Genomic DNA, 57,671 nt, shown 5'->3' with positions numbered 1-57,671 from the left:
ACCGGCAGCAGGACGTCAGCGCCGCGTTCGGCGCACCGGGTGACGACAAGTTCCGCACCATCACTTGGGATCCGTCGCCGGCCGGATTGCCGGTGATCCGGCACGGGCTCACCTGGGTGGAGTGCGATGTCGAGCGGGTGACCGACGGCGGAGACCATCACATCGTGATCGGTCGGGCGCAGACCCTCGGGGAGGTGCTGCAGGACAAGCCGTTGCTGTTCTATCGCGGCGGTTACCTGTCCACCGAACACCCGCGTGTGACACCCGCGCAGGCCGAACTCGAGAACTTTCTCACCTGGACCGGAGGGGACACCTGGCTATGAGTTCATCGACGAGCGAATCAATCGACACGGCCGAGACCACGACCACCGACCGCGGCGTGATCGAGCGTCCGGTCGATGTCACGCGCCCCCTGACCGATGCGATCGCGGAGGCGGAGAGGTTGATCGCCTCGGCCGAATTCGTCGAGAGCGAGCAGGATCTCGCGGAGGGATACGACTATCTCGCCGGGAGCATCGCCGCGATCGTGCAACTGGTCCGGACACGGCAGAAGAGCCACCCCAACTTCATCACGTCCACCGGACCGACGACGAAGATGGGCCTCGACAACCCGGACACTCTCTACTACCACGCCGATCTGGAGACGCATGGGACGTACGTGGTCCGCGGGCATCGCGGCAGCACAGTCGATCTGAGTTTCCAGGTGCTCGCAGGCGAGTACACCGCGTCGAACGTCCCCGGCGGTGACGACGCGTTCGACGACCGCCGGATCCCCATCGACGCGGACGGCAACTTCGAGATCACCTTCGGGCCGCCGATCGACGAGGACCGCGACGATTACTTCGTGCTGGCCGACGGGGCGTCGATGCTGTCGGTGCGCGAGGTCTACAGCGACTGGAACGCGACCAAGGGCTCCATCTCCATCGAGCGGGCCGACACCGTCGGAACCGCCCCGGAGGAGCCGGATCTCGCCCGTGTGACGCGTCGTTACGCCACCGCAGGCAAAATGCTCACCTCGCGGATCAACACCTGGTTCAACTTTCCGAAGTGGTTCTATCTGGACGAGCCGGTGAACACGTTCACCGCGCCGCGCCTCACGCCGGGTGGCCTGGCGACGCAGTCGTCATCGGTCGGGCATTTCCGCCTGGCCGACAACGAGGCGATGGTGATCACGGTGCCGAAATCGGATGCGCCGTACCAGGGCTTCCAGTTGGGCAGCATGTGGTACATCTCGCTGGACTATGTGAACCACCAGACCAGCCTCAATTCGACGCAGGCGCAGGTCGATCCGGACGGCATGATCAGAATGATCGTGTCGCGTCGTAATCCGGGGATCGCCAACTGGATCGAGACCACCGGCCGCACCACCGGCATCATGCAGTTCCGCTGGCAGCGCACCGAGCACCCGATCCCGGCCGAAGGCGGTCCCACAGCGCAGGTGATCGACATCGACGATGTCGAGGCGCACCTGCCGTACTGGTCGGACAATGTCATCGATGCGGCCGGTTGGGCCGAACGAATCGCGGCGCGGCAGCGTGCCTTTGCCGAAAGGATGTTGGGATGACGTCAGCGGTTTCTCGTGGGCTCCTGGCCGACAAGGTGGTCGTGGTGTCCGGGGTGGGGCCGGGTCTCGGCCGATCGATCTGCATGCGTGCCGCGGCTGCGGGTGCGAAGGTCGTGTTGGCGGCGCGGACCGAGTCGCGGTTGAAAGAGGTTGCGGCGGAGATCGACGCGGCAGGCGGCACCTCGTTTGTGGTGCCGACCGACATCACCGACGACGATGCGGTGAACGGACTGGTGTCGGCGACGATCGCAGAGTTCGGCCGGGCGGATGTGGTGGTGAACAACGCGTTTGCCCTGCCGTCGATGAAGCCGTTGGCGCGCACCGACTTCGACCACATCACCGCGAGTCTCGACCTCACCGTGCTGGGGACACTGCGCGTCATCAAGGCTTTCACCGATCCCCTCGCCGAGACCGACGGCGCCTTCGTCAACATCAATTCGATGGTCATCCGGCACTCCGAGCCTCGCTACGGGAGTTACAAGCTCGCGAAGTCGGCGATGCTTGCCATGTCACAGACACTGGCGACAGAGCTGGGCGACAAGGGAATCCGGATCAACACCGTAGCGCCCGGATACATCTGGGACGACCAGTTGAAGTGGTATTTCGGCGAGGTCGCGAAGAAGTACGGGATCACCGAGGAGCAGGTCTACGAACAGACCGCGAGCAAGTCGGATCTCAAGAGATTGCCCGAGCCAGACGAGATCGCCGAAGCGGTGGTGTTCCTGGCATCGCCGATGGCGAGTGCGATCACCGGACACACACTCGACGTGAACTGCGGGGAATACCATGACTAGCGCCACTCCACGGATCACCGGGGCCGGGAGCGCAGCGAGCGGGCCGAGAATCAATGTGGGAACCTTCGCCGATCTCCACGAATCAGCCATGCGGGCGACGGGACTCGACGACTTCGGTGACCGGGGCGACTACCGTGAGGCACTCGAGGTGTTGCTCGAGTCGTATGCGCGCGATGCCGACCTGACCGAGCTCGGAAGCAAGATGTTCCGCTTCTTCCTCAAGGGCGCGCTGATCGCGCGACTTCTGTCCGAGTCGTCGTGGCAGAACAATCCGTCGTACGTCGACGTGCCGATCACTCGGCCGATCTTCGTGACGGGGTTGCCGAGGACCGGCACCACCGCCCTGCACCGTCTTCTCACCGCGGATCCGGCACATCAGGGACTGGAGATGTGGCTGGCCGAGTTCCCCCAGCCCCGTCCTCCGCGGGAGACCTGGGCGTCGAACCCGGTATATCAGCAGATCAACGCCGGGCTCGAGAAACACCATGTCGCGAACCCCGAGTTCATGGGGCTGCACTACCTCGACGCGGGTGAGGTGGAGGAGTGCTGGCAACTGTTGCGGCAGAACGTCATGTCGATCTCGTATGAGTCGCTGGCCTATCTGCCCACCTACTCGCGGTGGCTCGCGCAACAGGACTGGACGCCCACTTATCGGCGGCACCGCCGTAATCTGCAGATGATCGGACTCAACGACCCGGAGAAGCGCTGGGTCCTCAAGAATCCGAGCCACATGTTCGCGCTCGATTCGTTGATGGCAGCCTATCCCGACGCGCTGGTGATCCAGACCCACCGGCCCCCGGAGACGATCATCGCGTCGATGTGCAGTCTGGCCGAGCATGCGACGCCGGGGTGGTCGAACACCTTCGTGGGCGACAAGATCGGTGAGGCGCAGCTCGAACTCTGGTCACGCGGGCTCCGCGAGTTCGAGGCGGCTCGCAGCAACCACGACCCGTCGCAGTTCCTCGACATCGACTTCACCGATCTGCGCAACGATCCGTTCGGCACCGTCGAGCGGGTGTACACCGCGTTGGGTGCGGAGTTCACCGACGAGGCGCGAGCCGCGATGGTTGCCCTCGACGCGGAGAGTCAGTCGGGTGCACGGAAGCCCCAGCATCAATACAGTCTTGCCGACTACGGGCTGAGCGAGGCAGCGGTGGCGGAGGCATTCGAGCGCTGATCTCACGCATGCCACGCAGCTGAGGTGGTGGTCTCAACCGAGTGTCGACGCGCGCGCCACCAGTTCCGGCTGGAAGACCGGATTCGACGGTCGGTGTCGTGATGGCGACTCGGTGGCCGCAGAGATCAACAGATCGACGGCGGTCGCGCCGATGAGGGACGTGGGCTGCCGGACCGAGGACAGCGGCACAACCGCGGAGCGCGCGAAGTCGATGTCGTCGTACCCGATCAGGGCGATGTCGTCGGGGACGCGCACCTCACCGCCCAGCATCGTGAAGGCCTGCAGGACGCCGATCGCGACGAGGTCGTTGGCACAGAACACCGCGTCTGGACGGTTCGCCGGACTCCTGCGCTGCAGCGATTCCCCGACCTCGCGGCCCGCGAGCACGCTGAGCGCCGATGTCTGCATCACTTCCAGGGACGCGCCGTCGACCTCGGCCACGGCCAACTCGGCGCCGCGCAAGCGGTCGGCCACCTGGCGAAGTCCCGTCGGCCCACCGACATACGCGATGCGGCGACGTCCGATCGAGCAGAGATGGGACACGGCGAGTCGGCCCCCGGCGATGTCGTCGACCGCCACGGAGTCGAACGGCGAGCCGCCCGCGTCCCGGTCGACCAGGATCACCGGCGTGCCGCGCCGCCGGAGCAGGTCGAGGCGCTCGAGGTCGTCGCCGATGGGGGACACCAGGAGTCCGTAGACGCGTTGCTCGTCGAAGGCGTCGATGTACGCGTGTTCGCGTCGTTCGTCGTCGTCGGAGGTGCCGAGCAGCACGGTCAGGTCGTGTTCGCCTGCACGGCGTTCGGCGGCCCTGGCGATATCGGTGAAGAAGGGGTTGCCGACGTCGAGGACGACGAGGCCGACGCACCGGGATCTGCCCGCGCGCAGCTGACGGGCGGCATCGTTGCGGACGAACCCGAGCTCTTCGATGGCGGCCTGGACCCGGACGACCGTGGCCGGCGCGACCTTGTCGGGGGCGTTGAGCACATTGGAAACCGTGCCGATGGATACAGACGCCGCCGCCGCGACGTCACGCACGCTCACTCCCATGCGTTCATCTCACCAGATCGGGGCGGCCGGAGTGGCGCGCCCGACACGATACGAGGTGGTTCACTACAGACATGTCGACACCGCCCGACCCTTTCTCCGATCAGTACCAGCCCGATCCGCGGCGCTGGAAGGCGTTGGCAGTATGCCTGGTGGTCGGTTTCATGACCCTGCTCGACGTCTCGATCGTCAACGTGGCGTTGCCGTCGATCGAGGAGGGGCTCGGCGCGACATCGGCCGATCTGTCGTGGGTGGTATCCGGGTATGCGCTGACCTTCGGCCTCGTGCTGGTGCCCGCCGGCCGAGTCGGGGACGCCAGGGGACGGAAGACCACATTCCTCGTGGGGTTGACGCTCTTCGTCGCCGCGTCCGCGGCGTGCGGTCTCGCGCCGGGGCCGGGCACACTCGTCGTCTCGCGGCTCATCCAGGGTGTCGCGGGCGGCATACTCAGCCCGCAGGTGTCGGGACTCATCCAGCTCCTGTTCCGGGGCGCCGAACGCGGCAAGGCGTTCGGGATGTTCGCGGCCACCATCGGCATCTCGACGGCGGTCGGGCCGTTGCTCGGCGGCATCCTCATCCAGATCGGTGGGGAAGAGCACGGCTGGCGATGGGTCTTCTTCGTGAACGTGCCGATCGGTATCCTCGCGTTCGTGGCGGCGATCCGGCTGATTCCCACCCGCCCCGCAGAAACGAAGCAGCCTCTGCGTGCATCGTCGTTCGATCCGGTCGGGGTGGTGTTGCTCGGCGCAGGCGTCGTGGCGCTGATGTTGCCGCTGGTCCAGCAACAGCAGTGGAAAGGCAACGGCAAATGGCTTCTGCTGGTCGTGGCCGGACTGCTTCTGCTGGCCTTTGTGTGGTGGGAGCGGTACCAGACCGGCCGTGGCCGTCAGCAACTCGTCGATCTCTCGTTGTTCACCGTGCGGTCGTATTCGCTCGGTTGCGTGATCGCGCTCGTGTACTTCGCCGGCTTCACCACCGTCTTCTTCATCTACACGCTCTATGTGCAGCAGGGACTGGGATATTCGGCCCTGATGGCAGGTCTCGCCGTGACCCCGTTCGCGCTCGGCTCCGCGGTCTCGGCGGGTATCGGCGGCAACATCGTCGGTAGGTTCGGCCGCAAGCTGGTGGTCTTCGGGCTCCTGCTCGTCGTCGCCGGCATGGTGGCGACGGTGGTGGCGGTCCACCTCGTACCCGGCCACAATGTCGGGTACGCCGCCGCAATCCCGTTGCTGGTGACCGGGATCGGCTCCGGATTGGTGATCTCGCCGAACCTCACGCTGAGTCTCGACGAGGTGCCGGTGTCCAAGGCCGGCATCGCCGGAGGTGTACTGCAGACCGGCCAGCGCATCGGTTCCGCCGCGGGTATCGCGATGGTGGGAGCCGTGTTCTTCGCGCAGGTGGCCGACACCCATGGCGACTGGGCCCGGGCCTTCCAGGTGGGACTCGGGACGGCTGCGCTGCTGGTACTCATCGCCCTTGCCGTCGGGTTGGCAGATCAATTCGCCGAACGACGGAAGGTGACGACGTCGGCGAGATGACGCCGCAGGTCGATGTCGTGCAGAATCGCCAGCGGCAACACGGATGGAGCGAGCTGATCGGAGAGGACCGACGGGATGAGTGATGACGAGGTGACCTTCACGATCGGGCGCGAGGAGCTGGTGGTCCGGCAGCGCTGGGAGACGATCAGCATCGCCAACGACGTGTTGATCGCGATGTGGTTCGTGGCCGGCAGCATCCTGTTCTTCTGGGAGAGCACGACCCTCGCCGCAACCTGGTGCTTTCTGCTGGGCAGCATCGAGTTCCTCGTCCGGCCCGCGATCCGGTTGGCCCGTCGTGTTCACATCCGCCGGATCAGACCGGGGGCGACGGGGACCGACAGCTCGTTCGACTACTGAGCAGGCCGAGGCACGCGAGCACCACTCAGCGCTGCCGGGGCGCGAGCCGTTCGAGCTGGGTGACATGGGCGGGTGTCAGTTCGTCGAGAGAGGCGACCCCGAGCAGGCGCATGGTGCGGGCGATCTGTTCGGAGAGGATCTCGATCATCCGGTCGACGCCTGCCTCGCCGCCGGCCATCAGGCCGTACAGGTAGGCCCTCCCGACCAGAGTGAAACGTGCACCGAGCGCGATGGAGGCGACGATGTCGGCGCCGGAGGAGATGCCGGTGTCGAGGATGATCTCGGTCCGGTCGCCGACCTCGCGTGCGACGTCCGGCAGCAGGTGAAACGGTATCGGCGCCCGGTCGAGCTGGCGCCCACCGTGATTCGACAAGACGATGCCGTCGGCACCCAGATCGGTGACGGCCTTGGCATCCTCGACGGTCTGGATGCCCTTGACCACCAGCTTGCCCGGCCACTGTGACTTGATCCAGGCCAGATCGTCGAAGGTGACCGTCGGGTCGAACATGGTGTCCAGCAGCTCGGCGACGGTACCCGACCATCGGTCCAGCGACGCGAACGCCAACGGTTCGGTGGTGAGAAAGTCGATCCACCACTGTGGCCGTGGCAAGGCGTTGACCACGGTCTTGGCGGTCAGCGCCGGCGGGATCGACATGCCGTTGCGCTTGTCGCGCAGCCGCGCTCCGGCGACCGGGACGTCGACGGTCACCAGCAGCGTGTCGTAACCCGCCTTGGCGGCGCGGTCGACCAGCGCCATCGACCGCTCGCGATCCTTCCACATGTAGAGCTGAAACCAGTTGCGGCCATGCGGATTGGCGGCCCTGACATCCTCGATGGAAGCCGTGCCCATGGTGGACAACGAGAACGGGATGCCGGCACGGGCGGCGGCACGGGCGCCGGCGTACTCGCCCTCGGTCTGCATCATCCGCGTGAATCCGGTGGGTGCGATGCCGAAAGGCAGTTCGGACCGGTCGCCGAGGATGGTGCACGAGGTGTCGACCTTGGAGACGTCACGCAGGATCGCCGGATGGAACTCGATGTCGGAGAACGCCTGTCGCGCCCGAGCGATCGACAGCTCCGCTTCGGCGGACCCGTCGGTGTAGTCGAACGCCGCCTTCGGGGTGCGCCGCTTGGCGATCTTCCGTAGGTCCTCGATGGTGAGCGCGGCGTCGAGGCGACGCTTCTTCGCATCGAACTGCGGCTTCTTGAACTGCATCAGCGGCGCGAGGTCGCGTGGCTTGGGAACTCGGCGCTGCGTGTGAGAACTGCGTTGCATGGTCATGCCTTTCCTGCTCCGACCGCAGCGTGGTGACGCGTACCACGGGATCGTCGGGGTGCGTAGTGTTGCGGCGGGAACCGGTCGGCGACGATGGCCCGCATCGCCTCCAGATCGCCGCTGATCAGATCGTGTGCGCGTGCGGTGATGAGCACATTGCCCAATGCGGTCGCTTCCACCGGTCCGGCGAGCACCGGTAGTCCGAGTCGGTCGGCGGTGAGCTGGCACAGCAGCCTGTTCTGTGAACCGCCACCGACCAGATGTACCGATTCCACGTTCTTGCCGGACAGTTCGGCGGCCTGCCGAACGGTGCCGGCGAATGCGGCGGCCAGGCTCTCGACGATGGCGCGCACCATCTCCGGACGGGTCATCGGCGGCTGCATGCCGCGTTCGGTGTACCAGTCGCGGATCCGAGCGGGCATGTTGCCGGGAGGGAGGAATCGCGCGTCATCGGTGTCGAAGACATCGAAGACCGGGCTGACCTCGGCGGCCTGGGCGAGCAGTTCCGCGAGATCGGCACGGTAACCGTCGCGCTGATACTGCCGAACCGTCTCGCTGAGCAGCCACAATCCCATCACGTTGTGCAGGTAGCGGATTCGCCCGTCGGCACCGACCTCGTTGGTGAAGTTGGCCTTCCATCCGGCGCGGGACACCACCGGCTCCTCGAGTTCGACACCCACGAGTCCCCAGGTGCCGCATGAGATATAGGCCGCCGATGACGGATCCATCGGGATCGCGGCGACCGCCGAAGCCGTGTCGTGCGATGCGACCGCGGTGACGTGCGGCCGACCCACCAGACCGAGACGGTCGGCGACGTCGGAGAGCAGCGGTCCCTGATCGGTCCCGGTCTCGACGATGTCGGGGAACAATCCGTCGGGCAGACCGAGGCGTTCGAGCATCGAGTCATCCCACTGGCCGTTGATGCCGAGCAACCCGGTGGTCGACGCATTGGTGCGTTCGGTGCCGCGACGGCCGGTGAGCCAGTACGTGATGAGATCCGGGATCAGCAGTGCGCTGTCGGCCTGGTCGAGAAGACCGTCCCGCTTCTCTGCCGCCAGTTGATACACGGTTGTGAAGGGCAGGAACTGCAGGCCGTTGCGCAGGTAGAGGTCGACCGGCCCGAGCTCGGCGTGTACCGCATCGACACCTTCGGCGGTCCGGGCATCGCGGTAGTGATGCGGGAGACCCAGCATCCGGCCGTCGCGCAGGAGCGCGTAGTCGACGGCCCACGAGTCGACGCCGACACCGACCAGGTTGTCGGACTGGCGTCCCGCCTCGGCGAGTCCCGCGCAGGCGTCGCGGAACAGTCCGGGCAGATCCCAGTGCAGCGCAGTACGTTCCCCGTTCCAGAGATGGACCGGATCGTTGGTGAACCTCGCGACCTGTTCGAGTTCGAGCCGGCCTTTCGAGATGTCGGCGAGCATCACGCGTCCGCTGGTCGCGCCCAGGTCGATTGCGGCGACCTGGGCGGACCGTGATGAGCGGCTCATCGGAGGAACGCGGCGGCGACCCCCGCGTCCACCGGCACGTGCAGGCCCGTGGTGTGCGAGAAGTCGGAGGTGCAGAGGGCGAACGCGGCATTGGCGATGTTCTCCGGCAACACCTCTCGCTTCAGCAGGGTGCGCTGCGCGTAGAACTTGCCGAGGTCCTTCTCTTCGACACCGTAGACCGCGGCGCGCTTGGCGCCCCAGCCGCCGGCGAAGATGCCCGAACCACGCACCACGCCATCGGGATTGATGCCGTTGACCTTGACGCCGTGCTCACCGAGCTCGGCGGCCAGCAGCCTGACCTGATGTGCCTGGTCGGCCTTGGTGGCCGAGTAGGCGATGTTGTTGGGCCCGGCGAACACCGAGTTCTTCGACGAGATGTACAGGATGTCGCCACCCAGCTTCTGGTCGATCAGGGCCCGTGCGGCGGCCTTGCTGACCAGGAAGGAGCCGCGGGCCATCACGTTGTGCTGCAGGTCCCAGTCCGCGGCGGTGGTGTCCAGCAACGACTTCGACAGTGAGAGGCCGGCGTTGTTGACCACGAGGTCGATGCCGCCGAATGCGAGTACGGTGGCGTCGACCGCGGCCTGAACGGCAGCTTCGTCGGTGACGTCGGCGGCCACGCCGATCGCGACGTCGGCGGAGCCGATCCCTTCGGCGGCGGCACGGGCCTTTTCGGCATCGAGGTCGGCGATCACGACGCATGCACCTTCTGCGGCGAGGCGCTGCGCGATGGCCTTGCCGATGCCCGACGCGGCACCGGTCACCAGCGCGATGCGGGTGGCGAGCGGCTTCGGCTTCGGCATCCGTGCGAGCTTGGCCTCCTCGAGCAGCCAGTACTCGATGCGGAACTTCTCCGACTCGTCGATCGGAGCATAGGTGGAGACCGCCTCGGCTCCGCGCATCACGTTGATGGCGTTGAGGTAGAACTCTCCGGCGACACGGGCGGTCTGCTTGTCCTTGCCGAAGCTGAACATGCCGACACCGGGAACCAGCACGATGGCCGGGTCGGCGCCGCGCATCGCCGGGCTGTCGGCGGTGGCGTGACGCTCGTAGTAGGCGCGATAGTCCGCGCGGTAGGCCTCGTGCAGCGCGGCCAGGCGTTCCTTGCACTCCTCGACCGATGCCGAGGCCGGCAGGTCGAGCACGAGCGGCTTGACCTTGGTGCGTAGGAAGTGATCCGGGCAGCTCGTGCCGAGCTCGGCCAGACGCGGATGCTCCTCGGAAGCGAGGAACTCGAGCACCGGGTCGACGTCGGTGAAGTGGCCGACCTGCGGACGGTCCATCGAGGCGAGGCCACGGATGAACGGTGCCAGCGCGGCGGCCTTGGCGCGACGCTCGTCGGCCGGCAGTGCGCCGTACCCGTCGACCGACTTGCCGAACGGCTGTGAGCGGCCGTTGGCGGCGATGTACTGCTCGGCGGTCTGGATGATCTCCAGCGAGTTGGTCTCGGCCTGCTCGGAGGTGTCGCCCCAGGCGGTGATGCCGTGGCCGCCGAGGATGCAGCCGATGGCCTGAGGGTTGGCCTTCTTGATCGCGGAGATGTCCAGACCCAGCTGGAAGCCGGGACGGCGCCACGGCACCCAGACCACGCGGTCGCCGAATATCTTCTGCGTCAGCGTCTCACCGTCGGCCGACGTCGCGATGGCGATACCGGAGTCGGGGTGCAGGTGGTCGACGTGTGCGGCGTCGACGAGACCGTGCATGGCGGTGTCGATCGACGGGGCCGCACCGCCCTTGCCGTGCAGGCAGTAGTCGAAGGCGGCGACCATCTCGTCCTCGCGGTCGAGGCCGGGGTAGACGTCCACGAGTGCGCGCATGCGGTCGAGGCGCAACACCGCGAGGCCCTTCTCGGCGAGGGTGCCGAGGTCTCCGCCGGAACCCTTGACCCAGAGCAGTTCGACGTCCTCGCCGGTGACGGGATCGGTGTCGGTGCCCTTGGCGGAGGTGTTGCCGCCGGCGTAGTTGGTGTTCTTCGGGTCGGAGCCCAGGCGGTTGGAGCGCGCGATCAGCGCGGCAACGGTCGGGTTGGTCATGAGAGGGTTCTCCTCGTGATTCGAGACGGTCGGGGTCGGTCGGGAGGTCAGGCGCCCCAGGAGGATTGGGTACCGCCGACGCGCTCCGCGGCGATGCGCTCGGCATATCCGGACTCGGCGTAGGCGGCCATCGGATCGGCGGGCAGGCCGCGGGCCTCGCGGCGCTGGGCCAGCATCGGGCGGACGTCGGTGTAGAACGCGTCCATCATGATGGCGTTGGCGCCCAGCACGTCTCCGTTCTCCTGGGCCGCGGTCAGCGCGTCGGTGTCGACGAGGAGGGCGCGTGCGGCCATCTCCTGGACGTTGAGCACCGAACGGATCTGGCCGGGGATCTTCTCCTCGACGTTGTGGCACTGGTCGAGCATGAGGGCGACCGGAGAGCCCTCGTCGAGACCGCCGCCCCGGATGACCTCGAAGAGGATCCGGAACAGCTGGAACGGGTCCGCGGCACCGACGATGAGGTCGTCGTCGGCGTAGAAGCGCGAGTTGAAGTCGAACGAACCGAGCTTCTGCAGTCGCAGCAGCTGCGCGACGATGAACTCGATGTTGGTACCCGGCGCGTGGTGTCCGGTGTCCAGGCAGACCATCGCGCGTTCACCGAGTGCGGTCACATGTGCGTAGGAGGTCCCCCAGTCGGGCACGTCGGTGACATACATCGCGGGTTCGAAGAACTTGTACTCCAACACGAGTCGCTGGTCGTCACCGATGTGCTGGTAGATGGTCGCGAGCGATTCGGCGAGACGGTCCTGCCGGCCGCGGATGTCGCCCTGGCCCGGATAGTTGGTGCCGTCGGCGAGCCAGATCTTGAGGTCGCGTGAGCCGGTCTGGCCCATCACGTCGATGCAGGCGAGGTGATGATCGATGGCCTTCTGCCGCACCGTCTTGTCGGTGTGGGTGAGGCTGCCGAACTTGTAGTCGTCGTCCTGGAAGGTGTTCGAGTTGATCGTGCCGAGCCGCACACCGAGATCCTGTGCGTAGGTACCGAGCGCCCGGTAGTCGTCGACGGTGTCCCACGGGATGTGCAGCGCGACGGTCGGGGCGAGCCCGGTGAGTTCGTTGACCTTGGCGGCGTCCGCGATCTTCTCGTGGACGGTGCGCGGGGTGCCCGGGGTGCCGAACACCTTGAACCGGGTGCCGGAGTTGCCGAATGCCCAGGAGGGGAGCTCGATCTCGAGGTTGTCGAGGATCGTCTCGTCAAAGGTGGTCATGAGAATTTCTTTCGGTTGGGATTCCCCGCCGCCGGCGTCGGGGGAGGATGCACCGGCGGCGGGGAGGCTTGTGAATCGTTTCAATCGATGGGTCTGTCAGGCAGAGGTACGGCTGGGTTCTGCCGCCGAGATGTCGGCGATTGCCGGCGCCACCAACGGCGCGGCGGAAACATCCTCGAGGAGTTCGGGCGACACCGGTGCGCCGTAACGCTCGGCCTCGATCTCCTGAAGAGTCTTGCCCTGCGTCTTCGGGGCCCAGATGGCGCCGATGATCAACGCGATGGTCAGCAATGCGACGAGCAGGATGCCGACTGTGGCGAGCCCGGTCGCGGCCAGCATCGTCGGGAAGAAGTAGCTCAGCAGTCCGGTGGCGGTGCGGCAGACGAAGAACATCACGCCTTGCGCGCTGGCGCGGTACGGCGTCGCGAACATCTCACTGGCCCAGAGGCTGTAGAACGCCTGGGCGCCGATACCCGACGAGATACCCCACAAGACGGCGAAGATGAGCATCGTGGCGACACCGCTGTCGGTGAACGCGACCAGGACGATCCAGGCGACGATGCCGAGCACCGCACCGAAGATGTAGAGCCCGCGCTGGGACACTCGATCGGCGTAGCGCATGAAGCCGAAGTAGGTCGCGAGGACGGTGCAGCCCCAGACGAGCACCTGCAGGAGGTTCTGCTGAACGGCGCTCTCGACGCCCGCGGTCTCATAGACCCGCGGCATGAAGATGCCGGCCTGGCCGGCAACCGTGTTCCAGAACAGATAGATCCCGCCGAGGAACAGCAGCGCCATGATGTTGACCTTCTTGGAGAAGAGGCCCTTCACGCCGCGTGCGCCGACCGATGACGTGAGCTGCCGCGACTCGTTGACCGCCTCGTCCTGCCAGATCTTTGACTCGTGCAGTCCCTGTCGAATCCACCAGACCACCGCGGCGACCACGAACAGGTGCAAGAAGATGAGCCGCGAACCCAGCAATCCGAGCGGTGCGAGCGCCGCCGCCAGCGCGAATCCGATCAGCGGCCCCACCGACCAGGCCAACTGGGCCGTACCGACATGCTTTGCCCGTTCGACGGATGGCGCCTGCTCGGCGATATAGGTCCACGATGCCGGGACTCCCGCGCCGACCGCGAGTCCGGTGATGACGAATCCGACCAGGAGCATGCCGAAGTTCAGTGCGAACGCGGCGAGCAGCACGCCCGCCATGTAGACGAGTAGATCGTAGGTGTAGATCGCCTTACGTCCGAAGCGATCGCAGAGCGGACCGCCGACTGCGGCACCGACTGCCGCGCCGAACGCGTTTGCGCTCAGCGCCGCCAGCAGGCCAACGGCGAAGTTGCTGATGCCGAACTCGTCCTGCCAGAACGTGAGGCTCGTGGCGATGGCGATGATGGAGCCGGCCTCGATGTAGTTCGACATGGCGACCGAGATGGTCGCCCGCCAGCCGGTGGTGGAGCGTGCTCCTACTTTCATGGTGCTTCCTTGCGTCGGGTCTCAGTACAGAGGGCGGGTAGCTATGAGGTCAAGACGGGTGCGGCGGGTTGGCTGTCGCTGGTTGCGTCAGGCCAGGTGGAAGTACTCGACGAGCTGGGTGCGGACGGTGTCGGGATCGGCCCCCGCGGCGACCGTGTCACCGCTCGGCGGAAGGAAGAACTCCGACATGTGGGCCTGCCAACGGGTGTTGATCTCGGTGGCTTCCATCGCGGCCGTCGCCGCCGCGAAATCGTCGGTCTCGAGGTAGCCGACGACCAGGCCGTCCTCCGGACGCAGGAACAGCGAGTAGTTGTGCCAACCGCTCGTGCGCAGGGCGTCGAGCATCTCGGGCCAGACGGTGGTGTGGGCCTCGAGGTAGTCGTCGACCCGCTCCGGACGCAGGTGCAGGAGGAAACAGACGCGCTCGCGGTCGTTCATGACATCTCCTCCGTCTCCGGGTGTCGTTCGTCGTACCCGGGTTGTTGCAGTGGGGCGAACGTCTCAGGGGGTGTTGAAACGTTTCAATTTGTGATGGCGGCAACATTAGACGGAGTGTGTGAGCGAGTCAAGGGCAAGAGGGCGCGGGCGCACTCGGGACACGCGGGTCGTCGACCACCCGCGTGAACCGAGTGGACCCGCGCGCGTCGCAAACCGGCTGCGCAATGCGGCAGCCTGTCTCAGCCGAGCAGACGACCGCTCAGTTCGGCGACCACCTCGTGTGGTTGGCCGAACAGTTGGGCGCTGCCGTGGGCGCGCTTGAAGAACAGCTGGATGTCGTGCTCGGCGGTGATCCCGATTCCGCCGTGGAGCTGGATACCCTCGCCGGTCACGCGCGCAAACGCCTCAGAGCAGTACACATGCGCGGCGGCCGCCAGGTCGTCGGCCGCCGGGTCGTCGGTGACGATGGCCGACACGGCCGCGCGGGCGATGGAACGGGCGGTCTCGACCGACGCGTACATGTCGGCCATCCGGTGCTTGAGTGCCTGGAACGATCCGATGATCCGACCGAACTGTTTGCGCGATTTCGTGTAGTCGACGGTCAGATCGAGTGCCGCCGCGGCGCCGCCCACCTGTTCGGCGGCCAGCAGCGCCCATGCGTGCGTGCGCAGTCGCTCGGGCAGGCCGGGGCCAGACGGGATGGTGACCGCCGGTGCCTCGTCGAAATCGATCCGCGCGAGTGGACGACTCGGATCCATCACGGGCAGGGGAGTGACGGTCACGCCGTCGGCGTCGGTGTCCACCGCGTGCAGAGTGGTGCCCTCACCACCTCCGGCGAGGACCAGCAGGACATCTGCCGATTCGCCGTCGATCACGTAGTCGGAGGTACCGGAAAGCAGTCCGCCGTCGGCCCGGACCCCGGAGCCGTCCCAACCGTCACGGCCCGCCCAACAGACCGTCGCGATGCGCTCCCCGGACGCGATGGCCGGGAGCATGGTCCGGATCGTCTCGTCGTCACCGGCGATGAGGACCGCCGCGGTGGCCAGTGCCGTCGCGTAGACCGGTACCGGGCTCAGCGATCTGCCGAGTTCCTCGAGAACGGCCGCCGTCTCGGCGAAGGAGGCGCCGGCGCCGCCCGCCGCTTCCGGAATGGGCAGGGCCGCCACGCCGATCTCGGTGCACAACGTCTGCCAGAGCCCGCGGTCGATTCGAGGGGTCGCGCGCATCGCGGCCCGGGCGGCAGCGGAGTCGGCTCTGCGGCTCACCAGATCCCGGATGGCCTCGGCCAGCGCTTCCCGCTCTTGCGCCGATACCGGCGCCGGGGTCATCACATCAGTGGTCACAACGACTCCAGTACTCGCTGCCGGAGCGCCGCGGGTGTCCCCCACGCGGTCAACAGCGCACGCGTCTTGGTCAAGTAGAGGGACAGGTCGTGCTCGGTGGTGTAACCGATCGCCCCCAACACCTGCAACGCCCGACGAGAGGCGAGGTGGGCGGCATCTCCGGCCGCGACCTTGGCGGCGGCCACGTCCCGGCGGATGTCGGTGTCCTCGGGTGCCAGTCCGTCGATCCCGAGGGCTGCGGCGTGAACCAGCGGCCGCGCCATCTCGACGGCGATCGCGACGTCGGCGAGGTGGTGCTTGACCGCCTGGAAAGAGCCGATCGGACGCCCGAACTGCTTGCGCGCCTGCGCATAGTCGGCGGCGAGCCTGAGCATCGCATCGGCCATGCCGAGCAGCTGCGCGGCAGCGGCGAGGGTGCCGATGTCGATTGCGTCGTCGACCGAGACCCCCTCGGCGAGTACCTCGCCCGGAGTCAGCTCGGCGACCATCCGCGTGGGATCGACTGTTGCGACCGGCTCGCCGACGGTGGCGGTACTGAGGACGCCGTCGCGCACCAGATATGCGACGTCGGCCACCGGCGCGAGCGGCGCAACCGGTGGGATGGCGCAGGTGGCGATCGTGCCTTCGGCCAAGGCGCTCAGGCGCTCTCCGGTGATGTTCGCGGTGTGGAACAACACCGGCAGCACCGCGATGGTCTCGATGACCGGCCCCGGCAGGGCGTGACGCCCGATCTGTTCCATGGCGACGGCCATCTCGATGGCCCCGGCCGAGGAACCTCCCGACGACTCGTCGATCAGCAGGCCGCTGATCCCGGTCTCGGCCAACGTGGCGAACACCTCGGTCGCCGGTTGCCGGTTGCCATCGGCCCAGGCCCGCGCCCGCGACGCCACGTCGGCCTTCGTGAGCAGGGCGTCGACCGTGGAACCCAGGTCGTCGTGCACATCGGAGAGGAGGAATTCCATGGTCTCACCTGTCCCCACGCGGAAGGCCGAGCAGGCGTTCCGCGATGACGTTGCGCTGAATCTCGTTGGTACCGGCGTAGATCGGCCCGGACAGCGAGAAGAGGTAGCCGTCCATCCAGGCGTCGTCGAGCTCCGCGTCGGGGCCCTGGAGGTCCAGGGCGGTCTCGTGTGTGGCGATGTCCCACTGCGACCAGAACACCTTGTTGATCGACGATTCCATGCCGAGCTGTCCACCCGCCGCGAGGCGGCTGACCGTCTGGTACGTCGAGAGTTCGTAGGCGCGGGCGCCTATCCACGCATCGGCCACGCGGGCATCGACATTCGCCGTCGACGGCACCGAGTCACGGTTGCGCTTCCACAGTTCGACGAGCCGATCGGTGGCCGCCAGGAAACGCCCGGGAGAACGCAGGGAGAGCCCGCGTTCGTTGGCCGCGGTGCTCATGGCGACCCGCCATCCGTTGTCGATCTCACCGATGACGCCGGAGTCGCCGGGACGGGCCGGGTCGTCGGGGACGAAGACATCGGAGAGGAAGAGCTCGGCAAAACCCGGCTCGCCGTCGAGCTGCGCGATCGGTCGTACCGTGACGCCCGGACTGCGCAGGTCGAACATGAAGTACGTCAAACCCTTGTGCCGCTGGGCTTCTTTGTCGGTACGGAACAGGCCGAATGCCCAATCGGCGAAGCTCGACCGCGAGCTCCAGGTCTTCTGCCCGTTGAGCAGCCACCCGCCGTCGGTGCGGGTGGCCGTCGACCGCAGCGAGGCGAGGTCGCTGCCGGCCTCCGGCTCACTCCACGCCTGACCCCAGATGTCGTCGGCGCACGCCATGCGGGGCAGGATGCGGGCGAGCTGATCGGGGTTGGCGTGCTCGAACAAGGTCGGTGCCAGCAGGAAGATGCCGTTCTGGCTGACCCGCCCGGGAGCTCCGGAGCGGTAGTACTCCTCCTCGAAGATCACCCAGTGCAGAAGCGGCACATCGCGGCCGCCGAATTCCTCCGGCCAGCTCACCACCGACATCCGGTCGGCGGCCATCGTCCGCTCCCACTCCCGGTGCGCCTCGAAACCCTCGGCGGTGTCCATGGACGGGAGTGGCTCGGCCGGAACATGTTCGGTCAGCCATGACCGCACCTCGGTGCGGAACTCCTCGGCGTCGTCGTCGAAATAGAGGTCCATGTCAGCTCCCCGACCCGTTGGCCGAGGACGCCCCACTCGCCTTCATCGACTTGGCGTCCATGCCGCCCAGAGAATCGCCGCCCGCCTCGGAATTGGCCGCATGGGCAAAGTGATGCCAGCCGAACACCGAATCCATCGCGTTGCGGAGGCCCATCTGGTCCTCACAGATGTTGACAGCCTTCTTGCTGAGGAAGAGTCCCTGCATCGGCATCGCGACCATCTTCTCGGCGATCGCGTCGACCTTGCCGGACAACTCATCTCGCGGCACGACGTGGTTGACCATGCCCCATTCGGCGGCCTGCGCGGCGGTGAACCGTTCGCCGGTGAACAGGATCTCCTTTGCGCGGCGGGTGCCGAGTGCGTAGGCGTGCGCGAAGTACTCCACGCCCGGGATACCCATGCGCGCCACCGGATCGGAGAAGAACGCGTCGTCCGAGGCGACGATGAAGTCGCAGATCCACGCGAGCATGAGACCGCCCGCGATGCACGCGCCGTGGACCTGCGCGATGATCGGCTTGGGCATATCGCGCCAACGACGGCACATCCCCATGTAGACCTCGATCTCGCGGGCGAGTCGTTGGTCGGCTCCCGACTTGTCCGTGTGATCCCAGTGCAGCGTCGCGACGTTGTCGTAGAAGGTGTCGAAGTCGCGTTCCGGGGTACCGATGTCGTGCCCGGCGGAGAAGTGCTTGCCGTTCGCGCGGAGCACCACGACCTTGACGTCGGCGTCGTCGACGGCCTTGCGGAAGGCCGCGTCCAGCGAGTACGTCATCACCGAGTTCTGGGCGTTGCGATAGTCGGGTCGGTTCAGTGTCACGTAGGCGACGGCGCCCTCGGGGCCACCGACCTCATAGGCGACAGGGGTCGAGTCCGGCCCGAGGTCATCGGGGCCGAGTGCGGGCGGGATGACGGCATCACTCATGCCCAGAGCCTAACCTAGCAAGTGCTTGGTTGGTAGTCGGGTGTTGCCGATCCCAGCGGGATGGTGGGACGTTGTCAGCCGACCCGCATGGTTCCGCTGCAGGAGGTGCTGGGAATCGCCCACAACGCGTTGCGGTTCACGGCACTGAAGCTCACCCGAACCGTCCCGGGTCCGGTGTCGAGCCGGAACGTCGGCCCTCCGACGAACAACCGGATCTGCGCCGTGTTGAATGCGACGCCCTTCTTGCCGGTCGAGACGTTGTGCCAGTCGAGTCGTCCGGCCGATTGGTATCCGCCGGTCGGCGTCCAGAAGCTGGAGATGTCACGGACCGCCGCGGTGACGCGACCGCGCCCGTTCGGGGACACGAACAATCGCGCGGTGCTGAAGGGTTGATCGACGATGTTGGGGCTCAGTCCCCAGCAGCGATCGAGCGGTACGACGGTTTCGGCGGCGGCGGTGGGCGGTGCCACGGCGCCGATGCCGATCGCGGTGCCCGCGGCGAGAGCGGCGACGGTGAGGCGGAACAGGCGGGGACGCGCGGGGATGGTGGCCGAGCGGCGGGGCAGGTGAGACATGTCGAGGACGGTAGCCGAAGCGGCGCTGTGTCCGGCTTGAGTTCTTTGCGAACTTTGGGAACTGTGATGTTGCTGTGACGAATGTGTCGATCGAACGGATGCCTGCGCGTCCGCACCCCTGGGCGTCAACGAGTCAGCTGGTCGGAGATCGCGTCCGCGGCGGCTCGCGTCGACTCGGCGACCGACATGAGCTCGGACGCCGACATCGTCGTGTTGGGGCAAGCGACGAGGGAGGCCACCACCGAACGCGAGGCGTCCCTGATCGGCGCGCCGACGGTGACCGCCGCGACGTCGCCGGTCAGCTCCTCGGGGAGGTAGTCGATCACCGACAGCTCGGTCAGGAGGTCGCCGACCTTCGCGCGAAGTCCGTCCGACATCGTGTCCAGTGAGCTCAACGCGTCGACCATGGCCACGTGGTCGTCGGTCATCCGCTCGATGGAGTATCCGCGATCGGCGATGACGTCGAGGACCCGTCGCAGCCGGCTCCGCGTCGCTTCCGGGGCCCGGGCGATCCAGTCGGCCCGGGACTCGCTCGACTCCCAGGCGATGAATTCCCTGCAGATCGGTGGGCGTAGGCGGATGCGCTGACCGTGCCGGAACCAGGGCGAGGTGTCGCCGCCGTCGGTCAGGTGATCGGGGACCGCGTGCTCGGCAACGGTGATCGAATCGGGTGCGGTTCGTCGCGCGACGAAGCAGGGGATCGACAGTCGCTCACTCAGTGCGCGTGCGGCGGTGCCCGCCCATCGACTCAGGTGATCGGCGCTGTCGACGGACCGCGCAAGCGCGACGAAGCCCGGACCGATTCCGTAGGTGTTCGACGCTGGGTCGCGGAGCAGCCACCCGTTTTCCAGTAGTTCGCCGACGATCGCGTGCGCGGTGGCGCGCGACAGCCCGGTCTGGCGGACAATCTGTGCAAGTGTCAGGGACTGCCTGGCCGGGTCGGCGAGGAGCTCCATGATGCTGATGACGCGGGAGGTCGGAGGCGACGAGCCGGTACGTGACGGTTGACTCGCGCCCGACGACTCACCTACGGTTTGTGTCACATACTCAATACTGAGTGTCGAATAACCGACATGTCAAGGAGATGGTCAGTGTCGAGCACCGCAGACGCGACAGGTCATCGCGTGCACCATGGGTACGAGTTGACCCACCTGGATGCGCTCGAGGCGGAGTCGGTCCACATCATCCGCGAGGTGGCTGCCACCTTCGAACGGCCGGTCCTGCTGTTTTCCGGCGGTAAGGATTCGGTGGTGATGTTCCACCTGGCGCGCAAGGCGTTTTGGCCTGCGCCGGTGCCATTCCCGTTGATGCATGTCGACACCGGCCACAATTTCGACGAGGTCATCGATTTCCGTGACCGCGTGGTCGAGCAGACGGGCGTGCGGTTGGTGGTGAGTTCGGTCCAGGACGACATCGACGCGGGACGGGTCGTCGAGGATGTGGGCCCGGGCAAGAGCCGGAACCGCTTACAGACCACGGCATTGCTTCGCGGTATCACCGAGAACAAGTTCGATGCGGTCTTCGGCGGTGCGCGGCGCGACGAAGAGAAGGCGCGTGCCAAGGAGCGGGTGTTCAGTTTCCGTGACGAGTTCGGCGCGTGGGATCCGCGTGCCCAGCGCCCGGAACTCTGGCACCTCTACAACGGTCGGCATCACAAGGGTGAGCACATCCGGGTGTTCCCGTTGAGCAACTGGACCGAGTTGGACATCTGGCAGTACATCGGTGCCGAGCACATCGAACTCCCGCCGATCTATTACGCGCACGAGCGTGAGGTCATTCCGCGTGACGGCATGCTGCTCGCCAACACCCGTTTCCTGCAGCGATATCCGGGTGAGGAGACGCGGACCGAGATGGTCCGTTTCCGAACTGTCGGCGATGCCACCTGCACGGGCTGTGTGCTCAGCGGCGCCGACACCATCGAAAAGGTGATCGAGGAGATCGAGGTCACCAGGGTCACCGAACGGGGGCCACCCGGGCAGACGACCGCATCTCCGAAGCGGGTATGGAGGATCGGAAGAAAGAGGGGTACTTCTGATGGGCGCCGGGAACGAAGTGAGCGGGCCCGGTGTGTTGGGCGCCGGGAACGAAGTGAGCGGGCCCGGTCGGCACGCCAAGGAATTGTTGCGTTTGGCGACCGCGGGGTCGGTCGACGACGGCAAGTCCACCCTGATCGGCAGGCTCCTGTTCGATTCGAAGAGCATCTTCACCGATCAGCTGGAGTCCATCGAGCGGACGAGCGCCGAACGCGGAGACGAGTATGCCGATCTGGCTCTCCTCACCGACGGGTTGCGCGCTGAGCGTGAGCAGGGCATCACCATCGACGTCGCGTACCGGTACTTTTCGACGCCGAGACGCAAGTTCATCATCGCCGACACCCCTGGGCACGTGCAGTACACGCGCAACATGGTCACCGGCGCCTCCACCTCCGACCTCGCGATGATTCTGATCGATGCACGTAAGGGTGTTCTGGAACAGACTCGCCGGCATGCCTTTCTCTCCTCGTTGCTGGGTATCCCGCACCTCACGGTCTGTGTGAACAAGATGGACCTGGTCGGTTGGTCGCAGGAGCGGTTCGACGAGATCTGCGACGACTTCGTCGCTTTCGCCGCCAAGCTCAATGTCACCGACCTCACCTTCATCCCGATGTCGGCGCTGCAGGGCGACAACGTGGTCGAGCAGTCGACGAACATGCCGTGGTACGAGGGTCGCCCGCTGCTGAACCATCTGGAGAACGTCTATATCGCCTCGGACCGCAACCTCATCGATGCGCGGATGCCGGTGCAGTACGTCATCCGGCCGCAGCGCAGCGACGGTGCCGATCACCGCGCCTATGCCGGGACCGTGGCCGGTGGGGTGTTCTCCCGTGGAGATGAGATCGTTGTCCTACCAGGGGGTTTCAGCACCACGATCACGGAGATCTGGGGGCCGGGAGGTGCCAAGGTCGACGAGGCGTTCGCGACCATGGCGGTGTCGATCGAGCTGGCCGACGAGATCGACATCGTCCGTGGCGACATGCTGGCGCGGCCGAACAACCGGCCGTTCGTCGGTCGCGACCTCGACGCGATGGTGTGCTGGTTCGCCGACGACACCGAGCTGCGCCCGGGTAACCGGTACCAGATGATGTGCGGCACCCGGCTGACCCGGGCGCAGGTCAGTGGTCTGAACTATCGCCTCGATGTGAACACCCTGCATCGTGACGAGGAAGCGGAAAGCCTCGGGCTCAACGAGATAGCACGCATCAGCGTGCACACCCAACAACCGGTGATGTTCGACGCCTATCGCAAGAACCGCGAGACCGGCAGCTTCATCCTCATCGATGAGGCCAGCAACAAGACGGTGGCGGCGGGCATGATCACCGCCCCGGTCAGCAAGGACAGCCACGTCGTGTGGCAGACCACCAAGGTGTCCCGGGAACAGCGCACCCACCAGGGCGCCACCATCTGGCTCACGGGGTTGTCCGGATCGGGCAAGTCGTCGTTGGCGGTGGAACTCGAACGGCGTCTGGTGGCCGGGAGTCGCCCCGCGTATCTGATGGACGGCGACAACCTCCGGCACGGTCTCAACGTCGATCTCGGCTTCTCCGACGACGACCGTCGGGAGAACATCCGTCGCACCAGTGAGGTCGCCGCGCTGTTCGCCGATGCGGGCGCGATCGCGATCGTCTCGCTGATCAGTCCGTTCGCCGAGGAACGGGAACGGGCGCGCGAGATCCACGCACAGCGAGGGTTGCCGTTTTTCGAGATCTTTGTCGACACGCCGCTCGCGGTGTGTGAAGAACGTGACCCGAAGGGCCTGTACGCCAAGGCACGTCGCGGGGAGATCAGCCAGTTCACCGGGATCGACTCGCCGTATGAGCGTCCCGGCAATGCCGACGTGGTGGTGACACCATCGGATGGTTCGCCGGCCGACGTGGCCGAATCGATCATCCGAAACCTGGGACTGTAGGAGACCGACTTGTCCACCGATCGCGTACTTGCCTGCGACCTGGCCACCGCCGCAGGCGAACTGCTCGTCGACATCCGAGCAACCAGCGGACTCGCGGGCAAGGAGCTCGGCAAGGCCGGGGATCGTCGTTCCGACGAGTTCATCCTGGCGCGGTTGGCCGATGAGCGGCCCGATGACGCGGTGCTCTCCGAGGAAAGTGCCGACGACAAGCGGAGATTGACGGCGTCGCGGGTGTGGATCATCGATCCGGTCGACGGCACACGTGAATACGGGTCGGAGGGACACACGGACTGGGCGGTCCACGTGGCGCTCTGGTCGGCGACCGAAGGGCTGATCGCCGGCGCGGTCGCCCTGCCGGCCCTCGGGGTGACCTACGCGGACGACGCCGAACCCGTGACACCGATCGACGGTCTCGCTTCGGTGCCTGCGGGCGATCGGCCGCGCGTGGTGGTCAGCGCCTCTCGCCCGCCGGTCTTCGCCGAGGCGGTCGCCGATGCCATCGGTGGCGAGGTGCTGGCGATGGGATCGGCAGGCGCCAAGGCGATGGCGGTGGTGCGCGGGGAGGCGCACGCCTATGTCCATGCTGGCGGACAGTACGAGTGGGACTCGGCGGCACCCGTGGCGGTGGCGCAGGCCAAAGGCCTGTGGTGCGGGCGCATCGACGGCTCCGATCTCGTCTACAACCGAGATGACACGTACCTACCCGATCTGGTGATCTGCCGACCGGAACTCAGGGAGTCAGTCATCGCGATCACCTCCGCGTCCGCCTGAACGTTCATCCCGGTGGTCAGGGCAGGTCGACCTTCGAAGCGAGCCACCGGTCGCCGACCTTGTCCATCGTCATCACCACTCGGCTACGGTCGATCCGCGGCTCGGGTGTTGATGCGTTGCGCACGGTCTGGTCGATGAACAGGAGGACGACCACCTTGTCGGTGGTTGCCGACTGGATACCGGATGCGATGACCTTGCCTTGCGCGTCGGCCTTGTTGTCGACGAGCAACTGACGCAACTGCGCACTCGACTTCGCGTACATGTCCTTGAAGCCGCCGGTGGCCCCGCCGAGGACGGTCGCGAAGTCCTTGTCCACGCTGTCGGCGCTCACACTGGTCAGCGAGACCGCGTACTGTTCGGCCACCGACTTCGCTGCCGTGGCCGCATTGTCGACGTCGCGAGCCTGCTTCCATTCGAGCCCGAACCAACCGGCAAGTGCCACACCGGCGACGGCCACCACAGCGATAACAACGGTGAATACCCGACGTGTACGGCGGCCGGTGAGCGCGGCACGCAGCCGCGCACGCCGCCTCGGACCGGTGGCGGACTCGTCCTCGGAACCGACGGGTGCGGCCTCGCCGTCGGCGGCGGCCTCGATGGGCACTGTCGATTCGACGGCGACCGCCTCGTCGTCGGGGCGCGGCGTCGGCGGGGCATCGCTCGTCGGCTCGTCTGTCTTCTCGCGGCGCGCCGACGGTGCGGCGCCGGCGATCCGCTTGGCGGTGGATCGCGCGGACGGCGGACGCACGGACGAGGACTTGTGCGGAGTCTTGGTCGTCGTGGAGTTCACGATTGTCCTTTCGATCGTTCTTCCGGTGGTCAGGGCTTGGACGGTAGTGCGGGTCCGGCAAAGGGAAGCGGAATCGATTGCGGACCAGTCGGTGTGGGGCTTGATCGGGCATCGGGTGCTACTCCCGGCGGTGGTCCGGCGGTGTCGTCACCGGGCGGGCGGGGTGCGTTTCGCGCGCCCCGGATCAGCACCGACGGGTCCGGGTTGTCGCAGTAGGTGTACAGATACGGTTCCGGGTGATCGGGTTGGGACGGTGGCAGGCGCGGCAGCCCATAGTCACAGGTGTTGCGTGGATAGATGTTCACCGCGGCCCAGATGCCGCCGTCCCGCATCGTGGTACTCAATGCGCCGAGCGTGGATCCGTCCCGCTCCTGAGGGAAGAAGAATTCGTTGAGAGCGGGTATTCGCAAGTAGGCCATCTGTGTCACGGTGGCGAGATTGCCCAGCAGTTGCACCATGGTCGGTGCGTTGTCGGCGATGATCGCGTCGGTTTCCCGCAGCGCCGCCGGGGTGCGGGCCAGCAACGTCCGGTACCCGTTCTGCTTTCGGGCCGCACCCGCCATGAGGTGGTCGAGGTCCGCAGAAGTCGCGGTGAGCGCGGGAGCCCCCTGACCGAGGGTCGTGAGCACCGTCCGGCTCGTCTTCAGCAGGCTCACGGTCTGGGGAAGAACGGAATCCAGGGTGGAGATCAGGAAGGTGCCGCCGTCGATGATGTCGGCGAGTCGCTCGGACCCTTGCGGCGACACGCCGAGTTCTCGCGTGATGGTTCGCAGCTTCTCCGGGTCGATCTGTTCGAGTGTCCCGCTCAGGTCATCGAGAACATTCGCCAGGGGTACCGGGGTGGTGGTCTGGTCCGCCGAGATCACCGTGCCGTTGCTCAGGAAAGGTCCCGACGAGGTGCTCGGCCGGAAATCGAGGTACTGCTCGCCGGCGAGTGACAGCCCGGCAACCCGGACTTCGCCGCGGATGGGAATCTGTACGCTCGGGTCGATCTCGGCCTGTGCGACGACACCGTCGCGGGTGAGGTCGACCTGACGCACCCGACCGACCGGGACGCCACGGAGCGTGACGTTCTGGCCTGCCAGGAGCCCCCGGACTCCTTGAGTTGCACGCGGACCACCATCGGCGACGTTGCCGGCGAACTGTGGAAGACCCCGAATACGAGATACCCGACGCCCAGGATCAGCACCCCGAACAACCCCAGTGCGGAGAGCCCGAGTCGATGCCGGCGTCCCCGGCGGGTGGCCGAGACGATGCCACGCGCCGGGACCTCCAGAAAGCCGGTGCGGAATGCGGGGGTGCCAGAGGTGAAGGCGCGGTCATCGGTTGTCGACGTCATCGCGGCGACTCCAGCTTCTTGCGCAGCTTCTCCAGCGTGTACGTGATGGTGCCGACGAAGTTCCCCACATCGGTGACGTCAGGTAGTCGGGATCCCGGATCGGCGCGGTGCCGAGGGTCCGCGAGTGCGCCAATGGAAAGGTCCTCCAGGTCTGCATTGACATGTGCAGCAGTGGAGTTCGTGATCTTGATGACCGGCGCCAGCAGCGCGTTCATCTTGGACAGGTCGGCGGTGGGTGCCGTGGTGGCGTCGTTGAGGCCTTTCGAGAGCTGGTTGAGATTGGCCACCAGGTGCTGTGTCCGGCCCGTGGCGATCGAAGGATAGCGGGACAGCTGGGTGCTGATCTGTCCGATCTGATCGACCAGGGTCAGGATCTGATCCGAGTTCGACGAGATCACGTCGAGTGCGGGGCCGGCGGCGGCGAGCGAGTCGTCGACCGTCTTCTGCTGTGCCGAGACCGTGGAGACCAGGGCGTCGGTTTGGCGCAACGCTGTTCGGATGTCGCCCGATCGTGCGGAGAGCGCGGAGATCAACCGGGAGGATCGCGCGATGAGCTCCGACAATTCGTCACCACGGTTGCCCACGGTCCGTCCGAGCCCGTTGACGATCTTCGTGAGATCGCGGAGTACGCCACCGTTCACCAGGAGTGCCGACGTGGAGAGGATCTCCTCGACGGTCGTTGCGGCGCCGGTGTCCTTCAACGGGATCGTGTCACCGTCACCGAGGTCGGCGGTGTCGGTCGTGAGCGACTTCGGCGGCTGCAGCGCGACGAAGACGTCACCGAGAGGGGTGGCCGAGCGCAGCTCGGCCCGGGTACCGCGCGGCAACCGCACGTCGTCGGCGACGTGCATGGTGACCACGGCCACGTAGTCGCGCACCGACATCTTCTGAACCGAACCGACGTCGGCGCCGTCGAGCTTGACCTTCGCCTCCTCTGGAAGGTTCAGTGCGTTGGCGAACTCGGCGCGCAATGTATAGGTGGCGCCCGATTCGGTTCCCTTCTTGGGTAACGGCAGATCGTCGAGGCCGACCCCGCACCCGGCGAGCGTGCACACACAGACAGCCGCCACCATCAGGCGGACGATCGTCGAGTACCTCATCGCGGCATCCCCGCCATCGCCTCGAGCATCCCGTCCATCCCGAAGTCGGGTCCGAAGTCGCGCAACGTTCCTGTCGCACAGCCGAGTTGGCGCATTCCGAGGACGTTGCAGACCTCCTTGACGAGCCGACCGTCGAAGAAGACCTTTTCCAGCTGGGCATGCACCCGTGCGATGCCGGCCTTCTGGTCGATGGTGTTGTACGCGTTGTCCATCACCAGCGGCGTGACATCGAGGAACTCCGACAACGATCTCCGATAGTCGGCGAGCGCCCGCGTGACGGTGGTGGCACCCGAGACCGTGTCGGCGACGTCCTTGCGACGCTGCTGCATGAGGTCGGTCGCCTCACCGAGAACCGCATTGATCTTCGCGCCGGTGGAGCCCCAGCCGATGTTCTGGTCGGCGAACAGGTCCGACATCTGCTGCACCGAGGATCCGAACTCTCGGATGGTCGCGTCGTTGCGCGCGGCGGTCGCCGAGAGACTCGACATGTCATCGACGATGTCGGTGATCGCGTTGCGTGTCTGCTCACCGTGATCGGGACCCATCGCCAGCGCCCGGGAGAGCGAGCCCAGCGCCGATCGGATGTCCGGGCCGTTGCCCGACGTCATCGCGGCACTGACATTCAGAAGGTCGGCGACCGGTCCGTTGCCCCGATTGTCGCCCTGCAGTTGAACCGACAGCTTGTCCGCCATGGCGAGCATCCGGTCGACCTCGACCGGGGTCCTGGTCCGGGTCAGACCGAGATGGGCGTTGTCGGGCAACCGCGGACCACCCTGATAGGCCGGGGTGAGTTCCACGTGCCGATCGGTCAACACCGACGTGGAGACCGTCACCGCCGACACATCGGCCGGCACGGGTGTCTTCGAGTCGATATCCATCGCCACCTCAACGAATCCGGCGTGCGGGGTGATCTTGGTGACCTTGCCGACCGGCATCCCGAGCACCGCGACGGCATTGCCTTCGTAGAGGCCCGACGCGTTGTCGAACTGTGCGACGACGGAGATGGTGTGGTCGTCGTCGGTACACGACCGTGCGACCCCGACGACCAACAGCACCGCCACGGCGACCAATGCCACCTTGATGATTCGACCCCGGCTCATCGGCAGTCCTTGAAATAGGGCGGAAGGTTGGCGAGGTTCGCCTGCTCGGAGATCGCACACATCCACGAGTCGATCAACGGGCCGGTCAGGGAGGTGAAGTCCGTCTCGTTGCCGGTCCCGGTGACGTTCGCGAAGTTCCGCACCGGCACGGGAAGGATCTCAAGGGTGTTGCGCAACAACTTGTCGTTACGCCGCAGGCTGTCCAGTAGACCGTCGAGGTTGGTCACCAGCTTGTCCAATCCCTTCCGGTCGGTGACGACGACCTGGCGGAGCTGAGTCGCCAGGACGGTCGTCGAGTCGAGGAGCCGATCGATCATCACCTGTCGGGTCAGCAACGCGCGCAACAGGTCACGCCCCTGGGTCATCAGCTGTCCGAGTCCCGATTCTTGTCGGCGGATCACCGCGGTCAGCTTCTGGGTGCTGGTCAGCAGGGAGCCGATCTGGCCCGACGGTCGGCGAGGATCGTCGACAGACTCGCGATGTTGTCGAGGGCCTCCGGGACCAACTCGGGTGTTCCGTCGAGCTGACGAGACAGCGTGGTCATCGACGCCCCGATCTTCTCCGCGTCCACCTGCTCGAAAGTCGTTGTCGCGTTTTGCATGACCTGCTGCAGGTCGTACGGGACAGCGGTGTGTGACAGCGGGATGAGGTCGTCGGGCAGGGAACCGGAGCCCGCAGGCGACAGCTCGATGTACCGGGAACCGAGCAGCGTGGTCAGCTTGATCGATGCCCTGGTGTCCGGGCCGAGCGGTACGTCGTCTCCCACCTCCATCGTCACGGTGACGAGAGTCCGATCGAGGCGGGTGTCCTTCACCGTGCCGACCGGGACACCCGCGACGCTGACCGAATCCCCGGGCGTGAGTCCGGCGGCTTGTGCGAACTGCGCGCGCACGGAATGCTTGCCGACCCCGGCGGATCCGATCTTGATCAGCCCGAGGGCGACCACCACGATGGCGATCAGCGCGACGGCGCCGATGATCACCTTGTTCCAGTTCTCGATCGGCTGTGTCAAGGAGTTTCGGAAACGCTCGGCGAAGGATGTCATCGACTCACCTGCAGATCGGGGATTGTGTGATCTTGCCGCCAGGTGTCGCGTGGGCGACGATCGACGGGATCACCGTGCTCAACGCGGGCACCAGGGTCACGTTGAAGTTGCACAGGTAGGTGTCGATGTAGGAGCCCCCCTGCGTGACCCGTGCGAGGCCTTTCAGTAGCGGTGGGAGATTGAAACCGAGGTAGGCGAACTCGTCCTTGTTGGCGAGGAAGTGTCCGAGGAATCCGGGTTCTCGTGCGAGCATCTGACGCGCCTGGGGAAGTGCGCCCTGCGCGAGTGTCGCGGCGCGATCGGCGACCCGAGCGGTTCTGTCGAGCGAGCCGATGAACGAATCACGCTGTGCGGACATCTGCTCGAAGATCCTGCGGGAGCTCACGAGTACGGTGTCGATGTTGCTGCGCTGGGCCGCGAAGGTGCCGATGACGCGAGACAGGTTGGAGATGACGTCGCCGAGCACCTGATCGGGTCCGGCGACGGATTCGGCCAACGAGGACGTCTCGGCGACCAGCGTGGTGATCGACGACGAGTCACCTTGCAGGGCCCGGATCAGTGCCTCGGTGACATTGTCGACCTGCTTGGGATCGAGCACACTGAACAGGGGCTCGAATCCGTTCAGCAGTGCGGAGATGTCGAACGACGGCTCGGTGTGTGCGAGGGGTATCTGACCGTTCTCTAGCGGCGTGGGGTGGGGGAAGTCTCCACGAGACAGGCCGACGTAGCGCTGCCCGACGATGTTCTGGTAGACGATCGAGGCCTTGGTGCTGCCGTCGACCACCTGGTCGGAGTCCACTCGGAACGACACGCGTGCCGTGGTCCCATCCAGGCCGACCGAGTCGACCCGTCCGACGCGAATCCCGGCCATACGGACGTCGTCTCCCGCTTTCAGTCCCGTGACGTCGGTGAACACCGCGCTGTAGTTCCTCGTGTCCTCGGAGACGTCACGCTGAAGGGTGACGTAGACCGTCGATGTCAATGCCAACGAGACGAGGAGGAAGAGAATCAACCCGATGAGGGGCTTGCGGATGCTCATGGCGCACCGTTCTTGTCGTCAGGGGACACTGTGACGGTCGCGCCCCGCGCGACGGGGCCGAGGATGAGTGTGTTGGCGCTGTTGGGGCCGCCACCGACGAGTTCGCCGAGGGTCGTCTGTTCGTCGGCGCTGCCGACCGAACCCACGTTGCCGCCCATCGCGGCCGTCTGGTAGCCGGGGGTGACTCCCTTGCGTGCGTTGCCTTTCAGGACCGGGGGCGACACGCTGCTCGGAGCAGTGGAGCAGCTGGCACCCTCCAGATTCCCGTATCGGGGACAATCCGCACGCGTGTAGAGCTTGTGGGGGGTGACCTGGAAGAGGAACTTTCCTCGTCCGTTGGCCACGCCGGCCGGCCAGAAATCCGAGAACCACTTGTCTGCGATGACACCGATGTTCGTGACGATGGAGGTGAAGCCGGCGCTGCCGTCTGCCACCACCGACACGACCGGCGCGGCCTGGCTGGTGATCCGGATGATCTGGGCGGTGTTGCGCTCGAGCGCCGTGTTGACCCGGGCGGTGGTGGTGATGCCGGACCCGAGTAGATCCGAGAGCGCACCGGACTCGCGCGCGACCATCTGCATGGGCCCGACCGAGCTGTGCAATGCGTCGAGGAGATCGGGCGCCGATTTCCGGAGGCCGGTGACCGCGGAACTGAGCGACCGCACGGTGGATGGCCCTCCGTCGGGCCGGACCACCCGGTCGAGCTCGCCGACGATGCGGTCGAGTTGTGCGCCGGCCCGGGAGATGTCGGTTCCGCGACGGTCGGTGGCGGTCGCCACGGCCGCGAGCATGCCGACCGTCCGATCGCTGCCCGCACGCGCCGTCGCGGAGACGATCGCGCGCAGTTTGGACAGCGCGGTCTGGAATTGCACCGTCGACGCGTTGGTGTCCTGGCTGATCACGTCACCCGGTGCGATCGGCGGCGCGGAGCCGTTGTCGATGAGCTGCACGGAGGACACGGCGAACACGTTGCTCGGCACCACGCGCGCGGTCACCGTGCGTGGGATCTGTGGTGCACGGTCGGGCGCGATGGAGATGTCGACGGTGTTGTCGGGGCCGGTGACCGCTGGTGTCACACCGGTGACCGTGCCCACGATGACGCCGCGGTACTTGACGTCGGAGTTGACCGGGAGACCGTCGCCGACATCGGCGAGCTGGGCGGTCACCGCGACCTTCGGGGTGAAGCTGCCACCGGCCTTGAGAGCGATGGCGGCGAGAACGATGACGATCACGGCGATTGCGATGACGCCGCTGATCAACAGGCGTCGGTTCGACAACCCGTGCGGTCCGGCGTCGTAGATGCTCGGTGAGTTCATCCGCTCAGCCTTGCTCCGCTTCCGACTCCCCAGAATGCCACGGTGAGAAGGAGATTGGCGACGATCATCACGGAGATGCTGGCCCGCATCGCACGGCCGGACGCGGTGCCGACGCCCTGGGGGCCGCCGTGGGCGTAGAAGCCGTAATAGCACTGGATGGTGGTGGTGATGATCACGAAGATCACCGCCTTGATCAACGAGTACATGATGTCGGTGGGGTTGAGTACCAACTCGAAATAGTGCTGGTACGTGCCGCCTGAGAGGCCGCCGCTCAGACCGACGACGAGTTGTACCGAGACGTAGTTGACCGCGAGGCAGACCAAATAGAGCGGGATGACCGCGACGATGGAGGCCAGCAGGCGGGTGGAGACGAGGTAGGGGATCGGCCGAATCGCCAGCGCCTCGAGCGCATCGATCTCCTCGGAGATCCGCATCGCGCCGAGTTGAGCGGTGAAACGACATCCCGCCTGGGCCGCAAAAGCCAGCGACGCCATGATCGGAGCGAGTTCGCGCGTGGTGGCGGTGGATGCGACCATACCGGTCGCGGGCTCCATGCCGAGGAGGTGTAAGGCGTTGTAGCCCTCGATGCCCACGATCGCGCCTGCGGCGCCGCCGAGGACGATGATCACTCCGGCAGTGCCACCGCCGACCACGATGGAGCCGTTGCCCCAGGTGACGTCGGAGAGGATGCGAAGACACTCTTTGCGGTAGTGACGCAACGCGATCGGGATCGAGATGAGCGCCCGGGCCAGGAACGCGGCGAGGTGCCCGATACGCAGGATGACGCCACCGACCGCATCGGCCGCACGGACGAGCGGTCGTAGTCCGGTCGGGTAGTACGTCGCCGCCATCAGAACCCCGTCCGCGGGAAGAGGAGTACGTACATCTGGGTGAAGCCGACGTTCACGAGCATCAGCAGGATGATCGACGCGACGACGGTGGCGTTGACGGAATTGGCGACACCTGCGGGGCCGCCGCGGGTCGTCAATCCCTTCTGGCATGCCACTATCGCCACGATCGCGCCGAACACAATGGATTTCACGATCGTCAGGTAGAAGTCGGAAAGGGTTGCGAACGAGGCGAAGGTGGTGACGAACGTGCCCGGGGTCCCGTTCTGGACGAATGTGTTGAACAGGTAGCCGGACAGGAAACCGACGAAGCAGACCACTCCGGTCAGGGCGGTGCTGACCAGGATCGCCGCCGCCAGTCGCGGGACCACCAGCCTCCGGATGACCGAGAGGCCCATCACCTCCATCGCGTCGATCTCGTCGCGTATCTTTCGGGAACCGAGGTCGGCGCACACCGCGGAGCCCGCCGCGGAGGCCATCAGGAGTGCCGAGACCATCGGCGCCCCCTGCCGGATGACGGCGAGACCGCTTGCCGCACCAGCCAACGACGTCGCGCCGACCTGGCCGGCCAGCAGGGCGAACTGGATGGACAGGGTCATACCGATGGGGATGGCGACGAAGATCGTCGGCAGGGCCGAGGCCGACGCCATGAACGTCGACTGCCGGATGAACTCCTTGACGGGGAATCGTAACGTCAGCAGATCGACCACGAGGTGCTGCAACGCGCGGATGCCCAGGACGAACTGGCCGCCAACGGTTTCCAGCGATGCGCGCGGGTGGCGGTGCACGTAGCCACTCATCCAGGACGTGATCTCGTCGGTCGCCCTCGGCGGCTCGGTTGTCGGAGGCGGTGGTGGGATGGATGGCGGCGGCGGGTCGTCGATGCCGCCGGTGAGGATCGGCTGGGTCGGCGCGCCGTCGCCGGCAGGGGCGGTAGTCGTGGTGATGTCGCTGTTGACGGTGGACACCGATCCCCCCTCTCTGGCCCGGTTCGATCCTCGGCAGACAGAGGCCCGACCATCGACGGTGATGGTCAGGGGCGCACACCCCGGGCTGTGGATGCGCACTCGGCGGAGATGAGCGTCAGATGTACCAGCCGCCGTTGACGCCGATGGCCTGTCCGGTGATGAAACCGGCCTGATCCGAGCACAGGAACGCGGCCGCGGCCGCCACGTCGCCGGGCAATCCCGCGCGACGCACGGGCGTCATCGCGGCGAGGTCCTCGATCGCCGGGACCAGGCCTGCCGCGACGGCCTTCTCGGCCATCGGAGTCGCGATGATCGACGGCGGAATCGTGTTGACCGTGATGCCATGTGGCGCGTACTCGAATGCCAGCGCTTTGGTCAGCCCGATGACGCCGCCCTTGGATGCCACATAGTGGGCGCGTTCGGGGGCACCGGACTGTGCGCTGGATGACGAGATCGTCACGATGCGGCCCCATTGCCCCGCCTGCATGTCGCCGATGACCGCCTGGGTGCAGTTGAAGGTGCCGGTCAGGTTGACCGCGATGATGCGATCCCACTCGTCCTGGCCGATGTCGGGATAGGGCATCTGCGATTCGATACCCGCGCTGGTCACCAGGATCTCGACGGGGCCGAACTTCTCCCGCACCACCCCCATGGCCTTTTCCACCGCGGTCCGATCGCTCACGTCCACGGCCTGTGCGATGGCCTCGGCGCCACCCGAGCGGAGGTCGGCGGCCACCTTCTCGGCCGCCTCGCCGTTCTGGTCGAGGACGCCGACGCGGTGTCCGGCTGCCGCCAGATGTTCGGCGATGGATTGCCCGATGCCGGACCCTCCGCCGGTGACGACGCTCGTTCGAACCGTGGATATCGCTGTGGTGCTGGTCATTTCCGCTCCCTCAGGCCTTCGGTGTGAAATCGAGGTGCAGGGTGGTGAGACCGCGCAGGATGTAGGTGGGCTCGAAGTCGTAGTGACGGTGACCGTTGTGACCGTGGTGCTCCTCGGACACCCGGATATCCGCCATGCGCGCCAGGAACCGCTCGACGGTGACCCGGCCCTCGATACGGGCGAGGGGGCTGCCGGGGCACGAATGAATACCCCGGCCGAAGGTCAGATGCTCGCGCACATTGGTGCGTTCGAGATCGAACGTGTTGGGGTCGGGGAAGTGGTCGGGGTCGCGGTTGGCCGCGCCCGGGCAGAACATCAGCGTCGTTCCGGCGGGTACCGCGGTGTCGCCGACCGTGGTGTTCTTGCGTGCCACGCGGAAACCGCTCTTGACCGGGCTCTCCAGTCGTAGTGTCTCCTCGATGAAGATCGGGATGAGTTCCGGATCGTCGCGCAGTCGTTGCTGGATGTCGGGGCGTTCGCCGATCACCCTCAGCGCGGCACTGATCAGCTTGGTGGTGGTCTCCTGGCCGGCAGCGAAGAGGAAGGTCGCGGTCCGGACCACGTCGATGACCTCAGGGGTGCTGCCGTCCTTGTACTTCGACTCGGCGAGTGCGGTGAGGACGTCGCCGCGCGGATGCGCGCGTCGGTCTTCGATGTACGCGGAGAACTTGTCGTCGAGCCACTGCAGTGGGTTGTCCGCCATGACCTCCGAGTCGAGCGCGCCCGGCCGGGCACCCTTGCGTGGTGCACCGAGTACGGTCCGGAACTCCTCGTGATCTTCTTCCGGGACGCCGAGCAGATCGGCGATGACGAGGAGCGAGAACGGTTTTGCGAACTCCGCCATGAGTTCGCACTCACCGTTGGCGACGAACTCCTCGATGTACTCGTCGGCAAGCTTCCACATGAACTCCTCGTTCTCCTGGATGCGACGCGGGGTGAGGAGGCGGCTCAGCAGACTGCGCGCCCGGCTGTGGTCCGGAGGATCCATGGTGACCATGTGCTCGTGCAGCGGCAGCTCGTCTCGATGCTGATCGATCAGGTCGCCGACGTCGTCGCCCTCGGGCTCGAACGGCAGTCCCGGGAAGGGGCCGGTGGCGGCGATGCACGACGAGAACGTGGCGGGGTCCTTGAGGACAGTCACCGCTTCGGCGTGCCCGGTGATCGCGAGGACACCGAAATGCGGCTCCTTCGTCACGGGGCACTTGCTGCGGAGCTCGTCGAAATACGGATAGGGATCGGGGACCAGGCTCTCATCGGTGAAGAAATTCAGGGACGTCAGATCGCTCACCGGAAACCTCCTGTGCGGCAACCCTCTTCAGGGAGAGGATGCATTGTGACTGCGTTGGCTGTGGAACTCTGAGCAAAGATGCTGAGCGAGTGCTCAGCGGGGTGTAATACTTGTTACCATGCTCCGAAACTGAGGTCAAGATCACATTCTCAAAATGGACATATTGCGTTTCCGGTCTAGGGTGAGGGCGGGGCTGTGACAGGAGAGGTGGAGAGCGTGACCGAGCGCAGGTTCGGATCGACCGAGGCCAAGAATCGGACGATCCTGTTAGATGCGGCCGAGGTGCTGATGCTTGAAAGCGGTTATGCCGCAGTCACTTCGCGGAAGGTCGCGCAGGCCGCCGGCCTGAAGCCCCAACTCGTGCACTACTACTTCCGCACGATGGACGAGCTGTTCCTCGAGATGTTCCGCCGCCGTGCGGATCAGGGGCTGGAACAACAGCGGGCCCTGCTCGAGTCGCCGCAACCGCTCTGGGCGCTCTGGCAATTCAGTATCGACCCTTCGGTGTCTCAGTTCACCACCGAGCTCCTGGCGCTGGCCAATCACCGAAAGGAACTCCGTGCGGAGATCGCCCGCTACTCGGAACAACTCAGGAATCAGGCGCAGGAGGCGATCGGGAAGCTGTTGCCCAGCTACGGCGTGAGTTCGAGAGAGTTGCCGGCGGAGGTCCTGATCGTGATCATCACGAGTGTCTCCCGGCTGGTCATGATGGAGAAATGGCTCGGCTTCGAGAAGGGGCATCGCGAGACGTTCGAGTTCATCGAGGGCTACCTCCACAAACTGGAGGGCGAGCCAAACCAGCACCACGTCATCGCGTCGATCGGTTATGCCTGATCGGCTCACCGGACGGCACCTCGTAGCCGCGGTTCGGAGGCGGTGCCGACCGCGCGTGTCAGATCGTCATGTGACGCCGGCCGGTGGTCGCCCCCGCGTCGGCGAGTGCCACGCCACCACGCGCCGGTCCCGGTGTCTCACCTACACTGGCTAGAGTGAATGCGCAGGTGGATACCGTCTCAGCCGCTGCCGGCAGCCCCGACCAACCCCAACCGTTCCGCGAGCTCGGTCTCAAGGACGACGAGTATGCCCGGATCCGCGAGATCCTGGGCCGTCGACCGACCGACGCGGAGCTCGCGATGTACTCGGTCATGTGGTCCGAGCACTGCAGCTACAAGTCGTCGAAGGTGCATCTGCGCTACTTCGGTGAGACCACCACCGAGGAGATGCGTGCGAGCATGCTCGCCGGCATCGGTGAGAACGCCGGAGTCGTCGACATCGGCGACGGCTGGGCGGTGACGTTCAAGGTCGAATCCCACAATCACCCCAGTTACGTGGAGCCCTACCAGGGCGCGGCAACAGGAGTCGGCGGCATCGTCCGCGACATCATGGCGATGGGTGCTCGCCCGATCGCGGTGATGGACCAGCTGCGTTTCGGTCCCGCCGATGCACCCGACACCCGCCGGGTCGTCGACGGCGTGGTCCGCGGGGTCGGCGGCTACGGGAACTCCCTCGGACTGCCCAATGTGGGCGGCGAGACCGTCTTCGATGCAAGTTACGCCGGAAATCCGCTGGTCAACGCGTTGTGTGCGGGCGTGCTGCGGACCGAGGACCTGCACCTGGCGTTCGCGTCGGGAACGGGTAACAAGATCATCCTGTTCGGTGCTCGTACCGGACTCGACGGCATCGGCGGCGTCTCCGTGCTGGCGTCGGAGACCTTCGATGACGACGTCGAAGGTCAGTCGGGTCCCAACCGGAAGAAGCTGCCGAGTGTGCAGGTCGGTGACCCGTTCACCGAGAAAGTCCTCATCGAGTGCTGCCTCGAGCTGTACCACGCGGGCCTGGTCGTCGGCATCCAAGATCTCGGTGGCGCGGGTCTGTCCTGCGCGACCTCCGAGCTGGCGGCCGCCGGCGACGGCGGTATGCACATCGATCTGGAGAAGGTGCCGATGCGCGCCGAGGGGATGACCCCGGCCGAGGTGCTCTCGAGCGAGTCGCAGGAGCGCATGTGCGCCGTGGTCACTCCTGACAACGTCGACGCGTTCCTCGACGTCTGCAAGAAATGGGATGTGCTCGCAACGGTGATCGGGGAGGTCACCGACGGTGATCATCTGGTGATCACCTGGGACGGCGAGACCGTGGTGGACGTGCCGCCGCGCACCGTCGCTCACGAAGGTCCCGTCTACGAGCGTCCGGTTGCCCGGCCGGACTGGCAGGACGAGATCATCGGGTCGACGGCCGGCTCTCTCAAGCGCCCGCAGGGGCCCGACCAGCTGCGGGCCACCGCGCTCGAACTGCTGGCCTCGCCCGCTCTGTGCAGCCGCAAGTTCATCACCGAGCAGTACGACCGCTATGTCCGCGGCAATACGGTGCTCGCCGAAGCCGCGGATTCGGGCATGGTCCGCATCGACGAGACGTCCGGGCGCGGCATCGCGCTCGCCACCGACGCGTCGGGCCGCTACACCTATCTCGATCCCTATCGAGGCGCGCAGCTCGCGTTGGCCGAGGCCTACCGCAACGTCTCGGTGTCAGGTGCCTCGCCGAAGGCCGTCACCAACTGCCTGAACTTCGGCTCGCCGGAGGACCCGGCGGTGATGTGGCAGTTCCAGCAGGCCGTCCGTGGGCTCGCCGACGGTTGCGCAACACTCGGCATCCCGGTCACCGGCGGCAACGTCAGCTTCTACAACCAGACCGGGTCCACCCCGATCCTGCCGACGCCGGTGGTCGGTGTGCTCGGCATCATCGACGACGTGCACCGTCGCGTGCCGACCGGATTCGGCACCGAGCCGGGAGAGACGCTGATCCTGCTCGGCGAAACCCGGGACGAGTTCGACGGATCGATCTGGGCGCAGGTCGCCCATGATCACCTCGGCGGCGTGCCGCCCCAGGTCGACCTCGCTCACGAGCGGTTGCTCGCCGAGATCATGGTGGCGGCGTCACGGGACGGGCTCGTCTCGGCAGCGCACGACCTCTCCGAGGGCGGCCTCTTCCAGGCCGTCGTCGAGTCCGCGTTGGCCGGCGAGACCGGTTGTCGCATCCTGCTTCCCGAAGGCGCCGACCCGTTTGTCTGGCTCTTCTCCGAATCCGCCGGCCGCGCGGTCGTCGCCGTGCCGCGCACCGAGGAGTCGAGGTTCTGTTCGATGCTCGACGCACGGGGCATGCCGTGGACGCGCATCGGTGTGGTGGATCAGGGCAGCGACTCGGTGACGGTGCAGGACCAGTTCGAGGTGACCCTCGCCGAACTGCGCACCGTGCACGAGGGAACCCTGCCGAAGCTGTTCAGCTGAGAGGTGTCGCGGTCGGGCCGGGCCGCGTCACAGGGCGGCGACGAGTCCCTCCGCATCGTCGGTGGTGATCTGGTCGACGCGCAGTGCGATCAGTCGCCGAGCCTGGCGCAGCGAGTCGTCGTCGACACCGCTGATCGTGTACGCGTCGACCGTACGGCCGCGGTCGTGGAACGCGCCGACCATGTCGAAGCCGCGCTGGTCGGCCTCGAGGATGAGCCGCCGTTCGAGATAGACCATCTCGGCGTCGGGTGACGCGATGACGGCTCGGTCGACGAATCCATCGAAATCCTCGGAACGCAGGACCCGTCGTAGCGCACCGTGGTGGCACGGGTCGTAGCCGATTCGGATGCCGGGCACGGCGTCGGTCAACAGCCGGACGGCCTCCGCATCCCCGCAGGACAGGATCACACTCGACGCGATCGGGGCGGTCGCCGCCGCGAAGTTTGCCACCGCGATGTCGTCGAGGGCGGCGGCGTCCTGTTTGAAGTCCAGCTGTAGCACCGCGTTCGGGTGAACGGTGGCCGGCGCGAACAGGTCCGGGAGGTCGTCGAGCAGCAGAACGGTTTCGTCGGTCGGGGTGCCGTCGTTGTCGCGGATGCGGAGCGCCCGAATCTCCTGCGCCGAGAATGCCGGTACACGTCCACGCCCGGTGGTGGTGTGACCGAGGTTCAGGTCGTGCAGGACGGCGAAACCGCGCTCTCCGTGGACCACCAGATCGACCTCGACACTCGCGCCGGCGGCCATTCCTTCGACGATGCGCCGCGACGTGAACGGCGGGTCGTTCGGACGCCTGCGGGCACGATGCCACTTGATCGAGGTCCTGTGACCCTCGTGAAGCACTTCCACCGGTGGCAGCGTGGAAGACGTGGAGACCGGGTCGGTGTGCATCGACGAGACGTTACGCCGCTCGGATGAACGGTAGGCATCGATGCGGTTCAGTTTACGGCGATGGATCGGTTTCGTGACCGTTGCGGAATCACTGGGCTTCCTGGTTCCGGTGGCGGGCATGGGTATTTGTGCGTCGGCGGGTTGGTCACCGTTGGCGACCTGGCTGACCGTCGCCGTGTTCGGCGCAGGCGAGGGCGCACTTCTCGGACTGGGTCAGGCGGGAGCCATGCATGGCACCGAAGTTGCCGTGCCGGTGCTGCGTTGGGTGGCGGTGACGTCGGCCGCCGCGGCCTTCGCGTGGTTGCTGGGTTCGGCGCCGTCGACGCTGCACGACGCAGGAGTGGTGGACGACGGGTCGCACCTGGCGTCGTGGGCGGCCTTCGGGGTGGGTGGATTGCTCTTGCTGCTGAGCATTCCCACGGCGCAGTATCTCGTACTGCGCGACCTGGTGCCCCGGGCCGGTGTCTGGATACCGGTGAACGTGTTGGCGTGGTCGGTCGGGTTGATGGCCACATTCGTGCCAGGTCCGTTCGTCGACGAGGACACATCGGCGGCCGCTCTGGTGGCATCCTTCGCCGTCGCGGGCATCTGCATGGCGCTCATCGTCTCGGCGATCACCGGTTGGTACCTGCGTCGGCGGGCAGCAGCTTTGTCAAACCGCCCACCCGGAAGTGAAACGTGTTCTAGTTTGGCTGCATGACTCTTCGTGTGGTCGAGTGGTCGACCGGAACAGTGGGACGCCATGCCATCGCCGGGATCGATGCCCGGCCGGATCTGGAACTCGTGGGGGTGTGGGTGTCCGACCCGGCCAAGGTCGGCAAGGACGCGGGGCAACTCGCGGGGCTCGATCGGGAACTCGGCGTGGTGGCGACCGACGACCGCGACGCGCTGGTCGCTCTGCGGCCCGACTGCGTTGTGCACACCGCGATGACCGATGATCGCATCTTCGAGGCGATCGACGACCTGATCTTCTTCGTCGAGAACGGTATCAACGTCGTATCGAGCGGGCCCGTGGTCTTGCAGTTCCCGCAGGGCATCCTCAACCAGGAGTTGCTCGACCGGATCGCGGCCGCCGGTGAGTCCGGCAATGCCAGCCTGCACGTGAACGGCATCGACCCCGGATTTGCCAATGACGTTCTGCCGTTGTCGATGACGAGTCTGTCGCAGCGGATCGACGAGGTGCGCTGCCTGGAGATCGCGGACTACTCGACTTACTACCAACCGGTCGTGATGAAGGACATCTTCGGCTTCGGTCAGCCGATGGACGCGACACCGCTCCTGCTGTGGCCCGGCGTCCTGGCGATGGGGTGGGGCAGTGTGGTCCGCCAGATCGCCGCGGGGCTCGGACTGACCCTGGACGAACCCCTCGTCGAACGCTTCGATCGAGTCCCGGCCGACCGCGACTATTCGACGGTCTCCGTCGAGATCCCCGAAGGAACCATGGCGGCACTGCATTTCGAGGTCGTCGGGCAAGTCGACGGTGTCGACCGTGTGGTGCTCGAGCACTACACCCGAACGCACCCGGACCAGTGCCCGGACTGGCCGTCGCCGGCCGAAGGCGACGGCTGCTATCGCATCCTCGTCTCCGGCGAACCCGAGATGAAGGTCGAGTTCTCCCACCACGGCGAGCATGGCGACCACAACGTCTCCGGCATGATCGTGACAGCCATGCGGCTGGTCAATTCCGTTGCCGCCGTGGTGGACGCGAAACCCGGTCTGGTCACCGCCCTCGATCTGCCGCCGGTGAGCGGGCGCGGGTTGGTCGCACGCCAGTAGTGACCGGCCGGCCGCCGGTCGGGTAGCCCGCGGGCGTTGTGGGGTGGTCCAATACGGCGCCTCGCCACGCTCGGTGCCTACTCGATCAGCGGGGTTGTGGGTCGAGTGGCCGGCGAGCGTAGCGAGTGGGCGTATCGAGACTGATCAGCGAGGGACGCCTCACGCCTGCGCCATGTTCTTCTCCCGGTAGCGGCGCTTCCACTCGTCACGTGACCGGATCGACACGTCGACGTCGGTGGCCGAACGTCGGAGCGCACCGACGTTGATCTCGTCACGGGTGTGGTTGTCGAGCGGATTCCAGTTGAAGAATCGCGCGGAGTTCTCCCACGAGATCTGGTTGATGTCGGAATCGTCGGCGCCCGCGGCCTGCAATTCGCGCAGCATCTGTTCCGGTGCGTCCGGCCAGAAGCAGTCTGAGTGCGGGTAGTCGCACTCCCATGCGATGTTGTCGATGCCGATCTCGTGACGCAGCAGCAGCGAGGTCTTGTCGGTGACGTAGCAGGCCAGTGAGTGGTCGCGGAAGACCTCGCTGGGGAGTTTGTCGCCGAAGTCGCGACGCAGCCACTTCTGGTTCGTGTAGTGACGGTCACTGCGGTCGAGATAGAAAGGTATCCAGCCGATCCCGCCCTCGGAGAACGCGAACTTGAGGTCGGGATAGGTGCGCATGGCCGGGCCCCAGAGAAGATCCTGTGCCGCGAGTGCGGAGATCTGCGAGGCCAGCACCATCAAACTGTCGATCGTCGAGTCCTTGGCCAGGTTGAGCGCACCGAAGCCGGTGCCGATGTGCAGACACATCACGAGTCCGGTCTCCGACAGGGTCTCGAACACCGGACCCCAGTAGTCCAGGTCGTGGTAGCTCGGTAGTCCCTCCAGGTGAGGTAGTTCGGGCATCGTGACCGCCCGGCATCCCTTTGCCGCGACCCGGCGGATCTCGGCGCACATCGCGTCGACATTCCAGGTGGGCAACAGAGCCAACGGGATGAAGCGGTCCGGGTAGGCGCCCGCCCATTCGTCGATGTGCCAATCGTTGTACGCCGAGACCATCACGAGCGTGATGTCACTCTGGTGCTGATTGAGGTGGCGTGCGGAGAAGCCGGCGAACGTGGGAAAGCACATCGAGGCCCAGATTCCGTTGCGACTCATGTCGCGGACGCGCTCGTGCACGTCATAGACGCCAGGTCGCATCTCGGCGAAGCCCGCCGGGTCGCGGCCCCATTCCTCCGCAGGCCAGGACACCACCGCATTCAGTCCGCTGACGCCCGCCTGCTTGCCCATGTACATCCACTGGTCGACACCCTTGTCGTCGGTGATCACCACGGGCGCCTGATCGCGGTACTTGTCCGGTACATGGCGCAGGAACATGTCCGGTGGCTCGACCACATGGTCGTCGATGCTGATGAGCACCAGGTCGTCAATGTTCATGACACTCTCCTTCGTGGCTGGTGGAGCGGCCGGGCGTTCCGGCCCTGTCTGTCGTCATCTCTGCTGTCCCCGGGTCATCCGTGGTCGGCCGCGGTCAGCCAGACCGACCGGATCGCGACATCGCCGAGTTCCATCTCGGCGAAGCCGGTGACGGAGATGCGCATGGTCCCGGCGAACGGTCGTTTGGCGTGCACGGTCACTCCCGAGTCGAGGGTGAGGCCGACGGACCCGAAGTACTCGAGCATCGCCGGATCGGAGTCGGCGATGCGCGCCACCGTGCCCGTGTCGCCGGTGTCGCAGGTCGCGAGGGGACGTAGCGAGGGCGTCGGTACTCGGCCGTCGGCGGCGGGGATGGGATCACCATGCGGATCCCGGGTCGGATGCCCCAGCCGCCGGTCGATGCGTTCGATCAGGTCGTCGGAAGCGGCGTTGGCAAGGGTGTCGGCGTCGTCGTGGACTTCGTGCCAGCCGTAGCCGAGTTCTCGGACGAGAAATGACTCGATGAGTCGCATGCGCCGTATGACGTGCGCCGCCAACGCGTGTCCCCGGCTGCTGAGGGCGACGGCGCCGTAGCGCTGGTGTGTGACGAGTCCTTTGTCGGCGAGGCGGCGGACGGCATCGGATGCGGTCGACGGCGAGACCCCGACGCGTTCGGCCACCGTCTTGGTGGTGACCGGATCGCTGGCCCATTCGCTCGCGTCCCAGATCGCCTTCAGGTACTGCCGGGACGCCGCCGTCACCTCGCCGAGCGGATCTCTGTGACCGCTGCCGAGGGCGACGTGGGACGGATGCATGCGCCCAGAATAGCATCGGAGTCTCTCAGAAGGAGAATCTAATTCTCGTTCGTCGGAGGTGAAGGAGTCGGTGGCACAGCGTGTCCGACGAGCCCACGACCCATTGCGATTGTCCGGACGCCGAGCGGCTCCGGGTTCGGTGCGAGATCCGAAGTACGAGCGGTATTGGCATTCTCATTTTCTGCAAGTATCGTATCCGCTGATGGAACCACAGACTGAGACAGCCTCCGGCATCCCGCTGGACACTGCCTATGGGCCGAACCCCGACTCCGCGGTCCCCCCGTTGCCGGGGAGTACCCGTTCACCCGGGGGAACTTTCCGACGGGTTACCGGGGGAGATTGTGGACCTTCCGGCAGTACTCGGGCTTCGGCACCGCCGAGGAGTCGAATCGCCGCTACCGATATCTGCTCGATCAGGGTGGTACCGGCCTCTCGGTGGCGCTCGATCTGCCCTCGCAGTGCGGATACGACTCCGACGACCCCGAGTACGGCGAGGAGGTCGGACGAGTCGGTTGTGCGGTGGACACCCTCGCCGACGTGGAGATCTTGTTCGACCAGATCCCGCTCGACAAGATCAGCACCAGCTTCACCATCAACGGGACTGCCGCGATCCTGCTGGCGTTCTATGTCGCGGCCGCCGAGCGCAAGGGTGTACCGCGCGCGGCGCTGACCGGCACCATCCAGAACGACATCCTCAAGGAGTACGCCTCGCGCGGGACCTGGATATGGCCGCCGGAGCCGTCGCTGCGCCTCATCGCCGACACGATCGAGTTCTGCGCGGCCGAGGTGCCGAGATTCAACGCGATCTCGGTGGCCGGCGCCCACTTCCGTGATGCGGGTGCCAATGCCGTGCAGGAGATGGCGTTCACGCTCGCGGACGGTGTCACATACTGCGACACGGTTGTGGAGCGTGGACGAATGACGATCGACCAGTTCGCGCCGCAGATCTCGTTCTTCTTCTATACCCATGGCGACTTCTTCGAGGAGATCGCCAAATACCGTGCCGGGCGGCGGCGCTGGGCCACGATCGTGCGTGAGCGATACGGGGCCACCACCGACAAGGCCGCGATGTTCCGATTCGGGTGTGTCGCCGGCGGTGCGTCGTTGTATGCCCCACAGGCACAGAACAATCTGGTCCGGGTGGCCTACGAGGCAATGGCCTCGGTGCTCGGTGGTGTGCAGTCGATGTTCACGGCGGCCTGGGATGAGCCGTTCGCGCTACCCAGCGAGGAATCGGCGACCATGGCCTTGCGTACCCAACAGATCCTCGCCTACGAGACAGGTGTTGCGCGGGTGGCCGATCCGCTCGGTGGTTCGTATTTCGTGGAGTCCCTCACCGACGCCACCGAGGAGCGAATCATCGAAGTGATGGCCGACCTCGATGCGCACGGCGGCATGGTGCGCGCGATCGAGGAAGGCTACCTGCAGGGCCTCATCGCCGACGAGGCATACCGCATCCATCAGGAGGTCGAGGGCGGTGAGCGTCCGGTCGTGGGGGTCAACAGATTCGTCGCCGACGAGCCGGCCCCGGAGATCGCCACCTATGAACTCGACCCCGAGGGACGCGAGGTCCAGTTGAAGCGACTCGCGAAGGTCAAGGCCGAACGAAACGCCGATGACGTGACGAACACGCTGGCCGCGTTGTCGCGGGCCGCAGAAGGAGACGAGAATCTGATGCATCGCCTGATCGACTGCGCGAACGCGTATTGCACCGTCGGCGAGATGGTGTCGGCACTCAAGGGCGTATGGGGCGAGTTCGCGCAGCCGGTGGTCTTCTGATGACCGCCCGGATCCTGGTCGCGAAACCGGGCCTGGACGGTCACGACCGTGGGGCCAAGATCGTCGCCCGGACGTTGCGCGACGCAGGTTTCGAGGTGATCTACACCGGCATCAGGCAGAGGATCGAGGACATCGTCTCGATCGCACTCCACGAAGACGTGGCCGTGGTCGGCCTGAGTATCCTGTCCGGCGCGCACGTCGCACTGACGCGCCGAACCGTCGACGCCCTGCGAGCGGCGGATGCCGGTGACATCGCCGTCGTGGTCGGTGGCACCATTCCGCAATCCGACGTCGACACCTTGCTCGAAGCCGGTGCCGCAGCGGTCTTTCCGACCGGTACGCCGCTGGAGACGTTGGTGACCGACGTCCGTGCTCTCACCGCGACCACGGCGCCGTCGTGACGTCGTGTGCCCACACCGGCCTGACCACTGTGAGACACCTGGAGGAAACGTGCGCGTCGGAGTGATGATCGGACCGGAGCGGGGCGACTCCGCCCGCAAGGTCGATCGGATGATGAAAGACATCGAGTGGGCAGAGTCCGCGGGCATGGACACGGCTTGGATCCCGCAGGTGCCCTCGGATTTCGACGCTCTGATCACCATTGCGTTGATGGGTGCCCGAACCACGAACATCGAGCTCGGGACCGCCGTGGTGCCATTGCAGGCGCAGCATCCGATTGCCCTTGCCCGGCAGGCGCTGTCGGCACACGCGGCGTCCTCGGGACGACTCGCCCTCGGAGTCGGACCGTCGCATCACTGGATCGTCCAGGACATGCTCGGGATCCCGTACGAGAAGCCGGCTCGGCTCACCCGCGATTACCTCGACGTCTTGGATCAGGCGCTGCACGGCCCCGGACCGGTGGATGTGGAGAACGATTCGTTCACGGTTCACAATCCACTCGAACTCGGGCCGGTCGCGCCGCTGCCGGTGTTCCTCGCCGCGCTGGGCCCGGTGATGTTGCGCCTCGCCGGAGAGCGGGCAGACGGCACCATTCTGTGGATGGCCGACGAGCGGGCGATTGCCGAACACATCGCACCGAGCATCAACAAGGCAGCAGACGGCGCAGGACGTCCCGCACCGCGGATCGTCGCGGGCGTGCCGGTGTGTCTGTGCCGTCCGTCGGAGGTCGACGAGGCCCGTTCGCGGGCGAATCGCATTCTCGCCGAAGCGGAGTTCTCGCCGAACTATCAGAAGCTGCTCGAGCGCGGCGATGCGCGCGATGTCGGCGATCTGTGTGTCGCGGGTGACGAGGATGCGATCCTTGCTCGCTTCCGGGACTTCGAGAAGGCCGGGGTCACCGACATCTCGATGCGGCTCCTGCCGATCGGTGACACCCGTGATGAACTCGTCGCGTCCAAGTACCGGACGCGCGAGGTCATGGCAGAGTTGGCAAAGGAACTCCGGTGACGTCCGGCCCGCTGGCAGGTATTCGCATCCTTGAGGTGGGCACGATGCTGGCAGGCCCCTACGCGACGATGACACTGGCAGATCTCGGAGCAGAGGTCATCAAGATCGAACCTGCGGCCGGCGAGATCTCCCGGCAGGTGAGCGACGCGTACTTCGCAAGTCTGAATCGTGGGAAACGCAGTGTGTGCCTGGATCTCACGAGTCCGGACGGTCGAGAGCAACTCGAAGAGCTCGCGACGGATGCGCACGCACTGCTCGTGAATCTCAAACCGTCGGCCATCCACCGCCTCGGACTCACGTACGAGAACCTCCGTCGCATCAACGAGCGGATCGTGTGCGTCGCGATCACCGGATTCGGGCTCTACGGCGGCGACGACCCGGCCTTCGATTACGTGATCCAGGCGGCGACCGGGGTGGCGGCACTCACGGGCGATCCGCAGGGGCCGCCGACCCTGCCGGGATACTCCTCCGCCGACAACTCGACGGGACTGACCGCTGCGCTCGGTCTGGTGTCCCAGATCGTCTCCGGTCGCGGCGGCCAGATCGACGTATCCCTGCGCGATGTCATGTTCTCGCAGTTGAACTATCACGCTTCGGCGTTTCTCAACGGTGGAACCGTACCGGTACGTCGCCCCTTCGGTGCACACTCGTACTACGTTCCGGCCCAGATCTTCGGGACCGCAGACGGATATCTCGCGTTGTTCATCACCCATGATCGCTTCTGGCAGGTTTTCGCGACCGAGGCCGGTGTCGAGGGATTCACGCGGATGGCCGAACGTGCAGAGCGCCGCGACGAGGTGCTCGCCGCGGTCGGTCAGGCGTTGTCGGCGGACACGGCCGACAACTGGGAGAAGCGGTTGCGGCCCCTGGGTGTGCCGGCCGCGGCGGTGCGCACCCTACCGGAGGCGCTGGAACTGAACCCGGACGTCATCGTGGAATCCGGTGGCTTCCGGACGATCCGGTGTCCGATCAACGTGTCCGATCATGTCCCGGACTACCGGCCCGCCCCGAGCCTCGGTGAGATGCAGCGCTGACCAATCGCCGGTGCTAACCCTGTGCGATGGAGATCGACATGGTCTCGAGATAGCTGTCGATGCCCTCGCGTCCGAGTTCCCGCCCGTAACCGCTGGACTTGACACCGCCGAAAGGTGCGAACGGATCCATCGTGTAACCCTGGTTCACCCCAAAGGTGCCCGCCCGGATTCGTGAGGCGATCGCCAGCCCGCGGTCGGTGTCGGCACCCCACACCGACCCGGCGAGGCCGAACGGGGAATCGTTCGCGATGCGGACGGCTTCCTCTTCGTCGCCGTAGGGGATCACGGTGAGAACCGGGCCGAAGATCTCCTCACGTGCGATTCGCATCGAGTTGTCGGCGTCGCTGAACAACGTCGGGCGGACGTACCAACCATGATCGATCCCGTCGGGCATCTCGGTCCCACCGCAGACCAGTTGCGCGCCTTGTTGTACTCCCGACTCGATGTATCCACGGACCCGGTGTTGCTGGCGTTCGGTGACCAGAGGGCCGATCTGGGTCGACGGATCGGCGGGGTCCCCGATGGCCAGTGTGTCGATCTCGGCGACGAGTGCGTCGACGAATTCGGCTGACCTGTGCTCTGGTACCAGGATTCGCGTGAGCGCGTTGCAGATCTGGCCGCTGTTCGACAAACTCGCGAATCGTATCCCGGTTGCCACTGTCGCGGGATCAGCATCAGCGAGCACGATCGCGGCGGATTTGCCGCCGAGTTCGAGGCTGAGCCGTTTGAGTTCCACGCCGCAGGCAGTCGCAACCCGTCGGCCTGCGTCGGTCGAACCGGTGAAAGACACCTTGTCCACACCGGGGTGGGTCACCAGGTGGTGGCCCGTCTCGGCGTCACCCGGCAACACACTCACGACCCCGGCCGGGAGTTCGGCCTGTTCGATCAATTCGGCGAGAAGCAGCGCGTCGAGTGGCGCCTCCGGTGAGGGTTTGAGCACCACGCTGCAACCGGCCAGCAACGCCGGAATCAGTTTGGTGGAGATGAGGAACTGGGGCATGTTCCACGGTACGACCGCCGCGACGACACCTACCGGTGTGCGGTGCAAACGAATATCGGGCCCGTGGGCTCCCGGCCGCGCCTCGGTCCAGGGGAATGCCTCCGCGATCTCGGTGAATGCGCCCATGATGCTCAGCGGGAGGCCCGCCTGGGCACGCCGGGCGAATGTGATCGGAGCGCCCATCTCGGCGCTGATCGTCTCCGCCATGTCGGCCTGGTGCTCCGCGTAGAGCTTGCCGAGTCGGCGAACGGCGTTGATCCGATCGGTGGGTGACGAATGTGCCCAGTCGCCGTCGTCGAACGCCTTACGAGCGGATGCCACTGCGGCGTCGACATCGGCGGGTCCCGCCGCCGCGACTCGCGCGAGGACGTCCTGCGTGTGTGGGGAGATCACCTCGATGGTCCGATCGGTGGCGGCGGGTGTCCAGCTACCGCCGATGAACAACTCATCGTCGTGGTGCAACAGACTCTCCTGATCGTTGTCCCGAGAAGTAATATCAACTACTTGTCATTGTGATCTGAAGCATATACCGTCAGCTCAGCAAGATCCCCGGCGTTTCGAAAGCTTTTCGGAACCGGTGTCCTTCGATTCGCGAGAACTGAACCGACGCAACAACTCCGGGGAATGACCGATGCCAGCCCCAGGCCCGACGTCATCAGGAGTAGCCGTGGCACGTTTTCCCAAGCCGGCCGAAGGTAGTTGGACGGAGCATTACCCCGAGTTGGGTACCGGTCCGATGTCCTACGAGGACTCGATCAGTCCGGAGATCTACGAGTTGGAGCGCAAGGCCATCTTCCGGCGCGCGTGGCTCAACGTGGGCCGCGTGGAGCAACTGCCGCGAAAGGGTAGTTACTTCACCAAGGAAGTGGCCGCGGTCAACACGTCGATCATCGTGGTCCAGACGGGAAACGGCGTGAAGGCGTTTCCCAATGTGTGTCGGCACCGGGGTAACAAACTCGTGTGGGACAACATGCCCCGAGAGGAGACCAGCGGGACCTGTAGGCAGTTCACCTGCAAATACCATGCGTGGCGCTACAACCTGGACGGCGACCTGACCTTCGTTCAGCAGGAGAGCGAGTTCTTCGACCTGGACAAGTCGAAGTACGGGCTGGTGTCAGTGCACTGCGAGGTCTGGGAAGGCTTCATCTTCGTCAACTTCGCCAAGGAGCCCGAACAGTCGCTCACCGCGTTCCTCGGCCCCATGGTGACCGACCTGGCCGGGTATCCCTTCGGGAAGATGACATCACGCTGGCAGTACCGTTCGGAGGTCGGGGCGAACTGGAAGCTGTACATGGACGCGTTCGCAGAGTTCTATCACGCGCCTGTCCTGCACGCCAATCAGTCACCGACGGCCTATTCGAAGGCTGCGGCGGAAGCCGGCTTCGAGGCTCCGCACTACCGGATCGACGGGCCACACCGATTGGTGAGCACGTCGGGGGTCCGAGCGTGGGAGATGGATGCCTCGATGCGCAAGCCCATCGAGGACATACTCCAGAGTGGACTGTTCGGGCCATGGGAAAATCCCGATCCCGGTGAGATGCCGGCCGGCCTCAACCCGGCCAGATGTGACCCGTGGGGCCTGGACTCATTTCAGCTCTTCCCCAACTTCGTCATCCTCTTCTGGGGACTCGGCTGGTACCTCACCTACCACTACTGGCCGACGTCACACAACACCCACATCTTCGAGGGAACGTTGTATTTCCCGGAACCACGTTCGCCGAGAGAGCGCGTGGCACAAGAGTTGGCGGCCGCCTCGTTCAAGGAGTATGGCCTGCAGGACGCGAACACACTCGAGGCGACGCAATCGATGATCGAGACCCGGGTGGTCGATCGGTTCCTGCTCAACGATCAGGAGATCCTCCTTCGTCACCTGCACAAGGAGACCGCTTCGTGGATCGAGGATTACCAGCGAACCACCGCGGAGGCCGCACGATGACGAATGTTCTGCCGACAGAGTTCGAGGAACTCGAGGTCTTCTCGGACTGGGTACTGCCCACGGAGGGCGAACGCTACGCAAAGCGGCTCGGATCGACGATGGCGGAGATGCAGGAGTTCTACGATGCGATCACAGCCCGAGCCGAAGAGGCGCTGTCGTACTGTGACAAATTCGAACTCGGCGAGCTTCCCGACGACGTGCTCAATCTGATGTACCTGTTGTACTCGCTGGTGACCGTGTCATTCGCAGTCGAATGCTGGTCCCAGCCAAGGGTCCCCGACTCGGGTGCCACCTGGCTCGACTGCGTCAGTGAACCGGTGCCGTGAGCGAGATCGTTGTCATCAAGGCAGACCGGTGGGCCGACGTGGACGCCTGCGTGGTCCGGACCGACGCCACGATCGTTGTCGAAGGCGATCGAATCGTGGCGGTGAATCCCGCCGAGCCGTTGGCTGATTCGGCCACGGTGATCGATCTGGGTGACGTGACGTTGCTGCCCGGTCTGATGGACATGGAGTTGAACCTTCTCATCGGAGGCCCGGGGGGACCCGATGGTCTGCCTTCACCGATGCACGGGGTGCAGGATGACCCCGCATACCGGACCCTCCGTGGCGCGGTGAATGCCCGGACCACCCTGGACGCGGGCTTCACCACCGTCCGAAACCTCGGTCTGATGGTGAAGACCGGAGGTTACCTCCTCGACGTCGCCTTACAGCGGGCGATCGATCAGGGCTGGTATCCCGGACCGCGCATAGTTCCGGCAGGCCACGCGGTGACGCCGTATGGCGGTCACCTCGATCCGACGGTGTTCCAGCGGATGGCGCCTGGCGTGATGCCGTTGAGCGTCGGTGAAGGCATCGCGAACGGGATAGCTGAGGTGCAGGCGTGCGTCCGCTATCAGATCCGGCACGGCGCCAAGGTCATCAAGGTGTCGGCTTCCGGTGGGGTCATGTCGCACAGCACATCGCCGGGATCCCAGCAGTACTCCGATGCAGAGTTCGCCGCGATTGCCGACGAGGCCCATCGCGCAGGCTTGCGGGTCGCAGCACATGCGGTGGGTGACAGTGCTATTCGTGCTTGCGTCAAAGCCGGCATCGACTGTATCGAGCACGGCTTCCTGGCCAGCGATGACACGATCCAGATGATGGCCGACCACGGAACGTTCCTGGTGTCCACGACCAGCCTGACAGACCGGATGGCAGTCGACCGGATCGCGCCCGAGTTGCGCCGGAAGGCACAGGACGTCTTCCCTCGCGCAAAGGCCATGCTCCCCAAGGCCATCGCTGCCGGTGTGCGTATTGCCTGTGGCAGTGACGCTCCGGCGATACCGCACGGGGAGAACGCCAGAGAGCTCTGCGCGCTCGTCGAGCGTGGGATGACACCGATGGAGGCGATCCGAGCGGCAACCGTGACGAGCGCCGAGTTGATCGAGGCTGACGACGAGCTCGGGCGACTCTCCCCGGGTTATGTCGCCGATGTCATCGCGGTTCCCGGTGACCTGTCGGACATCGCCTCGACGCTCGACGTGCGGTTCGTGATGAAGAACGGCGCGGTACACCGCCGCGTGTGACGACCGGCGAAGAAAGTGCGCTACGGTCGGTCCTGGACATGGCCCATTCCACGTCGGAAGCCAAGGACCGGAGGCCTGGGGAGTGGAACTCACCGAAAACATCCTGTGGCTGCTCAAGCAGGCTTTCTACCACTCCTTGACCAGCGTCAACGATGCTGTCAGCGACCATGGCGTGACGACCGCGCAGATCGGTGTGCTGCGCCAGCTGAGCGAGGAGCCCGGCCTCTCCGGCGCCGAGCTGGCCCGCCGGCTGCTCATCACCCCGCAGGGGGTGCAGCTCGCGATCACCGCACTGGAACGACGCGGCCTGGTGGTGCGTGAGCAGGACAAGGAGCACGCGCGCATCCTGCGTGCCCGCCTGAGCCCCGAGGGCGAGGAACTGGCGGCGGTGGTTCTCGCCGAAGCGTTGAAGGCGCACGCTGAGGTGTTCGACGTTCTCGACGCCGAGGAGCAGGAGACCCTGCGGGATCTGCTCTCACGGATCGTGGAGAAGGGCACCGGGCACGAGTTCCGGCGGGATCACGTCAAGGGCTGACGCCAACTCGCCACGTCGCAGAAGCATTACGCGCGCCATGTGACAAGTACTTGAGATAAATGACAAGTACTTGATACGTTGTTTCTCGGACCGACGTAGGGAGGCGAGATGCGGGCTGTGGCTGTGGAGGATGTGGACGGCCGCGATGTCGGTGACGGTTTCACCGCTCTCGACGTCACCGAGATCGTGCGCGAGGGCACCGACGCGGTGTCGCTCGTCCTTGCCGTGCCGACCCGTCTCGCGAGTGAGTTCTCCTATCGGGCCGGCCAATTCCTCACCCTCAAAGTGACTGTGAACGGCACCGAACACCGTCGGAATTATTCGATGTCGTCCTCGCCGCTGGGCGGAGCAGATCTGCGGATCACCGTGAAGCGTGACGGTGCGGGCGTGGTCTCCAACTGGATCAACGACCATGTCGAGGTGGGTGACCGGATCCACGCGGCCCGCCCGCCGGCCATTTCGTGCTGACGGAGAGTGACAGGGAGATCGTCGCGTTTGCGGGCGGAAGTGGTGTCACGCCGGTCTTCTCGCTCGTCACCACCGCCCTCGCCGGAACTACGCGAGCGACCAGGTTGTTGTATGCGAACCGGTCGCGCGACTCGGTGATCTTCGCCGACGCCCTGCGCGAGCTCGTCGCCGATAACCCGGAACGCTGTTCGGTCGAGCATCACTGGGATGAGGATTCGGGGGTACTGACGGCAGACAAGATCACGGCCTTCGTCGCGGGCGCAGGTGACGCGGACTACTACATCTGTGGTCCGGCGCCTTTCATGGATGCTGTGGAAGCAGCTCTCGTCGCCGCCGCGGTTCCCCCTGGCCGTATCCATCTGGAACGGTTCACCGTCGCGGTGCCGTCGGATTCGACGGCAGCGACCTCGGAGACCGTCGAGGTCACGATCGAGCTCGGCGGCAGTACCACCACGGTGGCTCATCGGCCAGGACGCACGCTCTTGCAGACGGCGCGGTCGGCGGGCCTGCGTGCGCCATCGTCGTGTGAAACAGGCTCGTGTGGAACGTGTATCGCCCGTGTCGTAGAGGGCAGCGCCACGATGCTCAACAACGACGCGCTCGACGACGACGAGGTGGAGGCGGGTCTGATCGTGACCTGTCAGTCGTTGCCGACCAGCCCGACCATCAAGGTGATCTACGAATAGGAAGTGATCAACATGCAATCGTTGAGGTACGTGCGGTGACCCGGGTTGCGGTCGTGACCGGCGGCGCATCCGGGATGGGCGAGGCAACCTGTCATGAATTGGGGCGACTCGGCAACCGGGTCGCAGTGCTGGACATGGATGAGGGAGGTACCCAACGCGTCGTGGAAGATCTGCGGGCACAGGGCGTGCCGGCTCTGGGAATCGCGACCGACGTGACGAACCGGGCATCGGTCGATGATGCGTTCGCCAAGGTGCGGAGCGAGCTCGGCCCCGTGGAGATCCTCGTGACGAGTGCGGGACTCGTGGGATTCTCACCCTTTCTGGAGATCGATGCGCAGTCCTGGGGCCGACTCATCGACGTGAACCTGACCGGAACGTTTCACTGCTGCCAGGCGGCCATCCCGGACATGATCAAGACGGGTTGGGGTCGGATCGTGATGATCTCGTCGTCGAGTGCGCAACGCGGATCACCTGGCATGGCCCACTATGCTGCGGCCAAGGGCGGGGTCATCAGCTTGACGAAATCCCTTGCCCGAGAATATGCATCGGTCGGCATCACGGTGAACAACATCCCGCCGTCGGGCATCGAGACACCCATGCAGCACCAATCGCAGGCGCAAGGGCATCTCCCGCCCAACGAAACGATGGCCACCGCCATCCCGGTGGGTCATCTCGGTACCGGTGACGACATCGCCGCTGCCGTGGGCTTCTTGTCGTCGGAGGCGGCCGGTTACATCACCGGTCAGGTGCTCGGCGTGAACGGTGGCTCGATTCTGTGAACATCCCAGAATCGTGTAGAGGTGTGATCCTTGACCGACCGCACGGAGGTTGCTGTGGGCAAATGGACTAAACCGGCAGAGGGAAGCTGGACCGAACACTATCCGGAGTTGGGTGGCACCGGGCCGATCCCGTTCCAGGATTCGATCTCTCCCGCGTTCTACGAACTCGAGCGTGAAGCCATCTTCAAGCGGGCCTGGCTGAATGTCGGCCGGGTGGAAGAGATTCCTGAACCCGGTGGCTACGTGACCAAGGAGATCGAGGCGGCCGCCGCATCGGTTCTGCTCGTCCGAGGTGATGATGAGCAGATCCGCGCCTTCTACAACCTCTGCCGACATCGCGGTCACAAGCTGGTGTGGCGCGATTTCCACGGGGCCGAGGTGGCCGGCCGATGTAGCAGGTTCACCTGCCGCCGGTGCGGGTGGGAGTACGGGTTGAACGGTGCGCTGACATACGTGCCCAACGAGTCTGGGTTCGTCGGGTTCCGTAAGGCCGATCACGCCTTGAGCCCGGTCAGATGTGATGTCTGGAACGGATTCGTTTTCATCAACTTCGATCCGGAGCCCCGGCAGGAGTTGCGTGACTTCCTGGGGCCCATGATCACCGGCCTCGACGACTACCCGTTCGACAAGTTGACCGAACGGTACGAATGGGTCGCCCACAACAACAGCAACTGGAAGATCTTCGCCGACGCTTTCCAGGAGTACTATCACGTACCTTCCCTGCACACCCAGCAGGTTCCGCCCGAAGTTCGAGTTCCCAACGCCGAGTTCGAGTGTGCGCACTTCCAGATCGACGGTCCCCATCGCATGGTGTCCACCGCAGGTACACGCAGGTGGCTCCTCCCGCCGGAGTACATGTACCCGATCGAACGTGCGACCCGGAGCGGACTCGTCGGCCCCTGGCGCACCCCGGACATCGGCCCGATGCCGGCAGGACTGAATCCGGGGGGCATCGAGTCATGGGGCATCAGCAACTTCCAGATCTTCCCGAACACCGAGATCCTGATCTACGGCGGATGGTTTCTGCTGTACCGCTATTGGCCGACGTCGCACAACACACACCGGTTCGAGGCGTACACGTATTTCCATCCTGCGCGGACCGTTCGCGAGCGGGTGGAGCACGAGGTTGCCTCGGTGGTGCTGAAGGAGTTCGCGCTGCAGGACGCCGGCATGCTCGGCGGCACGCAGGCTGCGCTGGAGACCGACATCGTCGACGACTTTCCCTTGAGCGATCAGGAGATATTGGTGCGACACCTGCACAAGACGGCTGTGGATTGGGTCGCCGATCACCAGCGGGAGCATCGGTTGCCGGAGGTGGGTTCATGAGTGAGCGGATGTTGCCCAGCGCCTTTGCCGAACTCGAGGAATTTGCCCCGATCTGGTGCCTGGCGACCGAGAACGAGCGTTGGGAGAAGCGGACCACCAGCACCATGGGTGCGATGCAAGAGTTCTGCGATGCCTTTTTCCCTCGCCTCGAAGAGGCGATCGATCACTGCGACAAGTTCGATCTGAACGAGCTGCCGGAGGACGTACTCAACCTCCTACGGCTGGTGTACTCGCTCGTGATGGTGTCCATGGCAGTCGAGATCATGCATCAGCCTGTGCCCGTGGACTCCGCGGACGCCGTCATGGTTCGGAGCTTCGAGCCTCTGCCATGACCTCCGCCACAACGATTTCGAGTTCACTCCGTCAGAAGGGACAACGATGAGCCTGCTCACCATCAACAAACTCACCGATACGGTAGGTGCCGAGGTCACCGGTCTGGATCCGGGCAACCTTGCGGCCGACGACCCGATCGCCGACGCGATCCTCGAGGCCCTTGAGGACAACGGGGTCCTGGTGTTTCCAGAGCTGCATCTCGCTCCAGAGACGCAGGTGGACTTTTGCCGGCGTCTGGGTGAGATCGATCGGAGCAACGACGGGCACCATCCGGTTTCGGGTATCTATCCGATCACCCTCGACAAGTCGAAGACGACATCGGCCTCGTATCTGCGCGGGACGTTCGATTGGCACATCGACGGATGTACGCCGATGGGTGACGAATGTCCGCAGCGGGCCACCGTGCTGTCGGCACGTCAGGTTGCCGACCGGGGAGGGGAGACGGAGTTCGCCAGCGCCTACAAGGCGTATGAGGCGCTGAGTGTCGAGCTGCGCGAACGCGTGGATTCGTTGCGCGTGGTGCACTCACTCGAGGCATCCCAGCGGCGCGTCACCCCCGACCCCGGTCCGGAGTTGCTGGCACGGTGGCGGGAGCGCCCGACGCACGAGCACCCGCTCGTGTGGACCCATCGAAGTGGACGTAAATCATTGGTATTGGGTGCCTCTGCGGACTACGTCGTGGACTTGGATCTCGACGAGGGTCGTGCGCTGCTGGCGGACCTGTTGGCAACGGCGACGGAGACCGACAAGGTCTACAGTCACGGCTGGTCGGTGGGCGACATGGTCATCTGGGACAACCGCGGCGTCCTCCATCGAGCCGCTCCGTATGACCCGGATTCCCCACGGGAGATGCTGCGCACCAC

52 protein-coding genes and 3 pseudogenes (2 of these 55 only partly in view) are annotated in these 57,671 nt (G+C 65.7%); 26 read left to right on the top strand and 29 right to left on the bottom strand.

The features are described from left to right. The 4 genes in view from hsaB to GTV32_RS11200 are tightly spaced (each overlapping or abutting the next) and all read left to right on the top strand, a layout consistent with a single transcriptional unit that may run on beyond the window. A protein-coding gene (gene hsaB / locus GTV32_RS11215) for a 3-hydroxy-9,10-secoandrosta-1,3,5(10)-triene-9,17-dione monooxygenase reductase subunit (RefSeq protein ID WP_161060389.1) crosses the window boundary here: on the top strand, window positions 1-323 show its 3' portion. It extends 250 nt beyond the left edge of the window; 323 of the gene's 573 nt are visible here — the last part of the coding sequence; the start codon falls outside the window, past its left edge; it ends in the stop codon at window positions 321-323. Beyond that, window positions 320-1,564 carry a hypothetical protein gene (locus tag GTV32_RS11210; protein ID WP_237421519.1) on the top strand — a complete coding sequence of 415 codons (1,245 nt, stop codon included), beginning with the start codon at window positions 320-322 and terminating at the stop codon, window positions 1,562-1,564. Before hsaB ends, GTV32_RS11210 begins: the two co-directional genes overlap by 4 nt. Continuing rightward, window positions 1,561-2,358: an SDR family oxidoreductase gene (locus tag GTV32_RS11205; protein WP_161060388.1), complete on the top strand. Its 798-nt coding sequence runs from the start codon at window positions 1,561-1,563 to the stop codon at window positions 2,356-2,358. The genes GTV32_RS11210 and GTV32_RS11205 overlap by 4 nt, the downstream gene beginning before the upstream one ends. Next, the gene (locus GTV32_RS11200; protein WP_161060387.1) at window positions 2,351-3,535 is read left to right on the top strand and encodes a sulfotransferase; all 1,185 of its coding nucleotides are present in this window, start codon (window positions 2,351-2,353) and stop codon (window positions 3,533-3,535) included. The genes GTV32_RS11205 and GTV32_RS11200 overlap by 8 nt, the downstream gene beginning before the upstream one ends. Window positions 3,536-3,568: 33 nt before the next feature. On the opposite strand, the gene GTV32_RS11195 is transcribed toward GTV32_RS11200, so the two are convergent. After that, on the bottom strand, window positions 3,569-4,582 hold the full coding sequence (locus tag GTV32_RS11195) for a LacI family DNA-binding transcriptional regulator (RefSeq protein ID WP_161060386.1): 1,014 nt from the start codon (window positions 4,580-4,582) through the stop codon (window positions 3,569-3,571). Between the two features lie 71 nt (window positions 4,583-4,653). Between GTV32_RS11195 and GTV32_RS11190 the strand changes: the two genes are divergently transcribed. Then, window positions 4,654-6,117 carry an MFS transporter gene (locus tag GTV32_RS11190; protein WP_161060385.1) on the top strand — a complete coding sequence of 488 codons (1,464 nt, stop codon included), beginning with the start codon at window positions 4,654-4,656 and terminating at the stop codon, window positions 6,115-6,117. A 75-nt stretch (window positions 6,118-6,192) separates the two neighbouring features. After that, window positions 6,193-6,474, top strand: coding sequence for a YrhK family protein (locus GTV32_RS11185; protein WP_161060384.1), 282 nt, complete (start codon window positions 6,193-6,195; stop codon window positions 6,472-6,474). 25 nt (window positions 6,475-6,499) lie between these two features. On the opposite strand, the gene GTV32_RS11180 is transcribed toward GTV32_RS11185, so the two are convergent. The 12 genes from GTV32_RS11180 to GTV32_RS11125 all read right to left on the bottom strand — a co-directional run bounded on the left by GTV32_RS11180 (window position 6,500) and on the right by GTV32_RS11125 (window position 20,408). After that, on the bottom strand, window positions 6,500-7,756 hold the full coding sequence (locus tag GTV32_RS11180; RefSeq protein WP_272918234.1) for an alpha-hydroxy acid oxidase: 1,257 nt from the start codon (window positions 7,754-7,756) through the stop codon (window positions 6,500-6,502). Beyond that, complete coding sequence (locus GTV32_RS11175; protein ID WP_161060382.1) at window positions 7,753-9,240, bottom strand: rhamnulokinase family protein; 1,488 nt, start codon at window positions 9,238-9,240, stop codon at window positions 7,753-7,755. Before GTV32_RS11175 ends, GTV32_RS11180 begins: the two co-directional genes overlap by 4 nt. Continuing rightward, window positions 9,237-11,273, bottom strand: a complete 2,037-nt coding sequence (locus GTV32_RS11170; protein WP_161060381.1) for a bifunctional aldolase/short-chain dehydrogenase — start codon at window positions 11,271-11,273, stop codon at window positions 9,237-9,239. Before GTV32_RS11170 ends, GTV32_RS11175 begins: the two co-directional genes overlap by 4 nt. 47 nt (window positions 11,274-11,320) lie before the next feature. Continuing rightward, window positions 11,321-12,481, bottom strand: a complete 1,161-nt coding sequence (gene rhaI, locus GTV32_RS11165; protein WP_161060380.1) for an L-rhamnose isomerase — start codon at window positions 12,479-12,481, stop codon at window positions 11,321-11,323. A gap of 96 nt (window positions 12,482-12,577) precedes the next feature. Beyond that, window positions 12,578-13,954 (bottom strand): MFS transporter, encoded by a 1,377-nt coding sequence (locus GTV32_RS11160; protein ID WP_161060379.1) that lies wholly within the window; start codon window positions 13,952-13,954, stop codon window positions 12,578-12,580. An 87-nt stretch (window positions 13,955-14,041) separates the two neighbouring features. Continuing rightward, entirely contained in the window at window positions 14,042-14,392 is a 351-nt protein-coding gene (locus tag GTV32_RS11155; protein WP_161060378.1) for an L-rhamnose mutarotase, read from the bottom strand. 239 nt (window positions 14,393-14,631) lie between these two features. Beyond that, entirely contained in the window at window positions 14,632-15,735 is a 1,104-nt protein-coding gene (locus tag GTV32_RS11150; protein ID WP_161060377.1) for an acyl-CoA dehydrogenase family protein, read from the bottom strand. Further along, window positions 15,732-16,697: an acyl-CoA dehydrogenase family protein gene (locus GTV32_RS11145; RefSeq protein WP_161060376.1), complete on the bottom strand. Its 966-nt coding sequence runs from the start codon at window positions 16,695-16,697 to the stop codon at window positions 15,732-15,734. Before GTV32_RS11145 ends, GTV32_RS11150 begins: the two co-directional genes overlap by 4 nt. A 4-nt stretch (window positions 16,698-16,701) precedes the next feature. Then, window positions 16,702-17,868: an acyl-CoA dehydrogenase family protein gene (locus GTV32_RS11140; protein ID WP_161060375.1), complete on the bottom strand. Its 1,167-nt coding sequence runs from the start codon at window positions 17,866-17,868 to the stop codon at window positions 16,702-16,704. A 1-nt stretch (window position 17,869) separates the two neighbouring features. Beyond that, a complete protein-coding gene (locus GTV32_RS11135; protein WP_161060374.1) occupies window positions 17,870-18,790 on the bottom strand; it encodes an enoyl-CoA hydratase in 921 nt (306 codons plus the stop codon). Between the two features lie 74 nt (window positions 18,791-18,864). Further along, window positions 18,865-19,365, bottom strand: a complete 501-nt coding sequence (locus tag GTV32_RS11130; RefSeq protein WP_161060373.1) for a hypothetical protein — start codon at window positions 19,363-19,365, stop codon at window positions 18,865-18,867. Between the two features lie 125 nt (window positions 19,366-19,490). After that, a complete protein-coding gene (locus tag GTV32_RS11125) occupies window positions 19,491-20,408 on the bottom strand; it encodes a helix-turn-helix domain-containing protein (RefSeq protein WP_161060372.1) in 918 nt (305 codons plus the stop codon). 30 nt (window positions 20,409-20,438) lie between these two features. On the opposite strand from GTV32_RS11125, the pseudogene cysD reads away from it, so the two are divergent. The 3 genes and pseudogenes from cysD (at window position 20,439) to GTV32_RS11110 (ending at window position 24,081) form a co-directional block, all read left to right on the top strand. After that, a pseudogene (gene cysD, locus GTV32_RS11120) lies at window positions 20,439-21,400 on the top strand (sulfate adenylyltransferase subunit CysD). Beyond that, the gene (cysC, locus tag GTV32_RS11115; RefSeq protein WP_161060371.1) at window positions 21,400-23,310 is read left to right on the top strand and encodes an adenylyl-sulfate kinase; all 1,911 of its coding nucleotides are present in this window, start codon (window positions 21,400-21,402) and stop codon (window positions 23,308-23,310) included. The pseudogene cysD and the gene cysC overlap by 1 nt, the downstream one beginning before the upstream one ends. 9 nt (window positions 23,311-23,319) lie before the next feature. Then, window positions 23,320-24,081 carry a 3'(2'),5'-bisphosphate nucleotidase CysQ gene (locus GTV32_RS11110; RefSeq protein WP_161060370.1) on the top strand — a complete coding sequence of 254 codons (762 nt, stop codon included), beginning with the start codon at window positions 23,320-23,322 and terminating at the stop codon, window positions 24,079-24,081. A 16-nt stretch (window positions 24,082-24,097) separates the two neighbouring features. On the opposite strand, the gene GTV32_RS11105 is transcribed toward GTV32_RS11110, so the two are convergent. The 12 genes from GTV32_RS11105 to GTV32_RS11055 all read right to left on the bottom strand — a co-directional run bounded on the left by GTV32_RS11105 (window position 24,098) and on the right by GTV32_RS11055 (window position 35,797). Further along, window positions 24,098-24,871, bottom strand: coding sequence for a hypothetical protein (locus GTV32_RS11105; protein WP_161060369.1), 774 nt, complete (start codon window positions 24,869-24,871; stop codon window positions 24,098-24,100). A 29-nt stretch (window positions 24,872-24,900) separates the two neighbouring features. After that, window positions 24,901-25,911 (bottom strand): MCE family protein, encoded by a 1,011-nt coding sequence (locus tag GTV32_RS11100; protein WP_343287294.1) that lies wholly within the window; start codon window positions 25,909-25,911, stop codon window positions 24,901-24,903. A 295-nt stretch (window positions 25,912-26,206) separates the two neighbouring features. Continuing rightward, on the bottom strand, window positions 26,207-27,310 hold the full coding sequence (locus GTV32_RS11095) for an MCE family protein (protein WP_237421518.1): 1,104 nt from the start codon (window positions 27,308-27,310) through the stop codon (window positions 26,207-26,209). Continuing rightward, window positions 27,307-28,410, bottom strand: coding sequence for an MCE family protein (locus GTV32_RS11090; protein WP_161060368.1), 1,104 nt, complete (start codon window positions 28,408-28,410; stop codon window positions 27,307-27,309). Before GTV32_RS11090 ends, GTV32_RS11095 begins: the two co-directional genes overlap by 4 nt. Beyond that, complete coding sequence (locus tag GTV32_RS23420; protein WP_237421517.1) at window positions 28,407-28,811, bottom strand: hypothetical protein; 405 nt, start codon at window positions 28,809-28,811, stop codon at window positions 28,407-28,409. Before GTV32_RS23420 ends, GTV32_RS11090 begins: the two co-directional genes overlap by 4 nt. A 23-nt stretch (window positions 28,812-28,834) precedes the next feature. Then, window positions 28,835-29,455, bottom strand: coding sequence for an MlaD family protein (locus GTV32_RS23415; RefSeq protein ID WP_237421516.1), 621 nt, complete (start codon window positions 29,453-29,455; stop codon window positions 28,835-28,837). Window positions 29,456-29,459: 4 nt separating this feature from the next. Further along, window positions 29,460-30,494: an MlaD family protein gene (locus tag GTV32_RS11080; protein ID WP_161060367.1), complete on the bottom strand. Its 1,035-nt coding sequence runs from the start codon at window positions 30,492-30,494 to the stop codon at window positions 29,460-29,462. Further along, entirely contained in the window at window positions 30,491-31,810 is a 1,320-nt protein-coding gene (locus GTV32_RS11075; RefSeq protein WP_161060366.1) for an MCE family protein, read from the bottom strand. Before GTV32_RS11075 ends, GTV32_RS11080 begins: the two co-directional genes overlap by 4 nt. Next, entirely contained in the window at window positions 31,807-32,661 is an 855-nt protein-coding gene (locus GTV32_RS11070) for an ABC transporter permease (RefSeq protein ID WP_161060365.1), read from the bottom strand. The genes GTV32_RS11075 and GTV32_RS11070 overlap by 4 nt, the downstream gene beginning before the upstream one ends. After that, entirely contained in the window at window positions 32,661-33,458 is a 798-nt protein-coding gene (locus GTV32_RS11065; RefSeq protein ID WP_161062461.1) for an ABC transporter permease, read from the bottom strand. The genes GTV32_RS11070 and GTV32_RS11065 overlap by 1 nt, the downstream gene beginning before the upstream one ends. Before the next feature lie 283 nt (window positions 33,459-33,741). Further along, window positions 33,742-34,509, bottom strand: a complete 768-nt coding sequence (locus GTV32_RS11060; protein WP_161060364.1) for an SDR family NAD(P)-dependent oxidoreductase — start codon at window positions 34,507-34,509, stop codon at window positions 33,742-33,744. Window positions 34,510-34,519: 10 nt separating this feature from the next. Continuing rightward, the gene (locus GTV32_RS11055; protein WP_161060363.1) at window positions 34,520-35,797 is read right to left on the bottom strand and encodes a cytochrome P450; all 1,278 of its coding nucleotides are present in this window, start codon (window positions 35,795-35,797) and stop codon (window positions 34,520-34,522) included. Window positions 35,798-36,013: 216 nt separating this feature from the next. Here GTV32_RS11055 and GTV32_RS11050 point away from each other — a divergent pair, with 216 nt between their 5' ends. Beyond that, a complete protein-coding gene (locus GTV32_RS11050; protein ID WP_343287293.1) occupies window positions 36,014-36,631 on the top strand; it encodes a TetR/AcrR family transcriptional regulator in 618 nt (205 codons plus the stop codon). Window positions 36,632-36,786: 155 nt separating this feature from the next. Continuing rightward, complete coding sequence (purL, locus tag GTV32_RS11045; RefSeq protein ID WP_343287292.1) at window positions 36,787-39,078, top strand: phosphoribosylformylglycinamidine synthase subunit PurL; 2,292 nt, start codon at window positions 36,787-36,789, stop codon at window positions 39,076-39,078. A gap of 27 nt (window positions 39,079-39,105) precedes the next feature. Here purL and GTV32_RS11040 read toward each other — a convergent pair whose 3' ends face one another. Then, window positions 39,106-39,966: a glycerophosphodiester phosphodiesterase family protein gene (locus GTV32_RS11040; protein WP_161060362.1), complete on the bottom strand. Its 861-nt coding sequence runs from the start codon at window positions 39,964-39,966 to the stop codon at window positions 39,106-39,108. Between the two features lie 73 nt (window positions 39,967-40,039). Here GTV32_RS11040 and GTV32_RS11035 point away from each other — a divergent pair, with 73 nt between their 5' ends. Both GTV32_RS11035 and GTV32_RS11030 read left to right on the top strand, forming a co-directional pair. Continuing rightward, window positions 40,040-40,666 (top strand): hypothetical protein, encoded by a 627-nt coding sequence (locus tag GTV32_RS11035; RefSeq protein ID WP_343287291.1) that lies wholly within the window; start codon window positions 40,040-40,042, stop codon window positions 40,664-40,666. Further along, complete coding sequence (locus GTV32_RS11030; RefSeq protein WP_161060360.1) at window positions 40,663-41,742, top strand: diacylglycerol kinase; 1,080 nt, start codon at window positions 40,663-40,665, stop codon at window positions 41,740-41,742. Before GTV32_RS11035 ends, GTV32_RS11030 begins: the two co-directional genes overlap by 4 nt. A 159-nt stretch (window positions 41,743-41,901) precedes the next feature. On the opposite strand, the gene GTV32_RS11025 is transcribed toward GTV32_RS11030, so the two are convergent. Together GTV32_RS11025 and GTV32_RS11020 are read right to left on the bottom strand one after the other, a co-directional pair. Beyond that, the gene (locus GTV32_RS11025; protein ID WP_161060359.1) at window positions 41,902-43,164 is read right to left on the bottom strand and encodes an amidohydrolase family protein; all 1,263 of its coding nucleotides are present in this window, start codon (window positions 43,162-43,164) and stop codon (window positions 41,902-41,904) included. A gap of 74 nt (window positions 43,165-43,238) precedes the next feature. Further along, a complete protein-coding gene (locus GTV32_RS11020) occupies window positions 43,239-43,958 on the bottom strand; it encodes a metal-dependent transcriptional regulator (protein WP_161060358.1) in 720 nt (239 codons plus the stop codon). A 202-nt stretch (window positions 43,959-44,160) separates the two neighbouring features. Here GTV32_RS11020 and GTV32_RS11015 point away from each other — a divergent pair. From GTV32_RS11015 to GTV32_RS11000, 4 genes and pseudogenes are all read left to right on the top strand, one after another. Beyond that, window positions 44,161-45,737 (top strand): annotated as a pseudogene (locus GTV32_RS11015) (methylmalonyl-CoA mutase family protein). Then, window positions 45,737-46,138 carry a cobalamin B12-binding domain-containing protein gene (locus tag GTV32_RS11010; protein WP_161060357.1) on the top strand — a complete coding sequence of 134 codons (402 nt, stop codon included), beginning with the start codon at window positions 45,737-45,739 and terminating at the stop codon, window positions 46,136-46,138. Before GTV32_RS11015 ends, GTV32_RS11010 begins: the two are co-directional and overlap by 1 nt. 49 nt (window positions 46,139-46,187) lie before the next feature. Further along, window positions 46,188-47,144 (top strand): LLM class F420-dependent oxidoreductase, encoded by a 957-nt coding sequence (locus tag GTV32_RS11005; protein ID WP_161060356.1) that lies wholly within the window; start codon window positions 46,188-46,190, stop codon window positions 47,142-47,144. Beyond that, window positions 47,141-48,178 (top strand): CoA transferase, encoded by a 1,038-nt coding sequence (locus GTV32_RS11000; RefSeq protein WP_161060355.1) that lies wholly within the window; start codon window positions 47,141-47,143, stop codon window positions 48,176-48,178. The genes GTV32_RS11005 and GTV32_RS11000 overlap by 4 nt, the downstream gene beginning before the upstream one ends. Window positions 48,179-48,191: 13 nt before the next feature. Here GTV32_RS11000 and GTV32_RS10995 read toward each other — a convergent pair whose 3' ends face one another. Then, entirely contained in the window at window positions 48,192-49,622 is a 1,431-nt protein-coding gene (locus tag GTV32_RS10995) for an aldehyde dehydrogenase (protein ID WP_237421803.1), read from the bottom strand. Between the two features lie 223 nt (window positions 49,623-49,845). Here GTV32_RS10995 and GTV32_RS10990 point away from each other — a divergent pair, with 223 nt between their 5' ends. The 9 genes and pseudogenes from GTV32_RS10990 to GTV32_RS10950 all read left to right on the top strand — a co-directional run. Beyond that, a complete protein-coding gene (locus tag GTV32_RS10990) occupies window positions 49,846-51,114 on the top strand; it encodes an aromatic ring-hydroxylating dioxygenase subunit alpha (protein ID WP_161060354.1) in 1,269 nt (422 codons plus the stop codon). Beyond that, complete coding sequence (locus GTV32_RS10985) at window positions 51,111-51,440, top strand: hypothetical protein (RefSeq protein WP_161060353.1); 330 nt, start codon at window positions 51,111-51,113, stop codon at window positions 51,438-51,440. The genes GTV32_RS10990 and GTV32_RS10985 overlap by 4 nt, the downstream gene beginning before the upstream one ends. Beyond that, entirely contained in the window at window positions 51,437-52,681 is a 1,245-nt protein-coding gene (locus GTV32_RS10980) for an amidohydrolase family protein (RefSeq protein WP_161060352.1), read from the top strand. Before GTV32_RS10985 ends, GTV32_RS10980 begins: the two co-directional genes overlap by 4 nt. Before the next feature lie 82 nt (window positions 52,682-52,763). After that, entirely contained in the window at window positions 52,764-53,216 is a 453-nt protein-coding gene (locus tag GTV32_RS10975) for a MarR family transcriptional regulator (RefSeq protein WP_161060351.1), read from the top strand. A 108-nt stretch (window positions 53,217-53,324) separates the two neighbouring features. Next, window positions 53,325-54,370 (top strand): annotated as a pseudogene (locus tag GTV32_RS10970) (ferredoxin--NADP reductase). Between the two features lie 35 nt (window positions 54,371-54,405). Next, a complete protein-coding gene (locus GTV32_RS10965) occupies window positions 54,406-55,149 on the top strand; it encodes an SDR family NAD(P)-dependent oxidoreductase (protein WP_161060350.1) in 744 nt (247 codons plus the stop codon). Window positions 55,150-55,203: 54 nt separating this feature from the next. Further along, the gene (locus GTV32_RS10960) at window positions 55,204-56,475 is read left to right on the top strand and encodes an aromatic ring-hydroxylating dioxygenase subunit alpha (protein ID WP_161062456.1); all 1,272 of its coding nucleotides are present in this window, start codon (window positions 55,204-55,206) and stop codon (window positions 56,473-56,475) included. Further along, entirely contained in the window at window positions 56,472-56,807 is a 336-nt protein-coding gene (locus GTV32_RS10955; RefSeq protein WP_202421745.1) for a hypothetical protein, read from the top strand. The genes GTV32_RS10960 and GTV32_RS10955 overlap by 4 nt, the downstream gene beginning before the upstream one ends. 46 nt (window positions 56,808-56,853) lie before the next feature. After that, window positions 56,854-57,671, top strand: the 5' portion of a protein-coding gene (locus GTV32_RS10950) for a TauD/TfdA family dioxygenase (protein WP_161060349.1). The gene runs 28 nt beyond the window's last position; only the first 818 of its 846 coding nucleotides appear in the window; the start codon lies at window positions 56,854-56,856; its stop codon lies off the right edge, out of view.

It is taken from the genome of Gordonia sp. SID5947 (assembly GCF_009862785.1).
Classification (GTDB): Bacteria; Actinomycetota; Actinomycetes; order Mycobacteriales; family Mycobacteriaceae; genus Gordonia.
The sequence above is the reverse complement of the archived record's forward strand: the minus strand, read 5'-3'. Positions and strand labels throughout refer to the sequence as shown.

Coding starts and splice junctions, on each gene's coding strand:
- GTV32_RS11210 (WP_237421519.1), top strand. CDS start 320: ATGAGTTCATCGACGAGCGAATCAATCGACACGGCCGAGACCACGACC.
- GTV32_RS11205 (WP_161060388.1), top strand. CDS start 1,561: ATGACGTCAGCGGTTTCTCGTGGGCTCCTGGCCGACAAGGTGGTCGTG.
- GTV32_RS11200 (WP_161060387.1), top strand. CDS start 2,351: ATGACTAGCGCCACTCCACGGATCACCGGGGCCGGGAGCGCAGCGAGC.
- GTV32_RS11195 (WP_161060386.1), bottom strand. CDS start 4,582: ATGGGAGTGAGCGTGCGTGACGTCGCGGCGGCGGCGTCTGTATCCATC.
- GTV32_RS11190 (WP_161060385.1), top strand. CDS start 4,654: ATGTCGACACCGCCCGACCCTTTCTCCGATCAGTACCAGCCCGATCCG.
- GTV32_RS11185 (WP_161060384.1), top strand. CDS start 6,193: ATGAGTGATGACGAGGTGACCTTCACGATCGGGCGCGAGGAGCTGGTG.
- GTV32_RS11180 (WP_272918234.1), bottom strand. CDS start 7,756: ATGACCATGCAACGCAGTTCTCACACGCAGCGCCGAGTTCCCAAGCCA.
- GTV32_RS11175 (WP_161060382.1), bottom strand. CDS start 9,240: ATGAGCCGCTCATCACGGTCCGCCCAGGTCGCCGCAATCGACCTGGGC.
- GTV32_RS11170 (WP_161060381.1), bottom strand. CDS start 11,273: ATGACCAACCCGACCGTTGCCGCGCTGATCGCGCGCTCCAACCGCCTG.
- rhaI (WP_161060380.1), bottom strand. CDS start 12,481: ATGACCACCTTTGACGAGACGATCCTCGACAACCTCGAGATCGAGCTC.
- GTV32_RS11160 (WP_161060379.1), bottom strand. CDS start 13,954: ATGAAAGTAGGAGCACGCTCCACCACCGGCTGGCGGGCGACCATCTCG.
- GTV32_RS11155 (WP_161060378.1), bottom strand. CDS start 14,392: ATGAACGACCGCGAGCGCGTCTGTTTCCTCCTGCACCTGCGTCCGGAG.
- GTV32_RS11145 (WP_161060376.1), bottom strand. CDS start 16,697: ATGGAATTCCTCCTCTCCGATGTGCACGACGACCTGGGTTCCACGGTC.
- GTV32_RS11140 (WP_161060375.1), bottom strand. CDS start 17,868: ATGGACCTCTATTTCGACGACGACGCCGAGGAGTTCCGCACCGAGGTG.
- GTV32_RS11135 (WP_161060374.1), bottom strand. CDS start 18,790: ATGAGTGATGCCGTCATCCCGCCCGCACTCGGCCCCGATGACCTCGGG.
- GTV32_RS11130 (WP_161060373.1), bottom strand. CDS start 19,365: ATGTCTCACCTGCCCCGCCGCTCGGCCACCATCCCCGCGCGTCCCCGC.
- cysC (WP_161060371.1), top strand. CDS start 21,400: ATGGGCGCCGGGAACGAAGTGAGCGGGCCCGGTGTGTTGGGCGCCGGG.
- GTV32_RS11095 (WP_237421518.1), bottom strand. CDS start 27,310: ATGAGGTACTCGACGATCGTCCGCCTGATGGTGGCGGCTGTCTGTGTG.
- GTV32_RS11090 (WP_161060368.1), bottom strand. CDS start 28,410: ATGAGCCGGGGTCGAATCATCAAGGTGGCATTGGTCGCCGTGGCGGTG.
- GTV32_RS23415 (WP_237421516.1), bottom strand. CDS start 29,455: ATGACATCCTTCGCCGAGCGTTTCCGAAACTCCTTGACACAGCCGATC.
- GTV32_RS11080 (WP_161060367.1), bottom strand. CDS start 30,494: ATGAGCATCCGCAAGCCCCTCATCGGGTTGATTCTCTTCCTCCTCGTC.
- GTV32_RS11075 (WP_161060366.1), bottom strand. CDS start 31,810: ATGAACTCACCGAGCATCTACGACGCCGGACCGCACGGGTTGTCGAAC.
- GTV32_RS11070 (WP_161060365.1), bottom strand. CDS start 32,661: ATGGCGGCGACGTACTACCCGACCGGACTACGACCGCTCGTCCGTGCG.
- GTV32_RS11065 (WP_161062461.1), bottom strand. CDS start 33,458: ATGAGTGGCTACGTGCACCGCCACCCGCGCGCATCGCTGGAAACCGTT.
- GTV32_RS11060 (WP_161060364.1), bottom strand. CDS start 34,509: ATGACCAGCACCACAGCGATATCCACGGTTCGAACGAGCGTCGTCACC.
- GTV32_RS11040 (WP_161060362.1), bottom strand. CDS start 39,966: ATGCACACCGACCCGGTCTCCACGTCTTCCACGCTGCCACCGGTGGAA.
- GTV32_RS11030 (WP_161060360.1), top strand. CDS start 40,663: ATGACTCTTCGTGTGGTCGAGTGGTCGACCGGAACAGTGGGACGCCAT.
- GTV32_RS11025 (WP_161060359.1), bottom strand. CDS start 43,164: ATGAACATTGACGACCTGGTGCTCATCAGCATCGACGACCATGTGGTC.
- GTV32_RS11020 (WP_161060358.1), bottom strand. CDS start 43,958: ATGCATCCGTCCCACGTCGCCCTCGGCAGCGGTCACAGAGATCCGCTC.
- GTV32_RS11010 (WP_161060357.1), top strand. CDS start 45,737: ATGACCGCCCGGATCCTGGTCGCGAAACCGGGCCTGGACGGTCACGAC.
- GTV32_RS10985 (WP_161060353.1), top strand. CDS start 51,111: ATGACGAATGTTCTGCCGACAGAGTTCGAGGAACTCGAGGTCTTCTCG.
- GTV32_RS10955 (WP_202421745.1), top strand. CDS start 56,472: ATGAGTGAGCGGATGTTGCCCAGCGCCTTTGCCGAACTCGAGGAATTT.